Here is a 57,465-nt window from a genome sequence, read left to right as displayed (position 1 = left end):
CGCGTAAGCAAAACGCCAACTTCCTGGTGTCGATTCACGCCGATGCCGCGCCCAACCGCAGCGCTACGGGTGCCTCCGTGTGGGTGCTGTCGAACCGGCGCGCCAACAGCGAAATGGCGAACTGGCTTGAAGAACATGAAAAACAGTCGGAGCTGTTGGGCGGCGCGGGGGATGTGCTGGCAAACAGCCAGGCCGATCCGTACCTAAGTCAGGCGGTGCTGGATTTGCAGTTCGGCCATTCCCAACGCGTAGGGTATGATGTGGCAACCAACATGTTAGGCCAGCTCGAACGGATTGGGTCACTGCATAAACGGCGGCCTGAACATGCCAGCCTGGGCGTTCTGCGCTCGCCAGATATTCCCTCGGTGCTGGTGGAAACCGGGTTTATCAGTAATCACAGTGAAGAACGTCTGTTGGCGAGCGATGCGTATCAGCAACAACTGGCCGATGCGATTTACAAAGGGCTGCGTAACTACTTCCAGGCGCATCCGATGCAGTCGGCTCCGCAGGGAAGTGCGGCGCAAACCGCGAGCGCCGCTACGCCGGGTGAGTCGTTGATCAACTAAGGAATTTGCATGCCGATTCAGGTGTTACCGCCACAACTGGCGAACCAGATTGCCGCAGGTGAGGTGGTTGAGCGACCTGCATCGGTGGTCAAAGAGCTGGTGGAAAACAGCCTTGATGCCGGGGCAACGCGCATCGATATTGATATCGAGCGCGGCGGCGCGAAGCTGATCCGTATCCGTGACAATGGTTGCGGGATCAGGAAAGACGAACTGGCGCTGGCGCTGGCGCGGCACGCCACCAGTAAAATTGCCTCTCTTGACGATCTGGAAGCGATCATTAGCCTGGGTTTTCGCGGCGAAGCGCTGGCGAGTATCAGCTCGGTATCTCGCCTGACTCTCACGTCACGCACCGCAGAGCAACAGGAAGCCTGGCAAGCCTACGCCGAAGGGCGCGACATGGAGGTAACAGTCAAACCGGCCGCGCATCCGGTAGGCACCACGCTGGAAGTCCTCGATCTGTTCTACAACACCCCGGCCCGGCGCAAGTTTATGCGCACCGAGAAAACCGAATTCAATCATATTGACGAGATCATCCGGCGCATTGCGCTGGCGCGTTTTGATGTGACGATCAATTTGTCGCACAACGGCAAAATGGTACGTCAGTACCGCGCGGTGGCGAAAGAGGGGCCGCAAGAGCGTCGTCTGGGCGCCATTTGTGGTACGCCGTTTCTTGAGCATGCGCTGGCGATTGAGTGGCAGCATGGCGATCTGACCTTACGCGGCTGGGTCGCCGATCCCAATCACACCACGACGGCGCTGGCGGAAATACAGTACTGCTACGTCAACGGACGCATGATGCGCGACAGGTTGATCAACCACGCCATTCGTCAGGCCTGTGAAGATAAGCTGGGCGCCGATCAACAGCCCGCATTTGTGCTGTACCTTGAGATTGACCCGCATCAGGTGGATGTCAACGTGCACCCGGCCAAGCATGAAGTGCGTTTTCATCAGTCGCGCCTGGTCCATGACTTTATCTACCAGGGCGTGCTGAGCGTGCTGCAACAGCAGCTTGAATCGCCATTGCCGCTGGAAGCAGAAGGCGAACCCGCGCCCCGGCACGTTCCGGAAAACCGTGTGGCCGCAGGGCGTAACCATTTTGCTGAGCCGGCGCAGGCCCGCGAACCTACGGCACCGCGCTACACTTCCACACCGACAGCGGGCAGCAGCGCGCCGCGCCCAACGGCGGCAAGCTGGCCGCATGCCCAACCGGGCTACCAAAAACAGCAGGGCGAAGTGTATCGCCAGCTCCTGCAAACGCCGACACCTGCGACAAAATCATCGCCTGCGCCGGAGCCAGCTGTGTCAGCACTGTCGGGACACTGTCAGAGCTTTGGCCGTGTGCTCACGATTGTGGGCAACGACTGCGCGTTGCTGGAGCGCGAAGGGAATATTCACCTGCTGGCGCTGCCCGTGGCAGAACGCTGGCTGCGTCAGGCGCAGCTTTCGCCGGGAGAGGGGCAGGTTTGCGCTCAGCCGTTGCTGATCCCGCTGCGGCTAAAAGTCTCTGCAGAGGAAAAGGCTGCGCTGGAAAATGCGCAGGGCGCACTGGTGGAATTGGGGATTGAATTTCAGGCAGATGCCCAGCATGTGACCATTCGGGCGGTGCCTTTACCCTTACGCCAACAAAATTTACAAATCTTGATTCCTGAACTGATAGGCTACCTGACGCAACAGTCAGCGCGTGAACCTGGTAATCTGGCGCAGTGGATTGCGCGTAATTTGATGAGTGAGCATACGCAGTGGACAATGGCTCAGGCCATTACCCTGCTGGCTGATGTGGAGCGGCTTTGCCCGCAGCTCGTGAAGGCGCCGCCGGGTGGTCTGTTACAACCTGTTGATTTACATACGGCGATGAATGCCCTGAAACATGAGTGATATCAGTAAGGCGAGCCTGCCAAAGGCAATTTTTTTGATGGGGCCTACGGCCTCGGGTAAAACGGCGCTAGCGATTGAATTGCGTAAAGTTTTGCCAGTAGAGTTGATAAGCGTCGATTCCGCCCTTATTTACAAAGGGATGGATATCGGGACGGCGAAGCCGGACGCTGAAGAGTTAAAGGCGGCTCCGCACCGATTGCTGGATATTCGCGATCCGTCGCAGGCGTATTCTGCTGCGGATTTCCGCCGCGATGCGTTGGCGGAGATGAGCGAGATCACTGCGGCGGGGCGTATTCCGCTGTTAGTGGGCGGTACGATGTTGTATTTCAAGGCATTGCTGGAAGGTCTTTCGCCGTTACCGTCGGCAGACCCGCAGGTCAGGGCCAGAATTGAGCAACAGGCGGCAGAGCAAGGGTGGGATGCGTTGCACCAACAGCTTCAGACAATCGATCCGGTTGCGGCTGCGCGTATTCATCCAAATGATCCGCAAAGACTTTCCCGGGCACTGGAAGTTTTTTTCATTTCGGGTAAAACTTTAACGGAACTGACGCAAACGTCAGGTGATGCTTTACCGTACCAGGTGCATCAGTTTGCCATCGCCCCAGCGAGCCGTGAGCTGTTGCATCAACGCATCGAGCAGCGTTTTCATCAGATGTTGGCTTCAGGATTTGAAGCAGAAGTTCGGGCGCTTTTTGCCCGTGGAGATTTGCATACGGACTTGCCTTCCATTCGTTGTGTGGGATACCGCCAGATGTGGTCATACCTTGAAGGCGAAATATCATACGATGAAATGGTTTATAGAGGTGTTTGCGCCACGAGGCAGTTGGCAAAGCGCCAGGTAACCTGGTTACGCGGTTGGGAAGAAGTGCACTGGCTTGACAGTGAGAAACCTGAGCAGGCGCGGAACGAAGTATTACAGGTTGTTGGTGCTATCGCGAACTGAATGTGTACAATTAAGGCGTATCGTGCGCAATTTTCAGAATCGAAAGATTCAAAGTACAAATAAGCATATAAGGAAAAGAGAGAATGGCTAAGGGGCAATCTTTACAAGATCCGTTCCTGAACGCACTGCGTCGGGAACGTGTTCCAGTTTCTATTTATTTGGTGAATGGTATTAAGCTGCAAGGTCAAATCGAGTCTTTTGATCAGTTTGTGATCCTGTTGAAAAACACGGTCAGTCAGATGGTTTATAAGCACGCGATTTCTACTGTTGTCCCGTCTCGCCCGGTTTCTCATCATAGTAACAATGCCGGTGGCGGTACCAGCAGTAACTATCATCACGGTAGCGGCGCGCAGGGTTCTGCGACGCAACAGGACAGCGAAGAGACCGAATAAGGTTTTTGGCTGTTTTACACACGGGGAGCCAGAATTTCTGCGTTCCCCGCTGATCTATATCGAGGGGTTGACGCTTGTTTGACCGTTATGACGCCGGTGAGCAGGCGGTACTGGTACACATCTATTTTTCGCAAGACAAAGATATGGAAGACCTCCAGGAGTTTGAATCTCTGGTCTCTTCCGCCGGTGTCGAAGCAATGCAGGTGATTACCGGTAGCCGTAAAGCACCGCACCCGAAGTACTTTGTTGGTGAAGGTAAAGCCGTTGAAATTGCGGAAGCCGTAAAAGCGACAGGCGCTGCCGTCGTATTATTCGATCATGCATTGAGTCCGGCCCAGGAACGTAACCTGGAGCGCCTGTGTGAGTGTCGTGTTATCGACCGCACTGGCCTTATCTTAGATATTTTTGCGCAGCGTGCACGTACCCATGAGGGGAAATTGCAGGTTGAACTGGCGCAGTTGCGCCATCTGGCTACGCGTCTTGTCCGTGGCTGGACCCACCTTGAAAGACAGAAAGGCGGGATTGGTTTGCGCGGTCCGGGTGAAACCCAACTCGAAACCGACCGCCGTTTATTGCGAAACCGTATATTGCAGATCCAGTCGCGCCTGGAAAAAGTTGAAAAGCAACGTGAGCAGGGGCGACAGTCGCGCATTAAGGCGGATGTCCCGACCGTCTCGCTGGTGGGATATACTAACGCCGGAAAATCCACCCTTTTCAATCAGATAACCGAAGCCAGGGTCTATGCGGCAGATCAACTGTTTGCGACCCTGGATCCGACGCTGCGTCGCATTGACGTGGCGGATGTCGGGGAGACCGTGCTGGCGGATACCGTTGGGTTTATCCGTCATCTTCCGCACGATCTGGTTGCGGCGTTTAAAGCGACCCTCCAGGAAACGCGTCAGGCGACACTGTTGCTGCATGTGGTTGATGCAGCGGATGTGCGCGTGCAGGAAAACATCGACGCAGTGGATACGGTTCTCGAAGAGATCGATGCTCACGAGATCCCGTCCCTGATGGTGATGAACAAGATCGATATGCTGGATGACTTTGAACCGCGTATCGACCGGGATGAAGAGAACAAACCGATTCGTGTCTGGCTTTCCGCGCAGACAGGGGTTGGGATACCACAGCTTTTTCAGGCTTTGACGGAGCGACTTTCCGGCGAGGTGGCGCAGCATACGTTGCGTTTGCCGCCGCAGGAAGGGCGTCTGAGAAGCCGTTTTTATCAGCTTCAGGCAATAGAAAAAGAGTGGATGGAGGATGACGGTAGCGTAAGTCTGCAAGTTCGCCTGCCGATCGTTGACTGGCGTCGCCTCTGTAAACAAGAACCGGCTTTGGAAGACTATGTTGTCTGATCTGACGGATATGGCCTGAAGATTTTTTCGCCTCTGTACCTTGTGGAGGTTGAGTGGCAGGAAGGCGGCAAGTCCTGAAATTCTCTGGAGCATAGTCAACTATGTGACGGGAGCTGAGGGATGTAGCCAACGCATCTGCCGCGCAAAAAACACAGGTATAGCATCGCATAACAAATATGGAGCACAAACATGGCGTGGAATCAGCCCGGTAATAACGGACAAGACCGCGACCCGTGGGGAAGCAGCAAACCAGGCGGCAACTCTGAGGGAAATGGAAACAAAGGTGGTCGCGAGCAGGGGCCACCTGATCTCGATGACATCTTTCGCAAGCTGAGTAAAAAACTCGGTGGACTGGGAGGCGGTAAAGGTACCGGCTCTGGCGGCGGAAGCTCATCGCAAGGCCCGCGCCCGCATCTGGGCGGACGTGTCGTCTCCATCGCGGCGGCAGCTATCGTCATTATCTGGGCGGCGAGCGGTTTCTACACCATCAAAGAAGCAGAGCGCGGCGTGGTGACACGCTTTGGTAAGTTCAGCCATCTGGTTGAACCGGGCCTGAACTGGAAGCCGACGTTTATCGACGAGGTGACGCCGGTGAACGTGGAAGCCGTCCGCGAACTGGCCGCTTCCGGTGTGATGCTGACGTCAGATGAGAACGTGGTGCGCGTTGAGATGAACGTGCAGTACCGCATCACCGATCCGCAAAAATATCTGTTTAGCGTAACCAGCGCGGATGACAGTCTGCGTCAGGCGACCGACAGCGCCCTGCGCGGCGTGATCGGTAAATACACCATGGACCGTATCCTGACCGAAGGGCGTACCGTTATTCGTAGCGATACCCAGCGTGAACTGGAAGAGACCATTCGTCCGTATAACATGGGTATTACCCTGCTGGACGTCAACTTCCAGGCTGCACGTCCGCCGGAAGAGGTGAAAGCGGCGTTTGACGATGCCATTGCTGCCCGTGAGAACGAACAGCAGTACATCCGTGAAGCGGAAGCGTATACCAACGAAGTTCAGCCGCGTGCGAACGGTCAGGCACAGCGTATCCTCGAAGAGGCGCGTGCTTACAGAACGCAAACCATCCTGGAAGCGCAGGGTGAAGTGGCGCGCTTTGCGAAAATCCTTCCGGAATATAAAGCGGCGCCAGAGATTACCCGCGAGCGTCTGTATATCGAGACGATGGAAAAAGTGTTGAGCCATACCCGTAAAGTGTTGGTTAACGACAAAGGTGGCAATCTGATGGTTCTGCCATTGGATCAGATGCTGAAAGGCGCGAGCGCGCCGGCGGCAAAGAGCGATAGCGGTTCGAACCTGCTGCGTCTGCCCTCCACGTCATCTTCCAGCAGCAGCGGAGCAAGCAACACCTCGTCCACCAGTCAGGGCGATATTATGGACCAACGCCGCGCTAACGCGCAGCGTAACGACTACCAGCGTCAGGGGGAATAACGATGCGTAAGTCAGTTATTGCGATTATCATCATCGTGCTGGTAGTGCTGTACACCTCAATTTTCGTGGTGAAAGAAGGCGAGCGCGGAATTAAGTTCCAGTTCAGCAGCGTCGTGCGTGATGCCGACAAAAAACCATTGATTTATGAGCCGGGTCTGCACTTTAAGGTACCGTTTATTCAGTCGGTGAAAATGCTCGACGCGCGTATCCAGACGATGGATAACCAGGCTGATCGCTTTGTCACCAAAGAGAAGAAAGACCTGATTGTCGACTCTTACATCAAATGGCGCATCAGCGATTTCAGCCGTTACTTCCTGGCGACAGGCGGCGGCGATATTTCTCAGGCTGAAGTTCTGTTGAAACGTAAGTTCTCTGACCGTTTGCGTTCTGAGATTGGTCGTCTGGATGTGAAAGACATCGTGACCGACTCCCGTGGTCGTCTGACCCTGGAAGTGCGTGACGCCCTGAACTCTGGCTCTGCCGGAACCGAAGACGAAGTGGCGACCCCGGCAGCGGATAACGCGATTGCCGAAGCCGCTGAACGTGTTCAGGCTGAAACCAACGGCAATGTGCCGGTGATCAACCCGAACAGTATGGCCGCATTGGGTATCGAAGTGGTCGACGTGCGGATCAAGCAGATCAACCTGCCGACCGAAGTGTCTGAAGCGATCTATAACCGTATGCGCGCTGAGCGTGAAGCGGTAGCGCGTCGTCACCGTTCACAAGGTCAGGAAGAAGCGGAAAAACTGCGCGCGACAGCCGACTATGAAGTGACCAAAACGCTGGCGGAAGCTGAGCGTCAGGGGCGTATCATGCGCGGTGAAGGGGATGCAGAAGCGGCGAAGCTGTTTGCCGATGCGTTCAGCCAGGATCCTGACTTCTACGCCTTTATTCGTAGCCTGCGTGCTTACGAGAAGAGCTTCGAAGGCAATCAGGATGTCATGGTCATGAGCCCGGACAGCGATTTCTTCCGCTACATGAAGACACCGAATACCGCAACGCGATAATATCGTCGCAACGGTTTTAGGTTAGACGCATAAAACCACCGCATCCCTGAGGATGCCGGTGGTTTTCTTTTTATAAAGGACGTCCGATGAACTCAACAATCTGGCTCGCGCTTGCGCTGGTTTTAGTGCTTGAAGGTTTAGGTCCGATGCTTTACCCGCGAGCATGGAAGAAGATGATTTCTGCCATGACGCAGTTGCCTGAAAATACTTTACGTCGTTTTGGTGGTGGACTTGTGGTTGCGGGCATTGTGGTCTACTACATGTTGAGGAAAACGATTGGCTGATCAAAAAACGTGCGAATTTAGCTAATTTTTGCATGCAAAAAGTGCTGTATATCTGAAAAAGCGATGGTAGAATCCATTTTTAAGCAAACGGTGATTTTGAAAAATGGGTAACAACGTCGTCGTACTGGGCACCCAATGGGGTGACGAAGGTAAAGGAAAGATCGTCGATCTTCTGACTGAACGGGCTAAATATGTTGTACGCTACCAGGGCGGTCACAACGCAGGCCATACTCTCGTAATCAACGGTGAAAAAACCGTCCTCCATCTTATTCCATCAGGTATTCTCCGCGAGAACGTCATCAGCATCATCGGTAACGGTGTTGTGCTGTCTCCGGCTGCGCTGATGAAAGAGATGAAAGGACTGGAAGATCGTGGTGTTCCTGTTCGCGAGCGTCTGCTGTTGTCTGAAGCATGCCCGCTGATTCTGGACTACCACGTTGCGCTGGATAACGCGCGTGAGAAAGCACGTGGCGCGAAAGCGATCGGGACTACCGGTCGTGGTATCGGGCCGGCTTACGAAGACAAAGTCGCCCGTCGCGGTCTGCGCGTTGGCGATCTGTTCGACAAAGCCACCTTCGCTGAAAAACTGAAAGAAGTGATGGAATATCACAACTTCCAGCTGGTTAACTTCTACAAAGTTGACGCGGTTGACTACCAGAAAGTGCTGGATGATGTGATGGCGATTGCCGACATCCTGACCTCTATGGTTGTTGATGTGTCCGATCTGCTGGACCAGGCGCGCAAGCGTGGCGATTTCGTCATGTTCGAAGGCGCGCAGGGTACGCTGCTGGACATTGACCACGGTACCTATCCGTACGTAACGTCCTCTAACACCACTGCGGGTGGCGTGGCAACAGGTTCTGGCCTGGGTCCGCGTTATGTGGATTACGTGCTGGGTATCATCAAAGCTTACTCCACGCGTGTGGGTGCGGGTCCGTTCCCGACTGAGCTGTTTGATGACATCGGTGAGTTCCTGTGCAAACAGGGTAACGAATACGGTGCTACCACGGGGCGTCGTCGTCGTACTGGCTGGCTGGACTCCGTTGCTGTGCGTCGTGCAGTACAGATCAACTCCCTGTCGGGCTTCTGCCTGACCAAACTGGACGTACTGGACGGTTTGAAAGAGGTGAAAATCTGTGTCGCTTATCGTATGCCGGATGGCCGTGAAGTGACCACAACACCGCTGGCGGCTGACGATTGGGAAGGTATCGAGCCGATTTACGAAACCATGCCGGGCTGGTCTGAGTCCACCTTCGGCGTGAAAGAGCGTAGCGGTTTGCCACAGGCAGCGCTGAACTACATTAAGCGTATCGAAGAACTGACCGGTGTGCCGATTGATATTATTTCGACTGGCCCGGATCGTACTGAGACCATGATTCTGCGTGACCCGTTCGACGCATAATTTGGGTTCGTGGCGCAGTGCCTGATGGTGCTGCGCTTATCAGGCCTACAAAGTGTAGTTAGCCGGACAAGATGCCAGGCGTCGTCATCCGGCTTAATCGTGCGTTAAATCCTCGCTTTTTTCCTTCCGAACTGAAATAAATTAGCGGCCTGGCTAGTGGCTGGTTTATCATCAATATAAATAAGATGTATCCCGATTCCCCCTTTTCCCTGAGGTTGATGTGCAGTTAACGAGTTTCACCGATTACGGACTACGAGCGCTAATCTATATGGCATCACTCCCGGAAGGTCGCATGACCAGTATTTCGGAAGTGACAGACGTCTATGGCGTTTCCCGTAATCATATGGTCAAAATAATCAATCAACTTAGTCGGGCGGGCTTTGTAACTGCTATTCGGGGAAAAAATGGCGGGATCCGTTTAGGCAAAGCCGCGAATACCATTCGAATTGGCGATGTCGTGCGCGAACTCGAACCGCTGTCGCTGGTGAATTGTAGCAGTGAGTTTTGCCATATCACCCCTGCCTGTCGACTCAAACAGGCGCTTTCTAAGGCCGTGCAAAGTTTTCTAACGGAGCTGGATAACTACACGCTGGCCGATTTGGTTGAAGAGAATCAACCGCTTTATAAATTATTGCTGGTGGAATAGTGAAGTCCAAAGCATTTCGCGTCGTATCGCGGCGGCAACTGAGTGACAAATTCGTCAGGAACGAATTTGAACAGCCGCAGGCTGGCCTTCGGTGAGAGACAGGGATGTCTCTCATAAATCCCCAGGAGCTTACAAAAGTAAGCGACTGGGGAGAGCAAAGGCAGCCAACAAAGAGACGGCGTGAAAGACGACGGAATTCCACCGGAGCTGACAATGGAGGAACCTCAATGTCACAAGATCCTTTCCAGGAACGCGAAGCTGAAAAGTACGAAAATCCTATCCCAAGCCGGGAATTTATCCTCGAACATTTAACTAAACGCGAAAAACCGGCCAGCCGCGATGAGCTGGCTGTGGAACTGAACATAAAAGGCGAAGAGCAGCAGGAAGCCCTGCGTCGCCGCCTGCGCGCGATGGAGCGTGACGGACAACTGGTCTTCACTCGTCGGCAGTGTTATGCGCTGCCGGAACGCCTCGATCTGCTGAAAGGTACCGTTATTGGCCACCGTGATGGCTATGGCTTTCTGCGCGTCGAAGGGCGTAAAGACGATTTGTATCTCTCCAGCGAGCAGATGAAAACCTGCATTCATGGCGATCAGGTATTGGCGCAACCGCTGGGCGCGGATCGTAAAGGCCGCCGTGAAGCGCGTATTGTGCGCGTTCTGGTGCCAAAAACCAGCCAGATTGTCGGTCGTTACTTTACTGAAGCGGGCGTGGGTTTTGTGGTTCCTGACGACAGCCGTCTGAGCTTCGATATTCTGATCCCGCCTGAAGATATCATGGGCGCGCGCATGGGCTTTGTGGTGGTGGTTGAACTCACCCAGCGCCCGACCCGCCGCACCAAAGCGGTAGGGAAAATCGTCGAAGTGCTGGGCGATAACATGGGAACCGGTATGGCCGTCGATATGGCGCTGCGAACCCATGAAATCCCGTATATCTGGCCAGCCGCCGTTGAGAAACAAGTTGCCGGTCTGAAAGAAGAGGTGCCTGAAGAGGCAAAAGTCGGGCGTGTGGATTTACGCGATTTGCCGCTGGTCACCATCGACGGCGAAGATGCCCGCGACTTTGACGATGCGGTCTATTGCGAGAAGAAACGCGGTGGCGGCTGGCGTTTATGGGTGGCGATTGCTGACGTGAGCTATTACGTGCGTCCGCCGACGCCGCTGGATCAGGAAGCGCGTAATCGCGGGACGTCCGTGTACTTCCCGTCGCAGGTGGTACCGATGCTACCGGAGGTGCTCTCCAACGGCCTGTGCTCACTGAACCCGCAGGTTGACCGCCTGTGCATGGTCTGCGAAATGACCATCTCTACCAAAGGCCGTCTGACGGGATATAAATTCTACGAAGCGGTGATGAGCTCACATGCGCGTCTGACCTACACCAAGGTCTGGCACATGTTGCAGGGCGATCAGGAGTTGCGCGAGCAGTATGCGCCGCTGGTTAAGCATATCGAAGAGTTACACAACCTCTACAAAGTGTTGGATAAAGCCCGTGAAGAGCGCGGCGGCATCTCGTTTGAGAGTGAAGAAGCGAAGTTCATTTTCAACGCGGAACGCCGTATTGAGCGAATTGAGCAGACCCAGCGTAACGATGCGCACAAGCTGATCGAAGAGTGCATGATTCTGGCGAACATCTCGGCGGCGCGTTTCGTTGAGAAAGCTCAGGAGCCTGCGCTGTTCCGTATACACGACAAACCGACGACTGAGGCGATCACTTCCTTCCGTTCTGTTCTGGCGGAGCTGGGGCTGGAACTACCTGGCGGTAATAAGCCGGAGCCGCGCGATTACGCGGAACTGCTGGAATCGGTTGCCGATCGCCCTGACGCCGAAATGCTGCAAACGATGCTGCTGCGTTCGATGAAGCAGGCGATTTACGATCCGGAAAACCGCGGTCACTTTGGTCTGGCGCTGCAGTCGTATGCGCACTTTACCTCGCCGATCCGTCGTTACCCGGATCTCTCCCTGCACCGCGCCATTAAGTATCTGTTGGCGAAAGAGCAGGGCCATAAAGGTAACACCACCGAAACGGGTGGCTACCATTATTCGATGGAAGAGATGCTGCAACTGGGTCAGCACTGTTCGATGGCTGAGCGCCGTGCGGATGAAGCAACCCGTGACGTCGCTGACTGGCTGAAGTGCGACTTCATGCTGGATCAGGTCGGCAACGTCTTTAAAGGTGTGATTGCCAGCGTCACCGGCTTTGGCTTCTTTGTGCGTCTGGACGAACTGTTCATCGATGGCCTGGTCCACGTCTCCTCGCTGGATAACGACTACTATCGTTTTGACCAGGTGGGACAGCGCCTGACCGGCGAATCCAGCGGCCAGACTTATCGTCTTGGCGATCGCGTGGAAGTGAAAGTCGAAGCTGTAAATATGGATGAGCGCAAGATTGATTTCAGCCTGATTTCCAGCGAGCGTGCGCCGCGTAACGAAGGTAAAACGGCGCGTGAAAGAGCGAAGAAAGGCGATGCGGGTAAAAAAACCGGCCGCCGTCGTCAGGTTGGTAAGAAAGCCAATTTCGAGCCTGACAGCGCTTTCCGTGGCGAGAAGAAACAAAAACCAAAGGCGGCGAAGAAAGAGGCCAGAAAAGCGAAAAAGCCTTCTGAGAAAACGCAAAAAATAGCGGCGGCGACAAAAGCAAAGCGTGCCGCTAAAAAGAAAACGGCACAGTAAGCCGGACAGTGTAAGCCGGGGAAGCATTGCGTCACCCGGCATGATTAACTATTAACGAGTGATTTCATGAGTGAAATGATTTACGGCATCCATGCGGTGCAGGCCCTGCTGGAGCGTGCTCCTGAACGTTTTCAGGATGTCTTTATTCTCAAAGGCCGTGAAGATAAACGCCTGCTGCCGCTGATCCATGCTCTGGAAGCACAGGGCGTGGTCATCCAACTGGCAAACCGTCAGTTTCTGGATGAGAAAAGCGAAGGAGCCGTCCATCAGGGCATTATCGCTCGCGTGAAGCCGGGTCGTCAGTATCAGGAAAACGATCTACCGGATCTGATTGCTTCGCTGGATCAACCGTTCCTGCTGATCCTTGATGGCGTGACCGATCCGCATAACCTCGGTGCCTGTCTGCGTAGCGCCGATGCCGCTGGCGTTAATGCGGTGATCGTGCCGAAAGATCGTTCTGCGCAGTTGAATGCCACGGCGAAGAAAGTCGCCTGCGGTGCAGCGGAAAGCGTCCCGTTGATTCGGGTGACTAACCTGGCGCGTACCATGCGTATGTTGCAGGAAGAGAATATCTGGATTGTCGGCACGGCGGGTGAAGCTGACCATACTCTCTATCAGAGCAAAATGACCGGCCGTATGGCGCTGGTGATGGGGGCGGAAGGTGAGGGGATGCGTCGCCTGACGCGTGAACATTGCGATGAGCTGATCAGCATTCCAATGGCCGGAAGCGTCTCTTCGCTCAACGTTTCTGTCGCGACAGGCATCTGTCTGTTCGAGGCTGTGCGGCAGCGCAGCTAATAGACGATTTCTGAAGCCATCCAGCAGGATGGCTTTTTTGTGCCCTCCTTTCCAGGCATTCTCCCCTCAGACTGACCATACTTATTGAGATGCCATTGAAGGAGGGAAACACAATGCACTGGCAAACTCACACCGTTTTTAATCAGCCGTTACCCCTGAATAACAGCAATCTGTTTCTGTCTGATGGCGCGCTCTGCGAGGCCGTAGCGCGTGAGGGGGCAGGCTGGGACAGCGAACTTCTCGCCAGTATCGGTCAACAACTTGGCACTGCGGAATCGCTGGAACTGGGACGGCTGGCGAATGCCTGGCCGCCAGAATTACTACGTTACGATCCCCAGGGGCAGCGTCTGGACGACGTTCGCTTCCATCCCGCGTGGCATCTGTTGATGCAGGGACTGTGTGCCAACCGTATTCACAATCTGCCCTGGGTAGAGGCGGCGCGAGACGGATCGTTTGTCGCCCGGGCAGCCCGCTTTGTCCTGCATGCGCAGGTGGAGGCCGGCACGTTATGCCCCATCACCATGACTTTTGCCGCGACACCGCTATTGCAGCAAATGTTGCCCGCCGTATTTGCCGACTGGCAAACGCCGCTACACAGCGATCGCTATGATTCGCATCTTGCGCCGGGGGGCCAAAAACGTGGCCTGCTGATCGGCATGGGGATGACGGAAAAACAGGGCGGTTCTGATGTGTTGAGCAACACCACCCGCGCCGAGCGTCTGGCGGATGGGTCGTACCGGCTGGTGGGACATAAATGGTTTTTCTCTGTGCCGCAAAGTGATGCCCATCTGGTGCTGGCACAGGCAAAAGGTGGCCTCTCCTGTTTCTTCGTCCCGCGCTTTTTACCTGACGGCCAGCGCAATGCGATCCGCCTTGAACGGCTGAAAGACAAGCTGGGGAATCGTTCCAATGCCAGCGCGGAAGTCGAGTTTCAGGATGCCATCGGCTGGCTTCTTGGTGATGAGGGAGAAGGCATTCGTCATATCCTGAAGATGGGCGGTCTGACGCGTTTTGACTGTGCGCTCGGCAGTCACGGACTGATGCGCCGCGCCTTCTCGGTGGCGATTTACCACGCGCACCAGCGTCAGGTGTCCGGCAAGCCGCTGATTGAGCAACCGATGATGCGTCAGGTGCTTAGTCGTATGGCGCTCCAGCTGGAAGGACAAACCGCATTATTGTTTCGTCTGGCCCATGCCTGGGATCGGCGTAGCGATGCCAAAGAGCGACTCTGGGCGCGTCTGTTCACGCCAGCGGCAAAATTTGCCGTTTGTAAAGGCGGCATTCCGTTCGTGGCGGAGGCAATGGAAGTGCTTGGCGGCGTAGGGTATTGCGAAGAGAGCGAACTGCCGCGACTGTACCGGGAAATGCCGGTCAATAGTATCTGGGAGGGATCCGGTAACGTCATGTGTCTCGACGTCTTGCGGGTTATCAACAAGCAAACCGGGGTCGATGAGATGCTGAGTGAGGCATTCTCTGAGGTCAGGGGGCAGGACAGGCATTTTGATCGCGCGGTACGCCAGCTTTTGCCGCGACTGCGCAAACCTTCCGAAGAACTGGGTCGTGAGATCACCCAGCAGATTTTCCTGTTGGGATGCGGAATAGAAATGTTACGGCACGCATCACCGCCTGTTGCCCATGCCTGGTGTCAGATGATGCTGGATACGCGCGGCGGAATGCGGTTATCAGAACGGGTACAGGACGCGTTGCTGCTGCGGGCGACGGGGGGATTGCGCTGATACGTTGCCGGATGCGTTTACGCCATCCGGCAATCTGTTATGCGTAGAGTATGGCTTGTACGCGCCAGTTATCAGGCTGCTGCTCTTCATACATCTGAATAATGCGATACCACGATGCGCCTTGTTCATCGGCTTTTAACGCGACAATACGCTCCACATCCTGTGGGTTTCCGGAAATATTACTGACAGAGATCAGGCCAATTTCATTGAGGCCAGTCACGCAATCCGCACTCGCGAATTCAGCAGACTGCGCCGTCGTACTCACCAGTCCGGCAGTTAACAGCAGTGAGGATAAGGCAAGAGATTGTTTCATCGTCAGCTCCATTTTACGTTTCCCCGCAATGTGCAGGGCATTCCATCGCCGAAATAAACGTCCAGCCTCCTGCTGTCGGTTTATTGTGCACAGGTAAACGTATAGAGGCGTAAAGCTACGTGAAATTGGCTTAAATTCCATCAATGATTATTTACGATATAAGACGGCCTGTGAGTACCACTGACCCGTCACGATAGTTTCATCAACCATGACAATAACGTAATAATCGGCTTTCGCTGCGGCGGCTTTCGCTCTGACTTCATCAACTGCATCATCCGGAGAGCCTCTGACCAGAGAGGTCACGGTTCCCATTCGCTGCAACCCTTGTGTCTGGTCGCGACGAATTTCCTGCGGATGATCGGCGACGGGCGGTGCTGGCTGTGGCGTTCCCTGAAGAATGCTACATCCACTTAACAGCATCACCAACATCAAAGAGGTAAACCGACGCATCACTCTATCTCGTTTCCTGATAGCCATAGTGTAGTGCCTTATTAATTTCCCTTTGGGGGAATGTTCCCAAAATGTTACCTTCCGCGCGATTTTCGAATGAAAATGTCGTGAAAGCGTAATCCAGTTCTCAACATTATGAATCGTTGTTGAATACGTCACCTTGTTTAATAATGTGACCTATAGCATACCCGCGCCAAAAGAGGTGCAAATGATTGAAATTGAAACATGTCAACTGGCGGAACATCATCTGCTTCACGCCTTTCCTTCGGGGCAACGCAGTACACTTTTGCCGTGTATTGTTTTCTACCACGGGTTTACCTCTTCCAGCCTGGTCTACAGCTATTTTGCCGTGGCGCTGGCGCAGGCCGGATTTCGGGTCATTATGCCAGACGCCGCCGGGCATGGGGCGCGTTTCAATGGTGACGAACAGGCGAGAATGGGCCACTTCTGGCAGATTTTGCAGCAGAGCATGCAGGAGTTTACGGCGTTACGTGCGGCACTGCGTGCAGAAAACTGGCTGCTGGAGGAACGTCTTGCGGTTGGCGGCGCATCGATGGGGGCAATGACTGCGCTGGGGATCATGACTCAGCATCCGGAGGTCAAATGTGTCGCCAGCCTGATGGGCTCGGGTTATTTCACCCGTCTGGCGCGAACGCTGTTTCCCCCTTGTGCCCTGGACACGCCAGCCCGTCAGGAGGAATTCACGCATATCATTGCGCCGTTGGCGAAGTGGGATGTGTCGCAGCAGCTCGCCCGACTGGCCGACAGACCGCTGCTGTTATGGCATGGCCAGGACGATGATGTGGTGCCAGCGGCGGAAAGTTTCCGTTTACAGCAGGCAATGATTCAGGCCGGCCTGGACCACAATCTGACCTGTCAGTGGCAAGCAGGCGTACGCCATCGCATTACGCCCGAAGCCCTGGCCGCAACGGTGTCGTTTTTCCGTCAGCATCTCTGACGCAGGCGCTAGCTAGCCATACGTCATCATGCAAAAAAAAGCCCCCTGAACAGGGGGCAAGTCAAGCTATGGCTTTCTTTTCGTTGGACTTTCCTGGTGCTAGCGATAAATATCCGCGCTGGCGTGGATGTTGCCGTTACTACCGGGTTCCCGCATCAGGATCACGTGGTAGTACGTTGCGCCCTGCGCATCGGTCTCTTCATTCAGGGCCCTTTCTGCATCACTTTCAGTGGCGAAGTTATGATTGATGTAAATGACGCCTAAGCTCTGCACATCATCCATGTTTCGGGCTTGCTGGTGGTCTATTTCAATGGCGGCGAATGTATTTGCACTGAGCAACAGTCCCGCCAGAAGGGTGACAAAACGGATTCGCATACCTACCTCCTCGACAGCTGACTCTGATTAGCGATTTCTCCTGTTAGTCGATAACGTCTGATTTAATTTTAATCGCTACTTTGTCGGTCGATAGCGACCATTTCTGATGCAGTTGTTCAAAAAATTACCGCGATCCGTTCTTTCTGAATGTAAACAATCGGCTAGCCCGTTTTGCTGTGGCGAAAAATACCTGTTTTTCTGACAAGAACACTTACCGAATCGTCAATATCACTGTCGGCCATCGCCGCTTATAGTGAGCCGAAACATAAAGCTAACTTTATGATAATAAGGCAAAAAGATATGGATACTTCATTCATGAATTTCAGCTACTTCGCCATTATGTTTATGGTGGCGCTGATAGCGGGTTTTATTAATGTAGTTTCAGGCGGCGGTGGGTTTTTATCGATTGGAGCGCTATTGCTCTCAGGATTGCCGCCAGCCAATGCGCTGGCGACCAATAAGATTCAGGCGCTGGGCAGTTCATTGACGTCGGGGATCTACTTTCTGCGTCGTGGACATATCAACGTCCAGCAGCATAAGTATGTCTTTTTATCCGCGTTTGTGGGATCGGCGCTGGGGACGACGCTTATCCAGTTCATTGAACCGGAACTGCTGAAAAAACTGTTACCGGTACTCATCATCGCGGTAGCGCTCTACTTTATTTTTGCCCCCAATCTCACTGAACCAAAAAAGAAGCAGCAAGTGTCACTGTTTCTCTTTTCCCTGATAGGGGGAGGGTGCGTTGGTTTCTATGATGGATTCCTCGGCGCCGGGGCCGGTTCCTTTTATACCCTGTGCTACATCCTGCTGTGGGGATACAGCATCGATAAAGCGCAAATTCACTCTAATTTCATTAATCTTGCGTCCAACATCGCCTCTATTCTGTTCTTCATTTTCGGTGGCAAAATGATCTGGTCGCTGGGACTGGTGATGTTCGCCGGGCAGGCGCTTGGCGCACGCCTGGGGGCGACGGTAGTCCTCACGCGCGGCAAGAAAGTGATCAGGCCGATGATCGTGATTGTTTCTATCTGCATCAGCGGCAAAATGCTATTGGATATGTATTAAGGGCGTCCTGACAAATATTCCTGGAATCACCTTGAGTTTGCGGCCTGACACCAGTATTATGACGCGTCAATTTTTCAGCCGACCTTTAACACGTTCCTTGCCTCCATGGGCCGCGGCTGACCCAGACAGGAGGCTGAATAATCCGTAAGGAGCAATTCGATGCGTCATTACGAAATCGTTTTTATGGTCCATCCTGACCAGAGCGAACAGGTTCCGGGTATGATCGAGCGTTACTCTGCTGCCATCACTGGTGCAGAAGGCAAGATCCACCGTCTGGAAGACTGGGGCCGCCGTCAGCTGGCTTACCCGATCAACAAACTGCACAAAGCTCACTACGTTCTGCTGAACGTTGAAGCACCGCAGGAAGTGATCGATGAGCTGGAAACAACTTTCCGCTTCAACGACGCCGTTATCCGCAGCATGGTAATGCGTACTAAGCACGCTGTTACCGAAGCATCTCCGATGGTTAAAGCGAAAGACGAGCGCCGTGAGCGTCGCGATGATTTCGCAAACGAAACCGCAGATGATGCTGAAACTGGGGATTCTGAAGAGTAATTTCTGATGACCAACCGTCTGGTGTTGTCCGGCACCGTGTGCAGGACCCCCCTTCGAAAGGTCAGTCCATCAGGAATTCCGCACTGCCAGTTCGTGCTTGAGCATCGTTCTGTGCAGGAGGAAGCCGGATTTCACCGGCAGGCGTGGTGCCAAATGCCCGTGATTGTTAGCGGACACGAAAACCAGGCCATTACTCACAGTATAACGGTCGGTAGCGCAGTGACCGTTCAGGGGTTCATCTCTTGCCACAAGGCAAAGAACGGCCTGAGCAAAATGGTTCTGCATGCCGAGCAGATTGAATTGATAGATTCTGGAGACTAGCCATATGGCACGTTATTTCCGTCGTCGCAAGTTCTGCCGTTTCACCGCGGAAGGCGTTCAAGAGATCGACTATAAAGATATCGCTACGCTGAAAAACTACATCACCGAAAGCGGTAAGATTGTCCCAAGCCGTATCACCGGTACCCGTGCAAAATACCAGCGTCAGCTGGCTCGCGCTATCAAACGCGCTCGCTACCTGTCTCTGCTGCCGTACACTGATCGTCATCAGTAATCGGTCACGGTCCATTAATACGACTTTGAGAGGATAAGGTAATGCAAGTTATTCTGCTTGATAAAGTAGCAAACCTGGGTAGCCTGGGTGATCAGGTTAACGTTAAAGCGGGCTATGCTCGTAACTTCCTGGTACCACAGGGTAAAGCTGTTCCTGCTACCAAGAAAAACGTTGAATACTTCGAAGCACGTCGCGCTGAACTGGAAGCTAAACTGGCTGACGTTCTGGCTGCTGCAAATGCACGCGCAGAGAAAATCAACGCACTGGAAACCGTTACCATCACGTCTAAAGCAGGCGACGAAGGTAAACTGTTCGGTTCCATCGGTACCCGCGACATCGCTGATGCTGTAACTGCAGCTGGCGTTGAAGTGGCTAAGAGCGAAGTTCGTCTGCCGAACGGCGTTCTGCGTACCACTGGTGAGCACGAAGTGGACTTCCAGGTTCACAGCGAAGTATTCGCTAAGCTGACCATTAACGTTGTTGCAGAATAAGTTTTTATTCTGATAACGTCGTAAGAAACGCCGACCTTGTGTCGGCGTTTTGCTTTTCTGCTCCCCTCATTTTTCGCTCTGGCTATTCTTTGTCCTTTTCGGGATAATCATTAAAAATAAAACATAATTTCAATCTGGTGATGAATGGATACTCCGCAACCTTTGTTTGCGCGTAAAAATGTTGTCTGGCTGAGCGCGGCGTTTTGTTGTCTGCTCTGGGGCAGCGCCTATCCGGCCATAAAGAGCGGTTATGAGATCTTCCAGATCGCCGCTGACGATATTCCGTCCAAAATTGTTTTCGCTGGTTACCGCTTCCTGTTCGCAGGTCTGCTGTTACTCTTGCTGGCGATAGCGCAGCGTAAGCCGATTGGCCGCCTGAGTTCCCGGCAGTTCGGGCAATTGACGCTGCTGGGGGTGACGCAGACCTCGCTGCAATACATCTTCTTTTACATCGGTCTGGCGTTCACTACCGGCGTGAAGGGATCGATCATGAATGCCACGGGCACCTTCTTCAGCGTGCTGTTGGCGCACTTCATCTATCAGAACGACAAACTGAGTTACAACAAAACGCTGGGATGCATTCTCGGTTTTACCGGCGTGATGGTGGTGAACTTCAACAGCGGGCTGCTGGATTTTAATTTTACCCTGGCGGGCGATGGCTCAATTGTGCTGGCGGCATTTATTCTCTCCGCCGCGACACTTTACGGTAAGCGACTCTCTCAGACGGTCGATCCAACCGTGATGACGGGGTATCAGTTAGGGATTGGCGGGCTGGTGTTGGTGATCGGTGGTTATGTCTTTGGCGGCACACTGGCGGTTCACGGTCTCGCATCGGTGGCGATTCTCGGTTACCTGACGTTGCTCTCTTCAGTGGCGTTCGCGCTGTGGAGTATTTTGCTTAAGTATAACCGTGTGGGGATGATTGCACCGTTTAACTTCCTGATCCCGGTCTCCGGCGCGGTGCTGTCCGCGATTTTTCTCGGTGAGAATATCCTGGAGTGGAAATACGCGATTGCGCTGGTTCTGGTGTGCTCGGGGATCTGGTGGGTTAATAAGGTGAAGCGGTAACGCCGCCAATGCCGTGGTAGGCCGGATAAGGGCAAGCCGCCATCCGGCACGGCGCTGATGTGCCTGATGGCGCTACGCTTATCAGACCTGGCAGACCCCGGCACGATGAATTAACGTACGCGGATAAAGCTGCCGTCAGGTTGACGAGTAAACAGTACCTGCTGATTGTTGCCGGTGTCGATAGTCAGTCCGGTCACCACGCCATTCGCGTTCTGGCGAATTTGCACCATCTGCCCACTCTGGAGAGTGCTTAGCGGTTTCCCCGCACCTTCAACCTGCGCCATCGCATAAACATCTGTAGGTGGCAGTCCGTGGTCGCGGAACAGTTGTGCCATGGTTTTACCGGGCTCTACGCGATAGGAGCGCCATTGCTGCTCAATGCCGCTATCCTGCTGGAAAGGCTGGGGTTGCGGTTGCTGTGACTGAGGTTGCTCTTCCGGTTGCCCTTCCTGAATGGGTTCCGGCGCAACGGGAGCGACCTGGCCTGGATCGTTTTGCGGGGCCACAAGCTGGGCCTGAAGCTGCGCTTCCGTCGGGGGTTGAGACTGCGACTGGAGATCCAGTTGCGCGTTACGGGTTACCGCTGGCGTATCGTTCGTGTCGCTTGAGGGGAGAAGGAAACCGACGACCAGCACAATCGCTGCAATGATAATGCCGCGGCGATGCATAGACGGAAGCGGATCCATAATGCGAAAATTGTCCGGTGCATGCCAGATTTTCGCCAGGGTTGGTTTTAATTCAAAGCGCCCGGGCATGGCTTTCCTCCTGCTCCGCGTCTCGTTCCTCAATCATAGAGTATAGACAGCTAACGCTATGATGTTCGTGATATTCCCCGTTTTTGGCACATATACAGGGGGATATCCCTATTGTTTCTTTTTCGTCGTGATTTGTCATCCACCCCGAGACAACATTTTACCGGGAGAAGCCTGGCTGTTATGCTGCCCGCTACTTTTTTATATCCGATGAAAGGAAATACGATGGCAACCCCGACTTTTGACACTATCGAAGCGCAAGCAAGCTACGGCATTGGTTTGCAGGTAGGACAGCAACTGAGCGAATCCGGACTGGAAGGGCTGTTGCCTGAAGCGCTGGTTGCCGGTATTGCTGACGCGCTGGAAGGCAAGCAGCCAGCCGTGCCGGTTGATGTGGTACACCGCGCGCTGCGCGAGATCCATGAACGTGCGGATGCCGTACGTCGCGAACGCTTCCAGGCGATGGCCGCAGATGGCGTGAAATATCTGGAAGAAAACCGTGAGAAAGACGGTGTGAACAGCACGGAATCTGGTCTGCAATTCCGCGTCCTGACTCAGGGCGAAGGCGCTATCCCGGCTCGTACTGACCGCGTTCGTGTGCACTACACCGGTAAACTGATCGACGGTACCGTCTTTGACAGCTCTGTTGCGCGCGGCGAACCGGCTGAATTCCCGGTAAACGGCGTGATTCCTGGCTGGATTGAAGCGCTGACCCTGATGCCGGTGGGCTCTAAATGGGAACTGACCATTCCTCAGGAACTGGCTTACGGCGAACGTGGCGCCGGTGCGTCGATCCCGCCATTCAGCACCCTGGTGTTTGACGTCGAACTGCTGGAAATTCTGTAACTAGTCACTTCTGTTCCCCCTCCACGCCGGAGGGGGACGAAAAATGCGCAATAACGCTGCTCGATTGCCGGGTATCGGAGTTTTATCTTGCAAATGCATCAGTTGCGTGTATTTTTGTGAGCTAATTCGCGTTACCAGAGTGATATGACACTCACTTTAAACATATAATTAACATAATATCTAAATCTTAGTATTCATCCCGCCGATTCTTACCTAATATCGATAAGTCCTGAAAACAGGATCGTCGTATCATAGATGCACAACAGACGCATTAAAGGCCGCAGAGCCCGCACAACACAGACAGGTACAGGAAGAATAAAATATGGTAGATCAGGTAAAAGTCGCCGCCGACGAACAGGCTCCGACTGAACAGTCGCTACGGCGCAATCTTACAAACCGACATATTCAGCTTATCGCCATCGGCGGTGCCATTGGTACGGGCCTGTTTATGGGGTCGGGTAAAACGATCAGTCTCGCCGGGCCGTCGATCATTTTTGTTTATATGATCATTGGTTTTATGCTTTTTTTCGTGATGCGCGCAATGGGAGAATTGCTGCTCTCGAATCTGGAATACAAATCTTTTAGCGACTTTGCTTCGGATCTGCTGGGGCCGTGGGCAGGTTATTTCACCGGCTGGACCTACTGGTTCTGTTGGGTGGTGACCGGGATGGCGGATGTCGTCGCTATTACGGCCTATGCGCAGTTCTGGTTCCCCGGTCTTTCCGACTGGGTCGCCTCGCTGGCGGTGGTGATCCTGCTGCTGAGCCTTAACCTTGCCACCGTGAAAATGTTCGGTGAGATGGAGTTCTGGTTCGCGATGATCAAAATCGTCGCTATCGTGTCGCTGATTATCGTCGGCCTGGTGATGATTGCCATGCACTTCCAGTCGCCAACCGGTGTGGAAGCGTCGTTTGCTCACCTGTGGAATGATGGCGGCTGGTTCCCGAAAGGCATTAGCGGCTTCTTTGCCGGTTTCCAGATTGCCGTGTTCGCCTTTGTCGGGATCGAACTGGTCGGGACGACGGCGGCGGAAACGAAAGATCCGGAGAAATCGCTGCCGCGCGCCATCAACTCGATTCCGATTCGTATCATCATGTTTTACGTCTTTGCGCTGATCGTCATCATGTCCGTAACGCCGTGGAGTTCAGTGGTGCCGGATAAGAGTCCGTTCGTTGAGTTGTTCGTGCTGGTGGGTCTGCCTGCCGCTGCGAGCGTGATTAACTTCGTGGTCCTGACGTCCGCTGCTTCCTCTGCAAACAGTGGCGTGTTCTCTACCAGCCGTATGCTGTTTGGTCTGGCGCAGGAAGGCGTGGCGCCGAAAGCATTCGCTAAGCTGTCTAAACGCGCGGTTCCGGCGAAAGGGCTGACCTTCTCCTGTATCTGCCTGCTGGGCGGAGTCGTGATGCTGTATGTCAACCCAAGCGTGATTGGCGCGTTCACCATGATCACGACAGTGTCGGCGATCTTGTTTATGTTCGTCTGGACTATCATCCTGTGCTCATACCTGGTGTATCGCAAACAGCGTCCATATCTGCATGAGAAGTCGATCTACAAAATGCCGCTTGGCAAGCTGATGTGCTGGGTGTGCATGGCGTTCTTCGTCTTCGTGCTGGTACTGCTGACGCTAGAAGATGATACCCGTCAGGCGCTGCTCGTCACGCCGCTGTGGTTCATTGCGCTGGGTCTGGGCTGGTGGCTGATTGGTAAGAAGCGGATGGCAGGCGTTCGTTAAAAAAAGAGCCGCGACGCGGCTCTGCAATTACATGAATCAGGGCGCTCTCGGGCGCCTTTTTTATTCGCCTGCGAGGGCGCGCGGGAACAACACATTATTTTCCAGACTGATGTGTTCCATCAGATCATCAATCATCTCATTGATGCCGTTGTACATCGCTTTCCAGGTGGTGCACGCTTCTGGCGGGATCGTCACGTTCTGGGTGGTATGTTTAATCACTTCCAGCAGTTCCCCCGCTTCATCATGCTCACTTTCCATGACGCTGATCGGCCCCATCGCCTGGCTACCCATGCCCTGTTTGATCATCGGGAACAGGATCTGCTCCTCTTTCATCATGTGGCTTGAAAGCTCCTGATGCAGCATGGTCAGATACTTCGCCAGACCTTTTGGTACGTTGGGCTTATCAGCATGAACGCGTTCAACTTTGGTGGCTTGTAGGATCAGTTCCGGCAGTTGCTCGCGGTGTCTGTCGTGATAACGCACGATGATGTGGTCGATAATTTCGGCCAGCGGCGCGGTACGCCAGTCTTTATCGATCGGTTGTTCTGCCAGTTGTGCCAGTTGCGCTTCGATAGCATCAACGTCCAGCTCTTTACGGGCGGCAGCACGCGCCAGCGTCTGCTTACCGCCGCAGCAGTAATCCATATCGTACTTACGAAACAGGGCCGACGCGCGAGGGATAGAGAGCGCCAGTTCACCTAAAGGTTGATCGCGATAAGCCATAGCCATTACCTCATTCTCAATAATGTAAGATGCATTTTAAATGCACCTTTAATCGAGCGCTATAACCCTTTCGAGGGGGGGGGACGGATTAACGGCCTGGCTCTGAAAGCGGAATGACGCGTGGTTTTTCCGGTTTTGCTCTGACTGCCACCACCACGCCGATAACCAGCAAAGCGATACCGCTGAGCGTCAGCACAGGGGGAAGGGTCTGGCGCAAGATGAAGGTGTAGAGCAAACCCGCCAGCGTTTCGAACACGATCAATGGGCCGAGGATCACCGTCGGTAATCGCTGGCTGGCAATGTTCCAGCACAGCGCGCCTACCCATGAGCACAGCACCGCAATCGCCACCATTAGGCCTACAAACACCGCAGGGCGCGGGCCGAACGGCAGGGCGAAGTCGGGCATTTTCCCATGCAGCCAGAAGCAGGCGACGAGGTAGCCCAGCAGCGAAACGGGCAGGGTTACCAGCGCCTGCGCCGTCGCCCACATCATCGGGTGTTTTTCCGGGTTCTCCCGCAGCCAGCGGGCATTACGCAGCGCATACCAGGCCCAGCACACCACTGATACCAGCGCCAACGCGATGCCAGAACCGTAGCGCCAGCCGCTAAAATCAGGCAAGCCCTGGTTGAGTTCCGCAATGTTCACGCACAGCAATCCGATGCCTATCAGCAGCAGTGCTGGGGCCAGCCGTAGCCAGGAGAGCCTGCCATCGCGCTGGCTGTACAGCAGGTTGGCAAATACCGGAATGACGACCGGCAGCGTGCCGATGATCATCGTTGAGACCGGTGCGCCGGTGCGCTGAATGGCGCTGGCAAGGCAGACGTAATAAATCAGGTTGCCCATCATGGTCAGCGCCAGCGCGGTCAGCCAGTCTTTCGCCGAAAGCTGCCGCAGGCGCACACGTCCGAGCCATGCCAGCGGCAGGGCAATCAAGCCTAATGCCAGATAACGCCCCATCGACTGCAGCACCGCCGGATATTCCGGCACGATCAACGGTCCGACAAAAATCAGTCCCCACATCAACCCTGCCAGCAGGGCGTACAACACACCGCTAATCATGCTTTACATCCACATCGTTAAACATGACGAAAAGTGTAGGCAGGGAACCGGGGCGCGTATTGTATGAGCTTGCGCATTAGCGCGAATAAACCTGCTTTTGATAGCGCACGGGAGTGATGCCGTAGCGATGGGTAAAGGCGCGGGTGAGATGGGATTGATCGGTCAGGCCGGTCGCGGCGGCAACGTCCGCAGCGGGCATACCGAGAGTCAGAAAACCTTTTGCCCGCCACAGACGGATCGCCATCAGCATCTGGTGTGGCGTCACGTGGAAATGGCCTTTGAACTGACGTTGAAAGTGCCAGGGGCTAAGCGAGGCAACGCGTGCCAGTTCATCGAGGGTGACCGGGCGCATGTAGTTGTCATGCAAATAGTCGCGCACGCGCTCAAAGCGATGCGCGCCTTCCCGTGGCAACGGGGCATGACGTGCCAGCGGCTGGAAGGTGTCGATCAGATCCAGCAACAATCCTTTTTGCGCTAAAGGATCGTCGGTGTGCCACAGTCCGTGGATCAGCGAACAAATCTGACGGGAGCGGCGCGGATCGTGACGTGTGACGTCGTGAAACCACCAGTGACGAATGCCGGTCACCTCTTCCAGCAGATCGGGCTCCAGATAGATCATCCGGTAACGCCAACCATCGGCGGTTTCGGCCTCGCCGGTATGCAGCTCATCCGGATTCATCGTCACGACCGAGTGGGCTGGGGCAACGTACTGCGTGCCACGATAGCGAAAGCGCTCGGCACCAGCTTCTATCGCGCCAATGCCGAACGCTTCGTGGGTGTGTGGCTCAAAGGCGTAGCGTGAAATATGCGCGTGATACAACTCAACGCCAGGCACCTGCGCCAGATGGCGAAAGCGGGCGCTGTCTTTTTCATCGCTAAACTGCTCGGGTACACCTTGCACGTTGTCTCTCCCCACGCATCGTCCTGTCATTATCAGAGAGGATGCGCGGGGATGCCACCATAATTAACCGATTTTTAACACTTACAGAATACCGTTGACGCTTTCGGCCAGCGACGTGGTCGGGCGACCGATCAGCTTGCTCAGCGTGTGGCTGTCATCGAACAGACCGCCTTTGGATGCCCCGATGTCTGAATCGGCCAGCATCTCCGCCAGTCCTGCTGGCAAACCGACCCCTTTCAGCGCGGCGGCGAAATCGGCTTCGCTCATGTTCTGATAAACGACAGGTTTGCCACTCTGTTTACTCAGTTCTGCGGCCAGCTGGCTTAGTGTCCAGGATTCATCACCCGCCAGTTCATACACTTTCCCGGCATGGCCTTCGGTGCTGATGACCTGTGCGGCGGCAGCGGCGTAATCCGCACGCGTTGCACTGGCAATTCTGCCCTCGCCCGCCGCGCCGATAAATACGCCATGCTCCAGCGCAGCAGGGGCGCTGGCGAGATAGTTTTCGGTATACCAGCCGTTACGCAACAGCGCGTAGGCAATACCGGAGTCAGCCAGCATCTTCTCGGTATCGACGTGTTCAACGTGCAAAGCGAGGGGAGAGCGGTCGGCATGCAACAGGCTGGTGTAGGCGATAAATTTCACTTTCGCCGCCTTTGCCGCATTAATCACGTTACGGTGCTGAACGGCACGTTGGCCGACTTCGCTGGAGGAGATCAACAGCAGCTTGTCCACACCCTGTAACGCCTGGGTAAATGCCGCTTCGTCACTGTAATCCGCCTGACGTACGGTAATTCCCTGTTGGCTTAACGCGGTGGCCTTCGCCGGGTTGCGAACGATGGCCACAATCTGGCTGGCAGGAACGGTTTTTAGCAGGTTCTCAATAACGTGTTGGCCCAGTTGGCCCGTCGCGCCGGTAATAGCAATCATGAGTGACTCCTTCTTAATGTGTCGCTTGTGTTTTATAAAGCTAGCACCTAAACTTACTTTTAGTAAGTACGCACAAAAAGGTAAGTATAAGATGAGTGCATCGACCCTTTCTCAACAACTGCGCGACGGCAATTTGTTTGCCGAGCAGTGTCCGTCGCGTGAGGTGTTAAAGCATGTGACCAGTCGCTGGGGCGTCTTGATCCTGGTGGCGCTACGTGACGGCACACATCGCTTCAGCGATTTGCGGCGTAAAATGGGCGGCGTGAGCGAGAAGATGCTGGCGCAGTCGTTGCAGGCGCTGGAGCAGGATGGGTTTATCAACCGGGTTTCGTATCCGGTCGTGCCGCCGCACGTGGAATACAGTTTGACTCCGCTGGGCGAGCAGGTCAGTGATAAAGTCGCCGCGCTGGCGGACTGGATTGAGCTGAATTTGCCGCAGGTGTTAGCACAGCGGGAAGAACGGGCGGCGTAAAACGTTGCCGGATGGCGAGATGTCATCCGGCATTAACGTTACTTGCTTAAATCCATCTGATAAATTGCGAAACCGATCTCATCGGTCGCCACTTTTTGCATCGGGTACTGGCCTTTCTCTTTGATAAACGCAGCGGCTTTATCCCCCGGCGAGGTTTCGAAGCGGATATCCAGTTTTTTCTCACTGTGAATCGGCGCCAGACGCCAGTTGTTATCGGCCGCCGGATGAATTTCCCCGGCGCGTTGAGATTCCGCGCCAATCCATGCCGCCAGCACCGAGCGATTCTCATCCGGTGACGCAAAGGCAATATGGTTGTCGCCGGTTCCGGCAAACTTACCGCCATAGGCGCGATAGTTATTGGTAGCGACCAGGAAAGTGGCATTCGGGTCAATCGGCTTGCCGTTGAAGGTCAGATTTTTAATCCTTTCTGCGGACGGATTTACCGTCTGGCATTCACCGTCATAGCGTGCGGGCTGTGAGACATCAATCTGGTATTCCACGCCGTCGATCACATCGAAGTTATAGGTACGAAATCCATCCCAGTTGATGAGCGATTGCGGTTTGCTACTGGTGATATCAATCTGATTAAACTGTCCGGCTGAGCATTCCAGCCACTCTTTCACCTCTTTACCACTGGCTTTAACGACCACCAGGGTATTCGGGTACAGGTAAAGGTCAGCGGCATTGCGGAAGGTCAACGGGCCTTTTTCGACTTCGACAAAACTGGCCGGATCGTTCTTGCGTCCGCCAACTTTAAACGGAGCGGCGGCGGAAAGCACCGGCAGTTTCGCCAGATCCGGATCGCCCTGAATGAAATGTTCGACATAGGCTTTCTGTGCGTTATTGACCACCTGAACGGTCGGATCGTCCTGCACCAGCGCCAGATAGCTGTACATGTTATCTGCGGATTTGCCGATCGGCTGGCTGACAAATTCGCGCGTCGCGTCGTGGTCGGCTTTCAGAATCTCCGCCAGTTTGCTGTCTTCGGCAGCGAGTGATTTCTTCGCAGCGGTGTCGTAAATGGGGCGCGCTTCGGCTTTGGCCTGCGTTACCTGCCATTTGCCGCTGTCGTTATTGAGCACCAGATCCACCACGCCCAGATGATCGCCCCACATGCCTGGCATCACCGCCGGCACGCCGTTCAGCGTCCCTTTTGCGATATCCGCGCCTTTGATGTTGGCAAAGTCTTTACCGGGGAAGACCGCGTGGGCATGACCAAACATAATGGCATCCACGCCGGGCACTTCACTGAGATAATAAACCGAGTTCTCGGCCATGCTCTGGTACGGGTCAGCAGAGAGTCCTGAATGCGCGATCACCACCACCACATCGGCCCCTTTTTCACGCATTTCTGGGACATAGCGACGTGCGGTTTCGGTAATGTCGTTAACCGTCACTTTGCCGCTCAGGTTCGCTTTATCCCAGGTCATGATCTGCGGAGGGACAAACCCGATATAGCCGATTTTCAGCGTCTGCTTATGGCCTTCCTGATCGACGACATCCGTCTCTTTAATAAGATAAGGGGTAAACAACGGCTTTTTGGTCTTAACGTCGATGATATTGGCGTTAACGTAAGGGAATGACGCGCCTGCCAGCGCTTTTTGCAGATATTCCAGCCCGTAGTTGAACTCATGGTTACCGAGGTTACCAACCGCGTAATCCAGTGTATTCAGCGCTTTGTAGACCGGATGGATCTCGCCTTTTTTCAGTCCCTTTGCCGCCATATAATCGCCCAGCGGACTGCCCTGAATCAGATCGCCATTGTCGACCAGCACGCTGTTTTTGGCTTCATCGCGCGCGGCGTTAATCAGGCTTGCGGTGCGTACCAGTCCGAATTTTTCGGTTGCGGTATCTTTGTAATAATCGAAATCCATCATGTTGCTATGCAAATCAGTGGTTTCCATTATCCGTAGATCAACGGTCGCGGCATTCACGCTGGCCGCGATCAGCGTGGCCAGAAGCGTTGCACTAAACTTAATCATCAGAGGGCATCCTTTTAAGATCTGAAACACAGTAAAAAATGTATTTATATCTTCTTGCTTACAGAACTGTGAAGCATGCATCAGTTTAGCAAGCAAAACCGCAGACACTATCACAGTTGGCGGATTCGCTTTTGATCGGGTATAAGTAAAACAATGAGTTAAGACCACTGCCACAAATGAGGTGGAGAATGCTAGAACACGTATGCCAGCTTGCACGGAACGCGGGCGATGCCATTATGCAGGTTTATGATGGAGTCAAACCGATGGAGATTACCAGCAAGCCGGACGACTCCCCGGTGACAGCGGCCGATATCGCGGCGCACGCGGTGATTCTTGAAGGGTTGACGCAATTGACGCCAGATATTCCAGTGCTCTCCGAAGAGGACCCGCCAGCCTGGGACGTGCGTCGGCACTGGCAGCGCTACTGGTTAGTCGATCCGCTGGATGGCACCAAAGAGTTCATCAAACGCAACGGCGAGTTTACCGTAAATATTGCGCTTATCGAGAAGGGCAAACCGGTACTGGGCGTGGTCTACGCGCCGGTGATGAAAGTGATGTACAGCGCGGCGGACGGCAAAGCCTGGAAAGAAGAGTGCAATGTGCGCAAGCAAATTCAGGTCCGTGACGCGCGTCCGCCGCTGGTGGTGATTAGCCGCTCCCACGCAGACAACGAACTGAAAGAATATTTACAACAGCTGGGCGAGCACCAGACGACGTCGATTGGTTCGTCGCTGAAGTTCTGCCTGGTCGCGGAGGGACAGGCGCAACTGTACCCGCGCTTTGGACCGACCAACGTCTGGGACACCGCTGCGGGCCATGCTGTCGCGGCGGCAGCCGGGGCGCACGTTCACGACTGGCAGGGTAAACCGCTGGACTACACCCCGCGTGAGTCGTTCCTCAACCCCGGCTTTCGGGTCTCTATTTATTGAGTAACTTATGCAGCAGGGTAATCACCTGCTGCACCTCTTCTTGGGTGAGCGCCCCGTCTTTTGCCCACTGTACGCGACCGTCTTTATCAAGCACCGCGATAGCAGAGCTCTCTTCATCCAGTTGCCAGGCTTTACGGGCCACGCCGTTGCTGTCGACAATAAACTGCGACCACGGGTAGAGCTTCTTATTGCTCTCGAGGCTGCTGCGCACAAACATACCGGAGCCAGGAATCGCGTCGTCAGTGTTGACGATCGTCGTGGTCTGGTAAACGTCATGGGGCAGTTTTGCTGCTTTGATCGCTTCAATCAGCGTCGCATTTTTTTCTTTCGCAGAGGTGCGTCCGGCGATGTGCTGAAGGATTCGCACCTTCCCGGGCAACTGTGCGCTGTTCCAGCTTTTATAGCTGAACTTATCATTTTCAAGAATCAATTCGCCGCGATCCGCAATCCCTACCGGCGGGACGCGCTGGCCCGTTTCGAAGCTATGCGCGGAGGCCATCATTGGCGCTAACAGGCACGCCAGCGCGAGAATCTTACGTAAGGTCATGGTGTTTCCTTCTTATTGTTTGCAGGTGATCCGACCACTTGGGTCTGATTTTTAATCATATGTGCGAATGATGCTTTTTCCCGCAAGAGTGATGCCAGTTTGCGGACGGGCGCACAAATCCTGCGAAAAACGAAGGCTTATACTGAGGACCGCACCCTGATTCAGAGATGATTCTGATTAACTGTAATGAAAAGGTAAATAAACTTATACGCGCTGGAAACATCGTACAGATAGTCTATAGTCAAATGGCATTAAATTTTGCGCCTTAGAACGGTTGGACCGATTGTGGGACCACAAGGGCGTGACTTAAGCAGGAGATAACAATGAAAATTTTCCAACGGTACAACCCACTGCAAGTGGCGAAGTACGTGAAGATCCTGTTCCGTGGACGGTTATATATCAAGGACGTTGGCGCTTTTGAGTTTGATAAGGGCAAGATTCTTATCCCAAAAGTGAAGGATAAACAGCATCTGTCTGTGATGTCCGAAGTTAACCGTCAGGTTCTGCGTCTGCAAACTGAGATGGCTTAACCAAAGTGCTATGCAGTAGTTTAAAAAACGGCTCCCATTGGGAGCCGTTGATGTTTCTGGAGCAGGCAGAATAAGCGAATACTACGCTTTAACGTCTCCCTGAACGTCCGGCAGTTTCGGCACCAGTACGCTTGGTTTACTGTCCAGGCGGGTCACCAGCAACTGATCGATACGGTAGTTATCGATATCCACCACTTCGAATTTGTAGCCCGAGAACTTCACGGAATCGGTCCGTTTCGGGATTTTACGCAGCATGAACATCATAAAGCCGCCAATCGTTTCGTAGTTACCTGATTGCGGGAACTCGTCGATATCCAGCACGCGCATCACGTCATCGATCGGCGTACCGCCGTCAATCAGCCAGGAGTTCTCGTCGCGCGCCACAATCTGCTCTTCCAGACCCTGGCCGACCAGATCGCCCATTAGCGTGGTCATCACATCATTCAACGTGATGATCCCCACGACCAGCGCGTATTCGTTCATGATCACCGCAAAGTCTTCACCGGCGGTTTTGAAGCTTTCCAGCGCTTCAGAAAGAGTTAGCGTATCCGGAACAATCAGGGTGTTGCGGATCTGCACGCCGCTGTTCAGCGCCATACTCTGATTCGCCAGAACACGATTCAGTAAATCTTTCGAGTCAACGTAACCAATGATGTGGTCAATATCTTCGTTACAGACAAGGAACTTGGAGTGCGGATGTTCCGCCACTTTGTTTTTCAGGCTCTGCTCGTCTTCATGCAGATCGAACCAGATCACGTTTTCACGCGACGTCATCGATGACGGCACGGTGCGCGATTCCAGCTCGAACACGTTCTCAATCAACTCATGTTCCTGTTTACGCAATACGCCTGCGAGCGCCCCAGCTTCCACCACCGCATAAATATCATCAGACGTGATGTCATCCTTGCGCACCATCGGCAATTTGAAGATGCGAAAGATCACGTTCGCCAACCCGTTGAAGAACCACACCAGCGGCGTGAAAACGAACAGACAGAAGCGCATCGGGTTGATGATACGCAAAGCCACAGCTTCTGGTGCAATCATACCGATGCGTTTCGGGGTTAAGTCCGCGAAGAGGATAAACATACCGGTGACCAGCGAGAAGGAGAGAATAAAGCTCAACTGCTCAGAGAGTTCCGGCGACATATAGCGAGAGAATAACGAGTTAAAAGCGGGGGAAAATGCGGCGTCACCGACGATACCGCCAAGAATGGCGACCGCGTTCAGACCGATTTGCACCACCGTGAAGAACATCCCCGGGTTTTCCTGCATTTTCAACACGCGTTGCGCATTGAGATTGCCTTCATCGGCCAGCAGTTTGAGCTTAATTTTACGTGAGGCAGCAAGTGAGATCTCGGATATCGAGAAGAACGCACTCACAGCGATCAGGCAAAGAATAATGAAAATACTGTTTAACATATCTTATCCGGCGTCACGCCAGATCCTCGGAAGGGAAGTTGATAAATCCATGTGGTAAAACTTAATGAAAACCGGCCCGTGGAGGTGAGCCGGTAAGTTCAGGGGCTAGTATAGCGTAAGGGCGGGGCAGGCCGCTAGCGGTGGGTAAACGTCGATCTCTTTCTGTTGGCAAGTGAGAAAACCATCAGCGATAAATCATATCAAATGTCGCCGTTGCGTTGACGTCTCCGGCCTCGATGGCATCGCTCAGACGAATCAGCCACGCCTGAAAAGGCAAGGTAATCGTCGTTGAATCTGCATTGCTCAGTAAATAAACCTCTTTTCCGAAGGTGACGGGCTGGTAGTTATACATCACTTGTACGCCAACACCGCGAGCGGAGGAACTCTGATTAGGATTATCCAACGCCAACGTCTTTTTTTGACCGTCGGTGGTGGTGCCGTCAAATTTTATGTTCACATTCGTGCCCTGTTCGCAATTAAGAACAATATCAAAGCTTACGGGAGAGGTGGTGTTGCCGGAACGAGGAAGTGATGTGATAGCAATCCCCTGTGATCCTGTTAATGGGACGGTAATATCTTTGGTTTCAATATCACAGCCAACAGATTGCACGAACACCGAGGTTGGATTAAAGGACATTAAATACTGACGGGCAGAGCCAAACACACGTTCAACGCTGTAATTAGTTAAATTCAGGACACCGGTAGTAATTCGTGACCCGGTAGCAATTAATTGAACTTTAAAGTAATTTTGTTGCTTGTAAGCGTAACTCGCCTTAGCTTGCTCAGTCCCATGCGGCCAGGCCATGGGGATTAAATTGGACATATCCTGACCGGCCAGGATTTTTATACCAATGCCAGGATTGTTTGTTTCATAAACATAGGAAGTAGAAATGTCACTTACCGGTGTCTTTGCTGATTGATAGCCTGATTCAACCACTTGATCAGTATAACAATAGATATCCGCCATAGTGGAGGCAGTGATAACGGGGCTTTCCCAAAGAATAGTATCTGCCGGGTTAGTATAATTTAACCTTAATGCAGGTATATTGATTTGCTGTAAAACGGTACTTGTACCGTTCCTCAGGGTACAATCTGCCCATGCTGAGCAGGATAAAGATATTGCACAGACACTAAAGAAAATACGCAGTATCCAGGTCAGTATAAAACGTGAAATCATAATTAATCCGTAAAGTAGTAACGCTAAATCATATCGAATGTCGCCGTTGCGTTGACATCTACGGTCTTAATAGCGCGGTTAAGCCTATTAAACAGGTCTGACAGGACAAGGTCACTTGTGTTGTTATGTGAGTTAATAAATCATATTGTCCAATGAAATAAACAGGTTGGATATTGGATGGAATTTGAATACCGCCCCCTTGAGCAGAGGAGGGTATATCAACATTATCTAACTGAAGCATAGTGTTTTTTCCATTTATCGTCGTACTATTAAATTTTATGCTGGTACGGATCATTTTCAGACAGGTAACATTAATATCGGACGCGTACCGGTGTTGTGGTATCTCCATGAGGAGAAAGAGACGTTATCACGGCAGCACGGACTCATTCTTTATTTCGCATCTTGTCACCTGGCAATATTAATGGCATTCCAGCGAGAGGCGCATTACGGTCGCTTCGCTGTCAGCGCTTTCGGATAATGAGGGGACGTGCGTCTCACAAGTATGATCACTGCCATTTCCCCATAGGGCCACCAGTTTCATCCCTTTGGAGACACCGGTGATATAAACCTGACCGTGATCGTCGACGAGGCTGGTTGGGTTCTCTTCCTCTTGCGGGGTTGAGACCAGAGCGCCAAAGGGAACAGTACTATTACCGTGCAGCAATGTAAAAAGCACACGTGCTCCACTGCGCACTTTATAATCCGCGAGAGCCACTGCACCACGAGTCGGTACGACAGTTTTTACCGGATCGCTAATATCACTATTTCTACTGCCACTGGTATTCAGCGATATAGTGTTTTGCCGATAGGGATTACTGTAAGGAACTACGGCATAACCACGTTTATCCGTATAAATACCTGATGCGCCGCTGACGTTAATATTTGCGGCACCGGGTGCGCGAACTAATGTCATGGTTTCCGGTAAGGTTTGCGCTAAGGTTACACCAAAAGGATGAGCGATTATGCCGCCCTGTGCACTGTAATTCACGCGCTGACTATTATTATCATAACTGTAACCACCGCTCAGTGTACCGGATGAGCCGCGATAAGCGGCATTCATGCTGCCGCTTGTTGCGTTGTTCTGCTCTGAGTATGACTGTTGTATATTGTAAGTTAAGTTATTGTCTTTCAGCGCAATGCCATTAATACCAAGCTGGTGTCCCGCATTGCCTTGCTGTGAAGAGTTAAGTGCATAAGTCGCCCAGGTTTGCGGCAACCATTTATCCAATGGAATACCAATGGTTAATAAATATTGCGTATCCGTTTGGCTGGTGGGCATCTGCGTTTGTGACGCGTTAAATGAGTACGAAACATTATTGAGCATCACGTTATAGCCTAACGTGAAATTACGCTCAGACTTATTCAGTTTCCAGTAATCCTGCTGATAAGCCGACAGATATAAGCTACCCCATTCTCCCAATGCTTGACTGATGTTGATTTGTGCACGGCTCCGGCGGTTATAGAGATCTCTGTAGGAGTACATATCATCGGCTATATCCGCTGAGTCTCGATGGTTAAGTGTTTCCGCAAAAGTGTAAAAATTTGCAGAAGAATAGCGATAACTGGCGATAGTCAGGTTAGTGTTAGTCGCATCTATGTTTTTCGCATACTGAAGACGGTATGACATACCGGTTTCATTTTGATCATCATTAAGCTGGCTTTTGGCCTGAGTGGCATCAAAAGAAATTGAGCCCACAGCGTGCAAATCCATACCAATACCCAGAGCAGCAGACTGATATATATCGGCACCAATCAGCCCACCATAGACAGTCATTCCCCATGGCATACCATAAATAAGCTGAGCCTGGCCGAAATCAGGCGCGTCGGAAACATCATTGCTCTGATATTTGCCGTAGGCCACGCTATAACTATAACTGCCACTACGCAGCATGACCGGTAAGGAGGAAGACGATTGGGTAAAAGTATGTTCGCTGCCGTCAACTTCGGTCACGATAACGTCGAAGTCACTCCCGGATGAAACCTGATTAATATCCCGAATTTCAAACGTGCCAGGAGCGACGTAGGTTTCGTAAATTTTATAGCCATTTTGTTTGATGGTGACTTTAGCATCACTGTGCGCGATACCACGAATCAGCGGCGCAAATCCTTGCTCGCTATAAGGATGCATAGTGGAATCAGAATAGACTCTGACGCCGCGAAACTGAATGCTATCAAAAATGTCCGAAGGTGTGCTGCTGTCCCCGGCTAAAAATTGGCTGCGCAACGTTTTAATATCATGCGTCAACGTTGTTGAAAGCTCGTCCCACTTTTCGCCGGAATAGTTCGATACATTGCGCAGCCGCCATCCGCCAAGATTAGCACCCGAGTTTAAACTTAAAAAATTACTGTTTGTATTTCCGTCGCTACTGTTTCGGGCGTACAACTGTGATCCACTATAATAGTAGCCTAACAGGAGGGCAGGTAAGCCATCATCCCATAATTCGGGTGAGACCGCGTCTTTCGCTTCCTGATTTAAGGCTATCTGTGGTACGCGGATATCCAGACGCTGCGTTTTCTCGCTATAGGTATAACTGGCACCGTCTATATATTGCCCAATATTCCCAATGGTGTCTTCGTCCTTCACTTTTTGAAAGCCTGAGAGCACATCAACGTTGACACCGTAACGACGTAAATCTGCTTTGGTGAGAGCAGGAACAAGTCGGTTTCTATCTGTAGAGAGTTTGTAGTTGATTTCTTTTTTCTCTACATAATTAGAATTAAAATAAATAGTTGATAAAAAACTGCCTTCCAGCATTTCGTTATCGGCAATATACTTTTGCAGGATATTGCTGTCGGCGAGTGGCGTATCATGGCTTAAGGCGTTCAGATTAAACTGGTCTTCCGCAACGGCATAAGTGCTCAAGAGCATTACCGCTAAGGCTAATGCAGAATAAGCAAACCTTTCCGAACGATTTTGACTGCTTATATCGCCTCTGGCCATTCTATTCAACCTTATTTTAATACAGATTCTTTACTCGGTGTGGCGCTGCCGTAATCGCTAATAGCGTTCCATTTGATCACTGAATTCGCTTTTAATGCTGCTGGCAGTGAAATATGCCCATACGGTGCCACCATCATTGTCATGGCTGTTAAGGTATCTTTTGGGGCAGTGACAGGTTTGCCATCAACAGTAATAGAGTTAAATGTCACATAAAAAGGGGTTGGGTTGGTTATATTCAGTGCATTACCCTGCCTTGAAAAATTAATTTTTTCGTAGGCGCTAAAAGCCTCGTTATCCTTAAGAGATGTCGGGCGATAAAAAAGCTTAATGCGCGTTCTGGATGCAATCTGCAATTTACTCTGATCGCGCATGTTTTCAGGCGTGCTGGCGATAAATTTAATATTAGCCCAGAATACGGACTCCCTGTCTTTAGGAAGTTCAGCTCCTTTTTTGGCATAAATAAAATGGAAAATAGTTTCCTGGCCTGCTCCAAGCTTCATAAGAGGGGGGGTAGCAATAAAAGGCGCATCACCTTGATCGTCTATATTACTTACCCATGCCTGAACCAGATGATTCGTTGATGTGCTTTTACTTTGAACAGTCAACTGAACCTCATCACTATTGGATGGGTACACAATACGGGTTGCGCCAACCTGCACACCTGAAATCGCTGGCGCGCACGTTAATATAGATGTTAACAAAAAGGAATTACGTATTAATTTTTTCATCATTCACAAATCATAAGGCAAGCCAGAAAGGCATATCATTCAATATGCCTTCTCTACGCTTTTATCATTAAGGATAGGAAATGGTATAGGTTGTATCTGCCGTGAAATCGCCACCTTTGATATCCGCTGGCGTGACAGTTGCAACAACTTTAGCCTTATAATTAAACGCCAGGTCACTGGCTTCACCGGCTGGCGTAGTTTGTGCAAAGGCCGCATCCGGCTTGTTGTCAAAAACAACTTTTGTACTAGCTGCACTGCCAGTTCCATACATGACAATACCGACACCCGTGGCATCCGAACCTGTCATTGCTTTCAGCTGATCGCTGGTCGTGGCAGTCGCACCAGAGAACGTCAGGTTGATGGTGGTATCGGCTGGACAGGATTTCAGATTAATCACTACGTCCTGGGTTTGCGGATTTTCAGAGCCGATAGCGGCAAAGGTAGTTGCGACCATAGGCGTGAAAGTCACGTTTACCGTCTTTGAATCTGTTGATACTTCACAGGGCGGATTAATAATTTTCCCCTGGAAATGTACAGTTCCCTGATCATCCGTCAACGCAGCATGCGCATTACCGATGGCAACTGATGATAATACCATTGCTGATATTAATTTTAATTTTCTATTCATAGCCTGGCTCCATAGAATAATATATAAGTGATATCGTGATCGTATGTTATTTCCATATGGTGTATCTATGGGTGGCAATATGGAAAAATCCCATGCTCACTTGAAGTTTTGTAATTAAGTGTTTCTGTTTGAAAATTAAATTATGACATTCTATGTAAACCATTCAAGGAGATTATAATCTAATTTTGGATGAAATTATTATTGCTATATGGTTGGTTTACTTGATTATTACAATTTTGCAGCGAGGTGTTAAAATTTTATATTTGTTATCTACGATGTTGGATGGGCCCATCATACAGACGTTCAAGGGGTAATCGGGCCTGGTGCACGAGGCATGATGGCAACGAATGATTAATTGCAATAGCTAATAAACATATAGTTATTTTTTAGTTATTGCTTTGTAGGGGAAGTGAACAATCTGTTGGTTCAAATGGTATGTAGAGTATTGAAAATAGTTATTAACTATTAGTTTTGTCTATTTGTTTATCTGAAACGCGGCTGGCGATGGCTCATGGAGAGAATGCCATTAATTATCGCTTACGGGACTGATGAAAAAGAAAGGGTCCCTCAGGACCCTGATAATCTCTATTTTGTTCCAGGCGGTAAACAGACGCCAATCCCGCCGATACCGCAGTAGCCGTACGGGTTTTTGTGCAGATACTGCTGATGGTCTTCCTCAGCGTAATAGAACGGCGTCGCGTTGCTGATTTCGGTGGTGATAGGACGGTCGTCGCCCGCTGCGCGCATGGCGGCCTGGAAACGCTCCAGGCTTGCGCGCGCGGCGCTGTCCTGTTCCGGCGTCAGCGGATAGATAGCCGAACGATACTGAGTGCCGTGGTCATTGCCCTGCTGCATGCCCTGTGCCGGATCGTGGTTTTCCCAGAACACCTGCAGCAATTGCTCATAACTGATGACCGCCGGGTCGTACACCACGCGCACCGCTTCGGCGTGGCCCGTTTCACCGGAGCAGACTTCCCGGTAGGTGGGGTTGGGCGTATAGCCACCGCTGTATCCTGCCGCGGTGCTGTAAACGCCAGGCAGTTGCCAGAACAACCGCTCTACGCCCCAGAAACAGCCCATGGCGAAAATGGCGATTTCCATCCCTTCGGGGACATTTGTCATCGAGTGTTCGTTGACGGCATGCAGCGTCGCCACGGGCATCGGGGTATTGCGCCCAGGGAGGGCATCTGACGGTGAAATCAGATGCTTTTTATCAAATAAACTCATGGTGCCGTTCTCCCGAAAATCAGTAATTGGGGTTAAGGTTGTAACAAGACGCGTATTTGCACACAATAACCGTTACGAATACGTCTACAGTAAACATAAGAAATATTTGGGGTGTCGTCTGTTTTTCAACCCCAATTGTTGGGTTTTTGTTAAGCCGTGGAGCGGCGTTATGATTTTTTTCCAGGGGTGGAAATAAGGGATTTCAGGAGAAAAAGTGCCACATATCCGTCAGTTATGTTGGGTGAGCCTGCTGTGTTTGAGTAGTTCTGCTTTTGCCGCGAACGTCCGTCTACAGGTCGAAGGGCTATCAGGAGAACTGGAGAAAAACGTCCGGGCACAACTCTCAACTATCCAGAGTGATGAAGTCACGCCGGATCGGCGTTTTCGCGCGCGCGTGGATGACGCTATCCGCGAAGGGCTGAAGGCGCTCGGTTATTATGAACCGACCATCGATTTCGATCTGCGTCCGCCTCCGGCGAAAGGGCGTCAGGTACTGGTAGCCAAAGTGACACCCGGTGAACCGGTGCGCATTGGCGGAACAGAAGTCATTTTACGCGGCGGCGCGCGTACCGACAGAGATTACCTGGATCTGCTGAAAACGCGTCCGGCAATCGGTACGGTGCTCGATCATGGGGATTATGACAGCTTTAAAAAATCCCTCACCAGCGTGGCGCTACGTAAAGGGTATTTCGACAGCGAATTTAATAAGAGCCAGTTGGGTATTGCGCTTGATCGCCATCAGGCGTTCTGGGATATCGATTACGACAGTGGTGAACGTTATCGCTTTGGTCACGTCTCCTTTGAAGGTTCGCAGATCCGCGAGGAGTATCTGCAAAATCTGGTGCCCTTTAAAGAAGGGGATGCATACGAGTCAAAAGATCTCGGCGAGCTGAACCGTCGACTCTCGGCGACTGGCTGGTTTAATTCCGTGGTTGTGGCGCCCGAATTCGACAAAGCGCGAAAAACCAAAGTACTGCCGCTGAAGGGTGTGGTTTCACCGCGAACGGAAAACACCATTGAGACCGGGGTGGGGTATTCCACCGACGTGGGGCCGCGCGTGAAGACCACGTGGAAAAAACCGTGGATGAACTCCTACGGTCACAGCCTGACGACCAGCGCCAGTATCTCATCGCCTGAACAGCAACTGGATTTCAGCTACAAAATGCCGCTGCTGAAGAACCCGCTGGAGCAGTACTATCTGGTACAGGGCGGCTTTAAGCGTACCGATCTCAACGATACCGAACAGGACTCCACCACGCTTGCGGTTTCCCGCTACTGGGACCTTTCCAGCGGCTGGCAGCGCGCCATTAACCTGCGCTGGAGTCTCGACCACTTTACGCAGGGGCAGGTGACGAACACTACCATGCTGCTCTATCCCGGCGTGATGATCAGCCGAACCCGTTCGCGCGGCGGACTGATGCCCACCTGGGGCGATTCCCAGCGTTACTCTATTGATTATTCCAACACCGCCTGGGGCTCTGATGTCGACTTCTCGGTCTTTCAGGCGCAAAACGTCTGGATCCGTACCCTGTACGATCGTCATCGTTTCGTCACGCGTGGCAACCTGGGTTGGATCGAAACCGGTGATTTCGACAAGGTGCCACCGGACCTGCGTTTCTTCGCCGGGGGGGACCGCAGTATTCGCGGCTATAAATACAAATCCATTTCTCCGAAGTACAGCAACGGCGATCTGAAAGGGGCCTCGAAGCTGGTGACCGGATCGCTGGAATACCAGTACAACGTGACCGGTAAATGGTGGGGGGCGATGTTTGTCGATAGCGGTGAAGCGGTCAGTGATATCCGCAAAAGCGATTTCAAAACCGGCGCCGGGGTGGGGGTACGCTGGCAGTCTCCGGTTGGGCCAATTAAGCTCGATTTTGCCGTGCCGGTCGGCGACAAAGAGGAGCACGGTTTACAGTTTTACATCGGTCTGGGGCCTGAATTATGAGTTTATGGAAGAAGATAAGCCTCGGCATCCTAATTTTTATCCTGCTGTTGCTGGGAACGGTGGCGTTTCTGGTTGGAACAACAACCGGCCTGCATCTGATCTTCAATGCGGCAAATCGCTGGGTACCGGGGCTGGAAATTGGTCAGGTCACCGGCGGCTGGCGTGATTTGTCGCTGAAAAATATCCGCTTTGACCAGCCTGGTGTGGCGGTTAACGCCGGGGAAGTGCATCTGGCGGTCGGGTTGAATTGCCTGTGGAACAGCAGCCTGTGCGTGAACGATCTGTCGCTCAAAGACATTAATGTGGCGATCGACAGTAAAAAAATGCCGCCTTCTGAGCAGGTAGAGGAAGAAGAGGACAGCGGGCCGCTGAATCTCTCCACGCCGTATCCGATCACGCTTTCTCGCGTGGCGCTAAATAACGTCAATATTAAAATCGATGACACCATCGTGTCGGTGATGGATTTTACCTCCGGCTTGCACTGGCAAGAGAAGGATCTGACCCTGAAACCCACGTCGTTACAGGGATTGCTGATCGCGCTGCCGAAAGTGGCGGAGGTGGCTCAGGAAGAGGTGGTCGAGCCGAAGATCCAGAACCCGCAGCCGGATGAAAAACCGCTTGGTGAAACGCTGAAAGATCTGTTTTCGCAGCCGGTTCTGCCGGAGATGACGGACGTGCATCTGCCGCTCAATCTCAATATTGAAGCGTTTAAAGGCGAACAACTGCGTATCACCGGCGATACTGACCTGACGGTGTATAACCTGCTGCTGAAAGTAAGCAGCATCGACGGCAACATGAAGCTCGATGCGCTCGATATCGACTCCAGTCAGGGTACGGTGAATGCCAGCGGTACGGCCCAGTTGACCAATAACTGGCCGGTAGACATCACCCTGAACAGCACGCTGAACGTCGATCCGCTGAAGGGCGAGAAGGTGAAGCTGAAGGTGGGTGGGGCGCTGCGTGAACAACTGGAAGTGGGTGTTAACCTTTCCGGGCCGGTGGACATGGATCTGCGTGCCCAGACGCGTCTGGCGGAAGCCGGCCTGCCGCTGAATCTGGAGGTGGTCAGTAAGCAGATTTACTGGCCCTTTACCGGCGACAAACAGTTCCAGGCCGACGATATCAAGCTCAAGCTCACCGGCAAGATGACGGACTACACGCTGTCGATGCGTACGGCGGTGAAAGGGCAGGATATCCCGCCGGCGACCATTACCCTTGATGCGAAAGGCAACGAACAGCAAATTAATCTCGATAAACTCAGCGTGGCGGCGCTGGAAGGGAAAACCGAGCTGAAAGCACTGGTGGACTGGCAACAGGCGATCAGCTGGCGAGGCGAGTTGACGCTGGACGGCATCAACACCGCGAAAGAGCTCCCCGACTGGCCGTCGAAGCTCAATGGCCTGATCAAAACCCGGGGCAGCCTGTATGGCGGCACCTGGCAGATGGACGTGCCGGAGCTGAAACTGACCGGGAACGTTAAGCAGAACAAGGTTAACGTCAACGGATCGCTGAAAGGCAACAGCTATTTGCAGTGGACCATTCCGGGCCTGCATCTGGAACTGGGACCAAACAGCGCCGATGTGAAAGGCGAGCTGGGCGTAAAAGATCTCAATCTGGATGCGATCATCGACGCGCCGGGACTGGACAACGCGCTGCCGGGACTCGGTGGTACGGCAAAAGGGTTGGTCAAGGTGCGCGGTACCGTCGACGCTCCGCAACTGCTGGCGGATATCACCGCCCGCGGGCTGCGCTGGCAGGAACTGTCCGTGGCGCAGGTGCGTGTGGAAGGCGATATCAAATCGACGGATCAGATTGCCGGTAACCTCAGTGTACGGGTTGAACGTATTTCGCAGCCCGACGTGAACATCAACCTTGTGACCCTGAACGCCAAAGGCAGCGAGAAGCAGCACGAGTTGCAATTACGTGTTCAGGGCGAGCCGGTCTCCGGCCAGCTCGATCTGGCGGGGAGTTTTGATCGTAAAGAAGAGCGCTGGAAAGGCTCGCTGAGCAATACCCGCTTCCAGACGCCGGTCGGGCCATTGACCCTGACTCGCGCCATCGCGCTGGACTATCGTAACAAAGAGCAGAAAATCAGTATCGGGCCGCACTGCTGGGCCAACCCGAATGCTGAACTGTGCGTGCCGCAAACCATCGATGCGGGTGCCAAAGGGCGGGCGGTAGTGAATCTTAACCGCTTTGATCTGGCGATGCTGAAACCGTTTATGCCGGAGGCGACGCAGGCCAGTGGTGTATTTACTGGCAAAGCGGACGTTTCGTGGGACACCACCAAAGAAGGGCTGCCGCAGGGTAATGTCACGCTCTCCGGGCGTAACGTGAAGGTGACGCAGACGGTGAACGATGCGCCGCTGCCGCTGGCGTTCGATACCCTGAACGTGACAGCCGATCTGCGCAACAATCGTGCAGAACTGGGCTGGCGGATCCGCCTGACCAATAATGGTCAGCTTGACGGACAGGTGCAGGTGACCGATCCGCAAGGGCGTCGTAACCTGGGCGGCAACGTCAACATTCGCAACGTGAATCTGGCGATGGTCAACCCGATCTTCGCGCGCGGCGAAAAGGCGGCGGGGATGCTGAGCGCCAATCTGCGTCTGGGCGGCGATGTACAGAGCCCGCAAATGTTTGGGCAACTGCAACTAAGCGGGCTGGATATCGACGGCAACTTTATGCCGTTTGATATGCAGCCGAGCCAACTGGCGATGAATTTCAACGGTACCCGCTCGACGCTTGCCGGGGTGATACGAACCCAGCAGGGGCAGATCAACTTAAGCGGCGACGCGGACTGGAGTCAGATCGACAACTGGCGTGCGCGTGTGGCGGCGAAAGGCAGCAGGGTACGTATCACCGTACCGCCGATGGTGCGACTGGATGTTTCTCCGGATGTCGTGTTTGAAGCGACGCCGAGTCTGTTCACTCTCGATGGCCGGGTGGACGTGCCGTGGGCGCGTATTGTGGTTCATGACTTGCCAGAGAGCGCGGTGGGCGTCTCCAGCGATGAAGTGATGCTCAATAACGACCTGCAGCCTGAGAAGCCGCAGAGCGCCGGGATCCCGATCAACAGCAATCTGATTGTGCATGTGGGTAACAACGTGCGGATGAATGCGTTTGGTCTGAAAGCCCGTCTGACAGGCGATCTGAACGTGGTGCAGGATAAGCAAGGGCTGGGGCTGAACGGACAGATCAACATTCCGGAAGGCCGTTTCCACGCCTACGGTCAGGATCTGATTGTGCGGAAAGGCGAACTGTTGTTCTCTGGACCGCCGGACCAACCGTTGCTGAATATCGAGGCTATTCGTAACCCGGAAGCCACCGAAGATGACGTGATCGCGGGTGTTCGCGTCACCGGAACGGCAGATGAACCGAAGGCTGAGATCTTCTCTGATCCGGCAATGTCGCAGCAGGAAGCGCTCTCTTATCTGTTGCGCGGCCAGGGTCTGAGCAGCGATCAGAGCGACAGCGCGGCGATGACCTCAATGCTCATTGGCCTGGGGGTTGCACAAAGTGGTCAGGTTGTGGGTAAAATCGGGGAGACATTTGGCGTAAGCAATCTGGCACTGGATACTCAGGGGGTGGGCGACTCCTCCCAGGTGGTCGTCAGCGGATACGTACTGCCAGGTCTGCAGGTGAAATATGGTGTGGGTATATTTGACTCACTGGCGACACTCACGTTACGTTATCGCCTGATGCCTAAGCTATATCTGGAAGCCGTGTCTGGCGTAGATCAGGCACTGGATTTGCTCTATCAGTTTGAGTTTTAGCAATGCGAATATTTGTCTACGGCAGTTTACGAACCAAACAAGGCAACAGCCACTGGATGACCAACGCCCAGTTGCTGGGCGATTACAGTATCGATAACTACCAGTTGTATAGCCTGGGCCACTATCCAGGCGCAGTTCCGGGGAACGGAACGGTACACGGTGAGGTTTATCGTATTGATAACGCCACTCTGGCCGAACTGGATGCGCTGCGCACCCGCGGCGGTGAATACGCGCGCCAGTTGATCCAGACGCCGTATGGCAGTGCATGGATGTACGTGTACCAGCGCCCGGTGGAGGGATTAACACTGATCGAAAGCGGTAACTGGTTAGACAGAGACCAGTACTGAGTAGCGCGCAGGGTAGGCCTGATAAGCGTAGCGTCATCAGGCATTTCCTTGTTTGCCAGCACTTTTACCACGCCACCTTCGGGTGGCGTAGTTTTTTGTGTCGGTGACTCGCGTTTACGGACACAAAAAAGCCCCGACATGCGGGGCTTCGCTCGACAGGACGAATTACTTCTTCGCCGCACGCTCGAAGGAGGCAACGATTTCAGCTTTCGCCGCTTCAGCGTTGTCCCAACCGTCGACTTTCACCCATTTGCCTTTTTCGAGATCTTTATAGTGCTCGAAGAAGTGCGTGATCTGCGCTTTCAGCAGTTCCGGCAGGTCGTTCACATCGTTGATGTGATCGTACTCTTTGCTCAGCTTGGTGTGCGGTACAGCAACCAGTTTCGCATCTTCACCGGATTCGTCGGTCATTTTCAGTACGCCAACCGGACGGCAACGGATAACGGAGCCTGGCTGCAGCGGATACGGGGTCGGGACCAGTACGTCAACCGGGTCACCGTCCAGGGACAGGGTGTGGTTGATGTAACCGTAGTTGCACGGATAGAACATCGCGGTGGACATGAAGCGGTCAACGAACAGTGCGCCGCTCTCTTTGTCGACTTCGTATTTGATCGGATCGGCGTTAGCCGGGATCTCGATAACAACGTAGATATCTTCCGGCAGGTCTTTGCCCGCAGGGACGTTGAGTAAGCTCATGTCTGTTTCCTTTAACTGTGTCGTAAACAAGTGGCGAGTATTATAGCTATCTCGCGCCGAATGTCTCCGCCTGATTTCGTTTTCACTCGTCTCCCGCTGGTCTTTTCAGACCACTCGCATGACAGAAAAATCCATATCTTCAGCCGCTTTTTTCATAGGTAAATGAAAGCGATTACAAACTTGTGATTAACGTTCTATTTACTTTTTTGAAGTGTGATGTAACGCAATCCGTTACATGCTCGATTGTCTATAGTTTTTTCGCGACTGTTTCTTAACCAACAATAACCTACCCTACGAGGACACAGTTATGTGGAAGCGCTTACTTATCGTCACAGCAGTTTCGGCAGCCATGTCGTCTATGGCCATGGCCGCCCCATTAACCGTAGGATTTTCGCAGGTCGGCTCTGAGTCCGGCTGGCGCGCCGCAGAGACCAACGTGGCGAAAAGCGAGGCCGAGAAGCGCGGCATCACGCTGAAAATCGCTGACGGTCAGCAAAAGCAGGAAAACCAGATTAAAGCCGTGCGTTCCTTTGTCGCTCAGGGCGTCGATGCCATCTTTATTGCGCCGGTAGTGGCAACAGGGTGGGAGCCGGTGCTGAAGGAAGCGAAAGATGCTGAGATCCCGGTCTTCTTGCTCGATCGTTCCATCGATGTCAAAGACAAATCTCTCTATATGACCACCGTCACCGCTAACAACGTGCTGGAAGGTCAACTGATCGGCGACTGGCTGATCAAAGAGGTGAACGGCAAGCCGTGTAATGTGGTTGAGCTGCAGGGTACCGTCGGGGCCAGCGTGGCGATTGACCGTAAGAAAGGGTTTGCTGAAGCCATCGCCAAAGCACCAAACATCAAAATTATCCGCTCTCAGTCCGGCGACTTTACCCGTAGTAAAGGTAAAGAGGTGATGGAGAGCTTTATCAAAGCCGAGAACAACGGCAAGAACATCTGCATGGTTTATGCCCATAACGATGACATGGTGATCGGGGCTATTCAGGCGATCAAAGAAGCGGGGCTGAAACCGGGCAAAGATATTCTGACCGGTTCTATTGACGGCGTACCGGACATCTACAAAGCGATGATCGACGGTGAAGCGAATGCCAGCGTTGAACTGACGCCGAACATGGCAGGCCCGGCCTTCGACGCGCTCGAGAAGTTCAAGAAAGATGGCACGATGCCTGAGAAGGTCACGATCACCAAGTCGACGCTGTATCTGCCGGATACCGCGAAAGAAGAGTTAGAGAAGAAGAAAAACATGGGCTACTAAGTTCAGACCCGTTCTGGGGGCATACCTAACACCGTAGGCCTGATAAGCGAAGCGCCATCAGGCAAAGGTTCTGCCGGATGGCAACGTAACCGCCTTATCCGGCCTACGGGCCTCCAGAGTCACACTCTTGTCGCGGAGGGCTATTATGATCGCGGAACAACACCAGGAGATCCTCCGTACAGAGGGATTAAGTAAATTCTTTCCTGGCGTCAAAGCGCTGGATAACGTCGATTTCAGTCTGCGTCGCGGCGAAATTATGGCGCTGCTCGGCGAGAACGGGGCCGGAAAATCCACGCTCATCAAAGCACTGACCGGCGTCTATCATGCCGATCGCGGTAGTATCTGGCTGGAAGGCAGTGCCATCTCCCCCAGAAATACCGCACATGCCCAACAGCTGGGCATTGGCACGGTGTATCAGGAAGTGAACCTGCTGCCGAATATGTCGGTGGCGGATAACCTGTTTATTGGTCGTGAACCGCGTCGATTTGGCCTGCTACGGCGCAAAGAGATGGAAAAGCGCGCTACGGCGCTAATGGCGTCTTACGGTTTTTCCCTCGACGTGCGCGAACCGCTGAACCGCTATTCGGTGGCGATGCAACAGATCGTCGCGATCTGCCGGGCGATCGATCTTTCTGCCAAAGTTCTGATCCTTGATGAACCTACCGCCAGTCTCGATACGCAAGAGGTTGAGATGCTGTTCGGCTTAATGCGGCATCTGCGCGATCGCGGCGTGAGTCTGATCTTCGTCACCCATTTTCTTGATCAGGTTTATCAGGTCAGCGATCGGATCACCGTCCTGCGTAACGGCAGTTTTGTCGGCTGTCGGGAAACCCGCGAGCTGCCGCAGATTGAACTGGTCAAAATGATGCTGGGACGCGAGCTGGACACTCATGCGTTACAGCGTGCGGGGCGTACCTTGTTGAGTGATAAACCGGTGGCCGCGTTCAAAGGTTTCGGTAAGAAAGGGACGATCTCCCCGTTCGATCTCGAAGTACGACCTGGTGAGATCGTCGGTCTGGCGGGACTGCTTGGATCCGGGCGCACCGAAACGGCCGAGGTGATTTTCGGTATCAAACCGGCGGACAGCGGCAGCGCGCTGATCAGAGGAAAACCGCAGACGCTGCGATCCCCTCATCAGGCATCATGCCTGGGGATCGGTTTTTGTCCGGAGGATCGCAAAACGGACGGTATTATTGCCGCCGCCTCGGTGCGCGAAAACATCATCCTGGCATTGCAGGCCCAGCGCGGCTGGTTGCGGCCGATTGCGCGCAAAGAACAAAACGACATTGCCGAGCGGTTTATCCGTCAGCTTGGCATTCGCACCCCCAGCGCAGAACAGCCGATCGAGTTTCTCTCCGGCGGCAACCAGCAAAAAGTGCTGCTATCGCGCTGGCTGCTGACTAAACCACAGTTTCTGATCCTCGATGAACCGACGCGAGGGATCGACGTAGGCGCGCATGCCGAGATCATCCGCCTGATCGAAACGCTGTGCGCCGATGGTCTGGCGCTGCTGGTGATCTCCTCGGAGCTGGAGGAACTGGTAGGCTATGCGGATCGGGTGATCATCATGCGTGACCGCAAACAGGTGGCGGAGATCCCGCTGGCTGAACTGTCCGTTCCGGCGATCATGAACGCCATCGCGGCGTAAGGAGACTCTTGTGATGCCCCAATCTCTTCCGCAAACCACGCCGCCAAAGCGACGCTTTCGCTGGCCGACCGGTATGCCGCAGCTGATTGCGCTGCTGCTGGTGCTGTTGGTGGACAGCCTCGTCGCCCCCCACTTTTACCAGATTATCTTGCAGGACGGTCGTCTGTTCGGCAGCCCGATCGATATCCTGAATCGCGCCGCTCCCGTCGCGCTGTTGGCGATAGGGATGACGCTGGTTATTGCCACCGGCGGCATTGACCTTTCCGTTGGCGCGGTGATGGCGATTGCCGGCGCCACGACCGCGGCGATGACCGTCGCCGGTCACAGCCTGCCAGTGGTCCTGCTTGCCGCATTGGGGACCGGCGTGCTGGCTGGCCTGTGGAACGGCGTCCTGGTGGCGATCCTCAAAATTCAGCCGTTTGTCGCCACGCTAATCCTGATGGTGGCGGGTCGCGGCGTGGCGCAACTGATCACCTCTGGACAGATTGTCACCTTCAACTCGCCCACGCTCTCCTGGTTCGGCAGCGGCTCGCTGCTGCTGTTTCCCACGCCGGTGATTATCGCGCTGATCACGCTGCTGCTGTTCTGGCTGTTGACCCGGCGAACGGCGCTCGGGATGTTTATTGAAGCGGTGGGGATTAACATCCGGGCAGCGAAAAATGCCGGCGTCAACACACGAGTCATCGTTATGCTCACCTATGTGTTGAGCGGGCTGTGCGCAGCAATTGCCGGGATTATCGTCACGGCGGATATTCGCGGTGCCGATGCCAACAACGCCGGCTTGTGGCTGGAGCTGGACGCCATTCTGGCGGTGGTGATCGGCGGCGGTTCCCTGATGGGCGGGCGCTTTAATCTGCTGCTATCAGTGGTGGGCGCGCTGATCATTCAGGGGATGAACACCGGGATCCTGCTGTCCGGGTTTCCGCCGGAGATGAACCAGGTGGTCAAAGCCATCGTGGTGCTGTGCGTACTGATTGTGCAGTCACAGCGCTTTATCAGTTTGCTAAAAGGAGTGCGTGGTCGTGATAAAACGTAATTTACCGTTAATGATCACCCTCGGGGTTTTCGTGCTGGGCTATCTCTATTGTCTGACGCAGTTTCCCGGCTTTGCCTCCACGCGCGTGATCTGCAACATTCTGACCGATAATGCCTTCCTGGGGATCATCGCCGTGGGGATGACCTTTGTGATCCTCTCCGGCGGGATCGATCTCTCCGTGGGATCGGTGATCGCCTTCACCGGCGTATTCCTGGCGAAGGCTATCGGCTACTGGGGGATCTCGCCGTTACTGGCGTTTCCGCTGGTGTTGGCGATGGGCTGCGCGTTTGGCGCGTTCATGGGGTTGCTGATTGATGCGCTGAAGATCCCGGCGTTTATCATCACGCTTGCCGGTATGTTTTTCCTGCGCGGGGTCAGTTACCTGGTATCGGAAGAGTCGATCCCGATTAATCATCCCATCTATGACACGCTTTCCAGCCTGGCGTGGAAAATCCCCGGCGGTGGGCGTCTGAGCGCGATGGGCCTGCTGATGCTGGCGGTGGTGGTCATTGGGATTTTCCTCGCGCATCGCACCCGGTTTGGCAATCAGGTGTATGCCATTGGCGGGAATGCGACATCGGCGAACCTGATGGGGATTTCCACCCGTAGCACCACGATCCGCATTTATATGCTGTCAACCGGGCTGGCGACGCTGGCCGGGATTGTCTTTTCTGTTTACACCCAGGCTGGCTACGCGCTGGCGGGAGTGGGTGTAGAGCTGGATGCGATCGCTTCGGTGGTGATCGGTGGTACGTTGCTGAGCGGTGGGGTCGGTACGGTTCTTGGAACGCTGTTTGGCGTGGCGATTCAGGGGCTGATCCAGACCTACATTAACTTCGACGGCACGCTCAGTTCATGGTGGACGAAAATTGCCATTGGCGTTTTGTTATTTATTTTCATTGCGTTGCAGCGCGGTCTGACGGTGCTTTGGGAAAATCGACAGAGCTCGCCGGTAACACGAGTCGGCCCGGCAGCGACGCCGAAGTGAGACACAGATTTTACTTAAACACCTAAACTTTTTCCGGTTGTTGTCGATAGTTTCTGTATATCTTACAACCGGAAAATAACGATGCCAAAATCCCTCTCCCTACGAAATACCCTGTTGGTTTTATTGTCGCTTATTACCCTGTTATTGCTGCTAACAGGCGGCATGGGGATTTACGCCTCCACGCGAATCATTACCTCATGGATTTATTACGGAGTGATGACCGCGACGACGCTGACGGCCATCGCCCTGTTGGCAGTGGTCTGGCTGTTATTGCGTAATAAGCTGCTGAAACCGCTCGATAATGTGGTTGAACAACTGGAACGCCTGGCAACGGGAGATTTGTCGGCGGCAGAAAGCCGTTATGCCAGCGCCGAGTTTAATCGCCTGCAGGCCGCGCTTGAAGGGATGCGCATGGCGCTGAGTGAATCTGTCAGACGCGTTCGCGATGCCAGTTCGCAGATAGACACCGGCAGTCGTGAACTGACGGCGGGCAATATTCATCTGGCGACACGCACCGAATCGACGGCGACCTCGCTGGAACAAACTGCCGCCAGCATGGAGGAGCTTACCGCAACGGTGAAACAGAATGCGGAAAACGCCGATCAGGCGCATCAACTGGCGAAATCGGTTTCTGATACCGCCGATCGCGGCAGTGAAATGGTCTGTTATGTCATTGAAAAAATGCGCGACATTTCCGGGAGTGCTAATCGTATCGCCGATATTCTTGGCGTGATCGACGGGATTGCGTTCCAGACCAATATTTTGGCGCTGAACGCCTCGGTTGAAGCGGCGCGCGCGGGAGAGCAGGGGCGCGGTTTTGCCGTGGTGGCGGGCGAAGTGCGCAATCTGGCCAGCCGTAGCGCGGAGGCCGCAAAAGAGATTCGTACGCTGATTGGCGACTCGCAGTCACAGGTGGGAGAGGGCAGCGATCTGGCGATGCAGGCAGGCGAAACGATGGATGAGATTGCCAGCGAAGTCATGCGGATGACCAAACTGATGCGGGAAATCGCCAGTGCGTCGCAGGAGCAGAGTCGCGGTATCGAACAGGTGAATATCGCGGTGAGTCAGATGGATGAAACGGCGCAGCAGAATGCGGCGCTGGTACAACAGTCTTCTGCGGCAACCCGATCGCTGGAAGAGCAGTCGCACGCGTTGATTGAAGCGATGGCGTCGTTTAAATTGCAGACCGCCTGACAAAAAAACGCCTCTCCGGGGAGAGGCGCTTAGTGTGTAGGCTGGATAAAGCGTCAGCCCATCCGGCAAGAGTTTTACGCGTCCGGGAATTCCCGGATAAAGCGTTCTACATCTTCAACCATATGGTTGTTGCCGACGAAGAACGAACGACGCTGGTGCAGGCTTTCCGGCGTGATATCCAGAATACGCTCTTTCCCGTCGCTCGCCTTGCCGCCCGCTTGCTCCGCAAGAAACGCCATTGGGTTGCACTCGTACAGCAGACGCAGTTTACCGTCCGGGTGGCTGGCGGTGCTTGGGTAAAGGTAGATCCCGCCTTTCAGCAGGTTACGATGGAAGTCAGCAACCAGTGAGCCGATGTAGCGCGAGGTATACGGGCGCTGCGTGGATTTATCCTCTTCCTGGCAGAACTTGATGTACTTCTTCACGCCGTTCGGGAATTTGATGTAGTTGCCTTCGTTAATGGAGTAGGTGTTGCCTTTCTCCGGGAAGCGCATCCGCTCCTGACACAGGCAGAACACACCCAGTGACGGATCGTAGGTAAAGGCGTGGACGCCGCAGCCGGTGGTGTAAACCAGCATGGTGGAAGAGCCGTAAACCACGTAACCCGCAGCAACCTGCTTGTTGCCTGGTTGCAGGAAATCTTCTTCCGTGACCGGCGTGCCGACAGGCGTCACGCGGCGGTAGATAGAGAAAATGGTCCCGACAGAGACGTTAACATCGATGTTGGACGATCCATCCAGCGGATCCATCAGCACCACGTATTTCGCGTGTTCACAGCCTTCGAAAACGACGATTTCATCTTCTTCTTCAGAGGCAATACCCGCGACAATATCACGCGCCTTGAGTGCAGCTTTCAGTTTTTCGTTCGCGAACAGGTCGAGTTTCTGCTGAACCTCACCCTGTACGTTCTCAGCACCGCTGGCACCCAGGATATCGACCAGACCGGCCTTGTTGATATCGCGGTGGATGATCTTGGCGCCCAGCTTTATTGCCGACAACAACGCAGTGAGCTCACCTGTAGCATGAGAGAACTCGTGCTGCTTCTCGACAATAAATTCACCTAACGTTTTCATAACACTTTCCCTGCAATTAATATGGAGTAAAGCGACCGTAACAATCTTAACAAATATTTCAGTGGCTGCGCTCAGGTGAATCGCGCCAGCAAACTACGGATTATCCTGAAATGCGTTTCTCACTTGGCTGACATATGCGTAAAATGCCCCCTGGGTTAAATTAGGATAGTGACGTATGCGCATTCATATTTTGGGAATTTGTGGCACGTTCATGGGCGGTCTGGCGATGCTGGCGCGCTCGCTCGGTCATGAAGTAACGGGTTCGGACGCCAATGTGTATCCGCCGATGAGTACCTTGCTTGAGAATCAGGGCATTGATTTGATTCAGGGTTATGACCCCAGTCAACTCGACCCGCAGCCGGATTTGGTGATCATCGGCAATGCCATGACCCGTGGGAATCCGTGCGTTGAGGCGGTGCTGGAGAAAAACATTCCGTTCATGTCCGGCCCGCAGTGGCTGCATGATTTTGTGTTGCGCGATCGTTGGGTGCTGGCCGTTGCGGGAACGCACGGTAAAACCACGACCGCCGGCATGGCGACCTGGATTCTGGACGCTTGCGGTTACAAACCCGGTTTTGTGATTGGCGGCGTGCCGGGGAACTTTGACGTTTCTGCGCGTCTGGGCGAAAGCAACTTTTTCGTGATTGAAGCGGATGAGTACGACTGCGCCTTCTTTGATAAACGCTCCAAATTCGTACATTACTGCCCGCGTACGCTGATCCTCAATAACCTTGAGTTTGATCATGCGGATATCTTTGACGATCTGAAAGCGATCCAGAAGCAGTTCCACCATCTGGTCCGCATTGTGCCGGGGCAGGGGCGGATCATCTATCCTGAGCACGACATTAACCTGAAGCAGACGATGGCGATGGGCTGCTGGAGCGAACAGGAGCTGGTGGGCGAGCAGGGCCACTGGCAGGCGAAAAAGCTGAACGTCGATGCTTCTGAATGGGAAGTGTGGCTGGACGGTGAGAAGGTCGGCGACGTGAAGTGGTCGCTGGTCGGTGAGCACAACATGCACAACGGTCTGATGGCAATCGCCGCAGCCCGTCATGTTGGCGTCCAACCGGCGGATGCGGCTCAGGCGCTGGGATCATTTATTAATGCCCGTCGCCGCCTGGAACTGCGCGGTGAAGCAAACGGCGTCACGGTGTACGACGATTTTGCCCATCACCCAACGGCGATTCTGGCAACGCTTGCGGCGCTGCGCGGAAAAGTAGGCGGCACGGCGCGTATCATCGCCGTGCTGGAACCGCGTTCCAACACCATGAAGATGGGGCTGTGCAAAGACGACCTGGCACCGTCATTGGGTCGCGCAGATGAAGTGTATCTGCTGCAACCACCGCATATTCCGTGGCAAGTCGCGGAAGTGGCGGACGCCTGCATTCAGCCTGCTCACTGGAGCGGGGATGTGGATACGCTGGCAGAGATGATCGTGAAAACGGCGCAGCCGGGCGATCACATTCTGGTGATGAGTAACGGCGGATTTGGTGGAATTCACCAGAAACTGCTGGATGGTCTGGCGAAGAAAGCCGAAGCGGAAGCTGAAGAGTAATAAAAATGCCCGGTGGCGCTGATGGACTGCACCCCAAAAGTTGGACACTCAACTGAGTAAGGTGCAGTTTTTTATGGCAAAGCCAAAATATTCCCCTGAAACAAAACTGGCTGTGGTTAATCATTATTTGTCCGGAAAAGACGGAGAAGAGCGTACAGCCGACCGTTTTGGTGTTGAAAGAACTTCCGTCCGTCGCTGGGTCAGGGCGTGGCAACTCCACGGTATGGAAGGGCTGTCAGGGAAAAATAAACATCATTCAGCTGAATTTAAACTCGTCGTCGTCCGGGCGGTTATCCGTGACCACCTGACGATGCGTGAAGCAGCTGCCCGGTTTAATCTCTCTGCAGAAACGCTTGTCCGACACTGGGTCTGCGTGTACAACGATGCCGGAGCGGAAGGACTGCTAAACATTCAACGCGGACGGCCTGGAAAAATGACAAAACAAAAAATCCCCCCATCCCCTACAGATAAAGAACTGGAAAAACTCTCCCCCGAAGAACTCCGGGCTGAACTCCGTTACCTGCGGGCAGAGAATGCCTATCTAAAAAAGTTGAAGGCCTTGGTTCAGAGCGAAAAAAACGGCAGCAAGCCCTGATAATCAGTGAACTGAGGCATAAGCACGCTCTGCGAGACCTCCTGCGCGCGGCAGGCATGTCCCGCAGTACATGGTATTACAATATGAATGCCCTGAAGCAGGTGGACAGGCATGCCGGGCTGAAAGATAAAATCCGTGAGATATACGCCTGGCACAAAGGCCGTTATGGCTACCGCAGGATCACGCTTTCGCTGAGAAAGCAGGGTCTGCTGGTGAACCATAAAACCGTGCAGCGGCTGATGACAGAGCTGTCGCTCCGGTCTCTGATAAGGGCGAAGAAATACCGCTCATGGAAGGGGGAAACAGGCAAGGCAGCCCCCAATATCCTGAGCAGGAACTTCAGTGCATCAAAAGCCAATGAAAAATGGGTTACGGATGTTACAGAGTTCTCGCTGCAGGGTAAAAAGCTGTACCTGTCGCCGGTACTCGATCTTTTTAACCGGGAAATAATCTCCTACAGCCTGTCGGAAAGGCCGGTGATGGAGATGGTTAATACCATGCTGCGGGATGCGTTCTTAAAGCTCGGACCAGACGACGCCCCCTTGCTGCACACAGATCAGGGCTGGCAATATCGGATGGCAGGCTATCAGGCAAAGTTAAAGGCGCAGGGCATGACGCAAAGTATGTCCCGAAAAGGAAACTGTCTGGATAATGCCGTGATGGAAAACTTCTTCGGGACGCTGAAATCGGAGTGTTTTTACCTGAGTCAGTTCAGCAATATCAGCGAACTGAGGAAGGCGATAGAGGATTATATCCGTTACTACAACAACGAGCGGATAAGCCTGAAACTAAAAGGCCTGAGTCCGGTAGAGTACCGGGCCCAGGCTCTGAAGGCCGCTTAATATAAACTGTCCAGATTTATGGGGTCAGTCCA

The 57,465-nt window shown here is 53.5% G+C and carries 53 protein-coding genes (1 of these 53 only partly in view); 35 read left to right on the top strand and 18 right to left on the bottom strand.

Annotated elements, in window-relative coordinates:
* The 13 genes from amiB to AOY24_RS20520 form a co-directional block, all read left to right on the top strand.
* Window positions 1-566, top strand: the end of a protein-coding gene (gene amiB / locus AOY24_RS20580) for an N-acetylmuramoyl-L-alanine amidase AmiB (RefSeq protein ID WP_054177260.1). The gene continues 766 nt to the left of window position 1, outside the view; the window shows 566 of its 1,332 coding nt (coding positions 767-1,332); the start codon falls outside the window, past its left edge; the stop codon is at window positions 564-566.
* 9 nt (window positions 567-575) lie between these two features.
* The gene (mutL, locus tag AOY24_RS20575; protein WP_054177259.1) at window positions 576-2,441 is read left to right on the top strand and encodes a DNA mismatch repair endonuclease MutL; all 1,866 of its coding nucleotides are present in this window, start codon (window positions 576-578) and stop codon (window positions 2,439-2,441) included.
* On the top strand, window positions 2,434-3,384 hold the full coding sequence (gene miaA / locus AOY24_RS20570) for a tRNA (adenosine(37)-N6)-dimethylallyltransferase MiaA (protein WP_054177258.1): 951 nt from the start codon (window positions 2,434-2,436) through the stop codon (window positions 3,382-3,384). The genes mutL and miaA overlap by 8 nt, the downstream gene beginning before the upstream one ends.
* 83 nt (window positions 3,385-3,467) lie before the next feature.
* Window positions 3,468-3,776: an RNA chaperone Hfq gene (hfq, locus tag AOY24_RS20565; RefSeq protein WP_042999184.1), complete on the top strand. Its 309-nt coding sequence runs from the start codon at window positions 3,468-3,470 to the stop codon at window positions 3,774-3,776.
* Window positions 3,777-3,850: 74 nt separating this feature from the next.
* Entirely contained in the window at window positions 3,851-5,131 is a 1,281-nt protein-coding gene (hflX, locus tag AOY24_RS20560) for a ribosome rescue GTPase HflX (protein WP_042321426.1), read from the top strand.
* A 189-nt stretch (window positions 5,132-5,320) separates the two neighbouring features.
* Window positions 5,321-6,577, top strand: a complete 1,257-nt coding sequence (hflK, locus tag AOY24_RS20555; RefSeq protein ID WP_042999185.1) for an FtsH protease activity modulator HflK — start codon at window positions 5,321-5,323, stop codon at window positions 6,575-6,577.
* 2 nt (window positions 6,578-6,579) lie between these two features.
* A complete protein-coding gene (hflC, locus tag AOY24_RS20550) occupies window positions 6,580-7,584 on the top strand; it encodes a protease modulator HflC (RefSeq protein ID WP_042321433.1) in 1,005 nt (334 codons plus the stop codon).
* Between the two features lie 86 nt (window positions 7,585-7,670).
* Window positions 7,671-7,868 carry a DUF2065 domain-containing protein gene (locus AOY24_RS20545; protein ID WP_042321436.1) on the top strand — a complete coding sequence of 66 codons (198 nt, stop codon included), beginning with the start codon at window positions 7,671-7,673 and terminating at the stop codon, window positions 7,866-7,868.
* Window positions 7,869-7,971: 103 nt separating this feature from the next.
* Window positions 7,972-9,270, top strand: a complete 1,299-nt coding sequence (gene purA / locus AOY24_RS20540; RefSeq protein ID WP_042321439.1) for an adenylosuccinate synthase — start codon at window positions 7,972-7,974, stop codon at window positions 9,268-9,270.
* Between the two features lie 220 nt (window positions 9,271-9,490).
* Window positions 9,491-9,916: a nitric oxide-sensing transcriptional repressor NsrR gene (gene nsrR, locus AOY24_RS20535; protein WP_042321442.1), complete on the top strand. Its 426-nt coding sequence runs from the start codon at window positions 9,491-9,493 to the stop codon at window positions 9,914-9,916.
* A 227-nt stretch (window positions 9,917-10,143) separates the two neighbouring features.
* Window positions 10,144-12,585, top strand: a complete 2,442-nt coding sequence (gene rnr, locus AOY24_RS20530) for a ribonuclease R (protein ID WP_044257223.1) — start codon at window positions 10,144-10,146, stop codon at window positions 12,583-12,585.
* Window positions 12,586-12,651: 66 nt separating this feature from the next.
* A complete protein-coding gene (gene rlmB / locus AOY24_RS20525) occupies window positions 12,652-13,383 on the top strand; it encodes a 23S rRNA (guanosine(2251)-2'-O)-methyltransferase RlmB (protein WP_042321448.1) in 732 nt (243 codons plus the stop codon).
* Window positions 13,384-13,496: 113 nt separating this feature from the next.
* Window positions 13,497-15,119, top strand: a complete 1,623-nt coding sequence (locus tag AOY24_RS20520) for an isovaleryl-CoA dehydrogenase (protein WP_054177257.1) — start codon at window positions 13,497-13,499, stop codon at window positions 15,117-15,119.
* 37 nt (window positions 15,120-15,156) lie between these two features.
* Here the strand turns inward: AOY24_RS20520 and yjfN are convergent, their stop codons facing one another.
* Both yjfN and bsmA read right to left on the bottom strand, forming a co-directional pair.
* Entirely contained in the window at window positions 15,157-15,432 is a 276-nt protein-coding gene (yjfN, locus tag AOY24_RS20515) for a DUF1471 family protease activator YjfN (protein WP_072140690.1), read from the bottom strand.
* Between the two features lie 147 nt (window positions 15,433-15,579).
* The gene (bsmA, locus tag AOY24_RS20510; RefSeq protein WP_042999188.1) at window positions 15,580-15,909 is read right to left on the bottom strand and encodes a biofilm peroxide resistance protein BsmA; all 330 of its coding nucleotides are present in this window, start codon (window positions 15,907-15,909) and stop codon (window positions 15,580-15,582) included.
* 181 nt (window positions 15,910-16,090) lie between these two features.
* On the opposite strand from bsmA, the gene yjfP reads away from it, so the two are divergent.
* Window positions 16,091-16,840: an esterase gene (yjfP, locus tag AOY24_RS20505; protein ID WP_042999189.1), complete on the top strand. Its 750-nt coding sequence runs from the start codon at window positions 16,091-16,093 to the stop codon at window positions 16,838-16,840.
* Between the two features lie 99 nt (window positions 16,841-16,939).
* On the opposite strand, the gene yjfY is transcribed toward yjfP, so the two are convergent.
* Complete coding sequence (gene yjfY / locus AOY24_RS20500) at window positions 16,940-17,215, bottom strand: DUF1471 family protein YjfY (RefSeq protein ID WP_044257220.1); 276 nt, start codon at window positions 17,213-17,215, stop codon at window positions 16,940-16,942.
* Window positions 17,216-17,515: 300 nt separating this feature from the next.
* On the opposite strand from yjfY, the gene AOY24_RS20495 reads away from it, so the two are divergent.
* From AOY24_RS20495 to AOY24_RS20470, 6 genes are all read left to right on the top strand, one after another.
* On the top strand, window positions 17,516-18,280 hold the full coding sequence (locus AOY24_RS20495; RefSeq protein ID WP_044327173.1) for a TSUP family transporter: 765 nt from the start codon (window positions 17,516-17,518) through the stop codon (window positions 18,278-18,280).
* A gap of 159 nt (window positions 18,281-18,439) precedes the next feature.
* A complete protein-coding gene (gene rpsF, locus AOY24_RS20490; RefSeq protein ID WP_054177256.1) occupies window positions 18,440-18,835 on the top strand; it encodes a 30S ribosomal protein S6 in 396 nt (131 codons plus the stop codon).
* Between the two features lie 6 nt (window positions 18,836-18,841).
* Window positions 18,842-19,156 carry a primosomal replication protein N gene (gene priB, locus AOY24_RS20485; protein WP_042321531.1) on the top strand — a complete coding sequence of 105 codons (315 nt, stop codon included), beginning with the start codon at window positions 18,842-18,844 and terminating at the stop codon, window positions 19,154-19,156.
* A gap of 4 nt (window positions 19,157-19,160) precedes the next feature.
* Window positions 19,161-19,388 (top strand): 30S ribosomal protein S18, encoded by a 228-nt coding sequence (gene rpsR / locus AOY24_RS20480; protein WP_000135199.1) that lies wholly within the window; start codon window positions 19,161-19,163, stop codon window positions 19,386-19,388.
* Between the two features lie 41 nt (window positions 19,389-19,429).
* Window positions 19,430-19,879: a 50S ribosomal protein L9 gene (gene rplI / locus AOY24_RS20475; RefSeq protein ID WP_042999192.1), complete on the top strand. Its 450-nt coding sequence runs from the start codon at window positions 19,430-19,432 to the stop codon at window positions 19,877-19,879.
* Between the two features lie 144 nt (window positions 19,880-20,023).
* On the top strand, window positions 20,024-20,947 hold the full coding sequence (locus tag AOY24_RS20470) for a DMT family transporter (protein WP_054177255.1): 924 nt from the start codon (window positions 20,024-20,026) through the stop codon (window positions 20,945-20,947).
* Between the two features lie 110 nt (window positions 20,948-21,057).
* Here the strand turns inward: AOY24_RS20470 and AOY24_RS20465 are convergent, their stop codons facing one another.
* Window positions 21,058-21,702 carry an OapA family protein gene (locus AOY24_RS20465; RefSeq protein ID WP_044257216.1) on the bottom strand — a complete coding sequence of 215 codons (645 nt, stop codon included), beginning with the start codon at window positions 21,700-21,702 and terminating at the stop codon, window positions 21,058-21,060.
* Window positions 21,703-21,924: 222 nt separating this feature from the next.
* Here AOY24_RS20465 and fklB point away from each other — a divergent pair, with 222 nt between their 5' ends.
* Both fklB and cycA read left to right on the top strand, forming a co-directional pair.
* Window positions 21,925-22,545, top strand: a complete 621-nt coding sequence (gene fklB, locus AOY24_RS20460; protein ID WP_042999195.1) for an FKBP-type peptidyl-prolyl cis-trans isomerase — start codon at window positions 21,925-21,927, stop codon at window positions 22,543-22,545.
* A gap of 322 nt (window positions 22,546-22,867) precedes the next feature.
* Entirely contained in the window at window positions 22,868-24,277 is a 1,410-nt protein-coding gene (cycA, locus tag AOY24_RS20455; RefSeq protein ID WP_054177254.1) for a D-serine/D-alanine/glycine transporter, read from the top strand.
* 60 nt (window positions 24,278-24,337) lie between these two features.
* On the opposite strand, the gene ytfE is transcribed toward cycA, so the two are convergent.
* From ytfE to AOY24_RS20435, 4 genes are all read right to left on the bottom strand, one after another.
* A complete protein-coding gene (gene ytfE / locus AOY24_RS20450) occupies window positions 24,338-25,000 on the bottom strand; it encodes an iron-sulfur cluster repair protein YtfE (protein ID WP_044257213.1) in 663 nt (220 codons plus the stop codon).
* Between the two features lie 88 nt (window positions 25,001-25,088).
* Window positions 25,089-26,060: a DMT family transporter gene (locus AOY24_RS20445; protein ID WP_042999198.1), complete on the bottom strand. Its 972-nt coding sequence runs from the start codon at window positions 26,058-26,060 to the stop codon at window positions 25,089-25,091.
* Window positions 26,061-26,136: 76 nt separating this feature from the next.
* Window positions 26,137-26,961, bottom strand: coding sequence for an AraC family transcriptional regulator (locus tag AOY24_RS20440; RefSeq protein ID WP_054177253.1), 825 nt, complete (start codon window positions 26,959-26,961; stop codon window positions 26,137-26,139).
* 81 nt (window positions 26,962-27,042) lie between these two features.
* A complete protein-coding gene (locus tag AOY24_RS20435) occupies window positions 27,043-27,891 on the bottom strand; it encodes an SDR family oxidoreductase (RefSeq protein ID WP_054177252.1) in 849 nt (282 codons plus the stop codon).
* A gap of 91 nt (window positions 27,892-27,982) precedes the next feature.
* Here AOY24_RS20435 and AOY24_RS20430 point away from each other — a divergent pair, with 91 nt between their 5' ends.
* The gene (locus tag AOY24_RS20430) at window positions 27,983-28,363 is read left to right on the top strand and encodes a helix-turn-helix domain-containing protein (protein WP_042321550.1); all 381 of its coding nucleotides are present in this window, start codon (window positions 27,983-27,985) and stop codon (window positions 28,361-28,363) included.
* Between the two features lie 38 nt (window positions 28,364-28,401).
* Here the strand turns inward: AOY24_RS20430 and cpdB are convergent, their stop codons facing one another.
* Entirely contained in the window at window positions 28,402-30,345 is a 1,944-nt protein-coding gene (gene cpdB / locus AOY24_RS20425) for a 2',3'-cyclic-nucleotide 2'-phosphodiesterase (protein WP_054177251.1), read from the bottom strand.
* A gap of 188 nt (window positions 30,346-30,533) precedes the next feature.
* Here cpdB and cysQ point away from each other — a divergent pair, with 188 nt between their 5' ends.
* Entirely contained in the window at window positions 30,534-31,274 is a 741-nt protein-coding gene (gene cysQ / locus AOY24_RS20420) for a 3'(2'),5'-bisphosphate nucleotidase CysQ (RefSeq protein ID WP_042999202.1), read from the top strand.
* Here the strand turns inward: cysQ and AOY24_RS20415 are convergent.
* The gene (locus AOY24_RS20415; protein WP_042999203.1) at window positions 31,264-31,821 is read right to left on the bottom strand and encodes a YtfJ family protein; all 558 of its coding nucleotides are present in this window, start codon (window positions 31,819-31,821) and stop codon (window positions 31,264-31,266) included. The two genes, cysQ and AOY24_RS20415, sit on opposite strands and share 11 nt — an antisense overlap.
* Window positions 31,822-32,144: 323 nt before the next feature.
* Between AOY24_RS20415 and AOY24_RS20410 the strand changes: the two genes are divergently transcribed.
* Window positions 32,145-32,351, top strand: a complete 207-nt coding sequence (locus AOY24_RS20410; protein ID WP_004857160.1) for a DUF1107 domain-containing protein — start codon at window positions 32,145-32,147, stop codon at window positions 32,349-32,351.
* A gap of 81 nt (window positions 32,352-32,432) precedes the next feature.
* Here AOY24_RS20410 and AOY24_RS20405 read toward each other — a convergent pair whose 3' ends face one another.
* The 6 genes from AOY24_RS20405 to msrA form a co-directional block, all read right to left on the bottom strand.
* Window positions 32,433-33,770, bottom strand: coding sequence for a hemolysin family protein (locus AOY24_RS20405; RefSeq protein ID WP_042999204.1), 1,338 nt, complete (start codon window positions 33,768-33,770; stop codon window positions 32,433-32,435).
* 184 nt (window positions 33,771-33,954) lie between these two features.
* On the bottom strand, window positions 33,955-34,947 hold the full coding sequence (locus tag AOY24_RS24665; protein ID WP_082366205.1) for a fimbrial protein: 993 nt from the start codon (window positions 34,945-34,947) through the stop codon (window positions 33,955-33,957).
* A 418-nt stretch (window positions 34,948-35,365) separates the two neighbouring features.
* Complete coding sequence (locus tag AOY24_RS20395; RefSeq protein ID WP_044257205.1) at window positions 35,366-37,888, bottom strand: fimbria/pilus outer membrane usher protein; 2,523 nt, start codon at window positions 37,886-37,888, stop codon at window positions 35,366-35,368.
* 11 nt (window positions 37,889-37,899) lie between these two features.
* Window positions 37,900-38,619, bottom strand: a complete 720-nt coding sequence (locus AOY24_RS20390; RefSeq protein ID WP_054177249.1) for a molecular chaperone — start codon at window positions 38,617-38,619, stop codon at window positions 37,900-37,902.
* A gap of 64 nt (window positions 38,620-38,683) precedes the next feature.
* Window positions 38,684-39,244, bottom strand: coding sequence for a fimbrial protein (locus tag AOY24_RS20385; RefSeq protein ID WP_042999205.1), 561 nt, complete (start codon window positions 39,242-39,244; stop codon window positions 38,684-38,686).
* Between the two features lie 585 nt (window positions 39,245-39,829).
* Window positions 39,830-40,471 carry a peptide-methionine (S)-S-oxide reductase MsrA gene (gene msrA / locus AOY24_RS20380; RefSeq protein ID WP_054177248.1) on the bottom strand — a complete coding sequence of 214 codons (642 nt, stop codon included), beginning with the start codon at window positions 40,469-40,471 and terminating at the stop codon, window positions 39,830-39,832.
* 214 nt (window positions 40,472-40,685) lie between these two features.
* Between msrA and tamA the strand changes: the two genes are divergently transcribed.
* The 3 genes from tamA to AOY24_RS20365 are packed head-to-tail and all read left to right on the top strand — an operon-like array spanning window position 40,686 to window position 46,542.
* A complete protein-coding gene (gene tamA, locus AOY24_RS20375; RefSeq protein ID WP_054177247.1) occupies window positions 40,686-42,419 on the top strand; it encodes an autotransporter assembly complex protein TamA in 1,734 nt (577 codons plus the stop codon).
* Window positions 42,416-46,195, top strand: a complete 3,780-nt coding sequence (tamB, locus tag AOY24_RS20370; protein WP_054177246.1) for an autotransporter assembly complex protein TamB — start codon at window positions 42,416-42,418, stop codon at window positions 46,193-46,195. The genes tamA and tamB overlap by 4 nt, the downstream gene beginning before the upstream one ends.
* Window positions 46,196-46,197: 2 nt before the next feature.
* Window positions 46,198-46,542, top strand: a complete 345-nt coding sequence (locus AOY24_RS20365; RefSeq protein ID WP_042999209.1) for a gamma-glutamylcyclotransferase — start codon at window positions 46,198-46,200, stop codon at window positions 46,540-46,542.
* Window positions 46,543-46,707: 165 nt separating this feature from the next.
* Here AOY24_RS20365 and ppa read toward each other — a convergent pair whose 3' ends face one another.
* Window positions 46,708-47,238: an inorganic diphosphatase gene (gene ppa / locus AOY24_RS20360; protein WP_042999210.1), complete on the bottom strand. Its 531-nt coding sequence runs from the start codon at window positions 47,236-47,238 to the stop codon at window positions 46,708-46,710.
* Window positions 47,239-47,545: 307 nt separating this feature from the next.
* Here ppa and ytfQ point away from each other — a divergent pair, with 307 nt between their 5' ends.
* From ytfQ to AOY24_RS20335, 5 genes are all read left to right on the top strand, one after another.
* Window positions 47,546-48,502, top strand: coding sequence for a galactofuranose ABC transporter substrate-binding protein YtfQ (ytfQ, locus tag AOY24_RS20355; protein WP_042999211.1), 957 nt, complete (start codon window positions 47,546-47,548; stop codon window positions 48,500-48,502).
* Window positions 48,503-48,647: 145 nt separating this feature from the next.
* A complete protein-coding gene (gene ytfR / locus AOY24_RS20350) occupies window positions 48,648-50,150 on the top strand; it encodes a galactofuranose ABC transporter, ATP-binding protein YtfR (protein WP_042999212.1) in 1,503 nt (500 codons plus the stop codon).
* Between the two features lie 13 nt (window positions 50,151-50,163).
* On the top strand, window positions 50,164-51,186 hold the full coding sequence (gene ytfT / locus AOY24_RS20345; protein WP_042999213.1) for a galactofuranose ABC transporter, ATP-binding protein YtfT: 1,023 nt from the start codon (window positions 50,164-50,166) through the stop codon (window positions 51,184-51,186).
* Window positions 51,173-52,174 (top strand): galactofuranose ABC transporter, permease protein YjfF, encoded by a 1,002-nt coding sequence (gene yjfF / locus AOY24_RS20340; protein WP_042999214.1) that lies wholly within the window; start codon window positions 51,173-51,175, stop codon window positions 52,172-52,174. Before ytfT ends, yjfF begins: the two co-directional genes overlap by 14 nt.
* Before the next feature lie 81 nt (window positions 52,175-52,255).
* Window positions 52,256-53,368 (top strand): methyl-accepting chemotaxis protein, encoded by a 1,113-nt coding sequence (locus AOY24_RS20335; RefSeq protein WP_072185422.1) that lies wholly within the window; start codon window positions 52,256-52,258, stop codon window positions 53,366-53,368.
* Between the two features lie 74 nt (window positions 53,369-53,442).
* Here AOY24_RS20335 and fbp read toward each other — a convergent pair whose 3' ends face one another.
* Complete coding sequence (gene fbp, locus AOY24_RS20330; RefSeq protein ID WP_042999215.1) at window positions 53,443-54,441, bottom strand: class 1 fructose-bisphosphatase; 999 nt, start codon at window positions 54,439-54,441, stop codon at window positions 53,443-53,445.
* A gap of 175 nt (window positions 54,442-54,616) precedes the next feature.
* Here fbp and mpl point away from each other — a divergent pair, with 175 nt between their 5' ends.
* Window positions 54,617-55,996 (top strand): UDP-N-acetylmuramate:L-alanyl-gamma-D-glutamyl-meso-diaminopimelate ligase, encoded by a 1,380-nt coding sequence (gene mpl, locus AOY24_RS20325; RefSeq protein WP_042999216.1) that lies wholly within the window; start codon window positions 54,617-54,619, stop codon window positions 55,994-55,996.
* Between the two features lie 73 nt (window positions 55,997-56,069).
* A protein-coding gene (locus AOY24_RS25080) for an IS3 family transposase (RefSeq protein ID WP_099433379.1) occupies window positions 56,070-57,433 on the top strand; the annotation gives its coding sequence in 2 pieces (ribosomal slippage) (window positions 56,070-56,538 and window positions 56,538-57,433; 1,365 coding nt in all).
* Window positions 57,434-57,465: the final 32 nt, after the last annotated feature.

It is taken from the genome of Citrobacter sp. CtB7.12 (assembly GCF_001297795.1).
GTDB lineage: Bacteria > Pseudomonadota > Gammaproteobacteria > Enterobacterales > Enterobacteriaceae > Citrobacter_A > Citrobacter_A amalonaticus.
This window is presented reverse-complemented; position numbering and strand designations above follow the sequence as displayed.

What these genes read in the sequence shown, in the direction of transcription:
- mutL (WP_054177259.1), top strand. Translation starts at nt 576, where the DNA reads ATGCCGATTCAGGTGTTACCGCCACAACTGGCGAACCAGATTGCCGCA.
- miaA (WP_054177258.1), top strand. Translation starts at nt 2,434, where the DNA reads ATGAGTGATATCAGTAAGGCGAGCCTGCCAAAGGCAATTTTTTTGATG.
- hfq (WP_042999184.1), top strand. Translation starts at nt 3,468, where the DNA reads ATGGCTAAGGGGCAATCTTTACAAGATCCGTTCCTGAACGCACTGCGT.
- hflK (WP_042999185.1), top strand. Translation starts at nt 5,321, where the DNA reads ATGGCGTGGAATCAGCCCGGTAATAACGGACAAGACCGCGACCCGTGG.
- hflC (WP_042321433.1), top strand. Translation starts at nt 6,580, where the DNA reads ATGCGTAAGTCAGTTATTGCGATTATCATCATCGTGCTGGTAGTGCTG.
- AOY24_RS20545 (WP_042321436.1), top strand. Translation starts at nt 7,671, where the DNA reads ATGAACTCAACAATCTGGCTCGCGCTTGCGCTGGTTTTAGTGCTTGAA.
- purA (WP_042321439.1), top strand. Translation starts at nt 7,972, where the DNA reads ATGGGTAACAACGTCGTCGTACTGGGCACCCAATGGGGTGACGAAGGT.
- rnr (WP_044257223.1), top strand. Translation starts at nt 10,144, where the DNA reads ATGTCACAAGATCCTTTCCAGGAACGCGAAGCTGAAAAGTACGAAAAT.
- rlmB (WP_042321448.1), top strand. Translation starts at nt 12,652, where the DNA reads ATGAGTGAAATGATTTACGGCATCCATGCGGTGCAGGCCCTGCTGGAG.
- AOY24_RS20520 (WP_054177257.1), top strand. Translation starts at nt 13,497, where the DNA reads ATGCACTGGCAAACTCACACCGTTTTTAATCAGCCGTTACCCCTGAAT.
- yjfN (WP_072140690.1), bottom strand. Translation starts at nt 15,432, where the DNA reads ATGAAACAATCTCTTGCCTTATCCTCACTGCTGTTAACTGCCGGACTG.
- bsmA (WP_042999188.1), bottom strand. Translation starts at nt 15,909, where the DNA reads ATGGCTATCAGGAAACGAGATAGAGTGATGCGTCGGTTTACCTCTTTG.
- yjfP (WP_042999189.1), top strand. Translation starts at nt 16,091, where the DNA reads ATGATTGAAATTGAAACATGTCAACTGGCGGAACATCATCTGCTTCAC.
- yjfY (WP_044257220.1), bottom strand. Translation starts at nt 17,215, where the DNA reads ATGCGAATCCGTTTTGTCACCCTTCTGGCGGGACTGTTGCTCAGTGCA.
- AOY24_RS20495 (WP_044327173.1), top strand. Translation starts at nt 17,516, where the DNA reads ATGGATACTTCATTCATGAATTTCAGCTACTTCGCCATTATGTTTATG.
- rpsF (WP_054177256.1), top strand. Translation starts at nt 18,440, where the DNA reads ATGCGTCATTACGAAATCGTTTTTATGGTCCATCCTGACCAGAGCGAA.
- priB (WP_042321531.1), top strand. Translation starts at nt 18,842, where the DNA reads ATGACCAACCGTCTGGTGTTGTCCGGCACCGTGTGCAGGACCCCCCTT.
- rpsR (WP_000135199.1), top strand. Translation starts at nt 19,161, where the DNA reads ATGGCACGTTATTTCCGTCGTCGCAAGTTCTGCCGTTTCACCGCGGAA.
- rplI (WP_042999192.1), top strand. Translation starts at nt 19,430, where the DNA reads ATGCAAGTTATTCTGCTTGATAAAGTAGCAAACCTGGGTAGCCTGGGT.
- AOY24_RS20470 (WP_054177255.1), top strand. Translation starts at nt 20,024, where the DNA reads ATGGATACTCCGCAACCTTTGTTTGCGCGTAAAAATGTTGTCTGGCTG.
- AOY24_RS20465 (WP_044257216.1), bottom strand. Translation starts at nt 21,702, where the DNA reads ATGCCCGGGCGCTTTGAATTAAAACCAACCCTGGCGAAAATCTGGCAT.
- fklB (WP_042999195.1), top strand. Translation starts at nt 21,925, where the DNA reads ATGGCAACCCCGACTTTTGACACTATCGAAGCGCAAGCAAGCTACGGC.
- cycA (WP_054177254.1), top strand. Translation starts at nt 22,868, where the DNA reads ATGGTAGATCAGGTAAAAGTCGCCGCCGACGAACAGGCTCCGACTGAA.
- ytfE (WP_044257213.1), bottom strand. Translation starts at nt 25,000, where the DNA reads ATGGCTTATCGCGATCAACCTTTAGGTGAACTGGCGCTCTCTATCCCT.
- AOY24_RS20445 (WP_042999198.1), bottom strand. Translation starts at nt 26,060, where the DNA reads ATGATTAGCGGTGTGTTGTACGCCCTGCTGGCAGGGTTGATGTGGGGA.
- AOY24_RS20435 (WP_054177252.1), bottom strand. Translation starts at nt 27,891, where the DNA reads ATGATTGCTATTACCGGCGCGACGGGCCAACTGGGCCAACACGTTATT.
- AOY24_RS20430 (WP_042321550.1), top strand. Translation starts at nt 27,983, where the DNA reads ATGAGTGCATCGACCCTTTCTCAACAACTGCGCGACGGCAATTTGTTT.
- cpdB (WP_054177251.1), bottom strand. Translation starts at nt 30,345, where the DNA reads ATGATTAAGTTTAGTGCAACGCTTCTGGCCACGCTGATCGCGGCCAGC.
- cysQ (WP_042999202.1), top strand. Translation starts at nt 30,534, where the DNA reads ATGCTAGAACACGTATGCCAGCTTGCACGGAACGCGGGCGATGCCATT.
- AOY24_RS20415 (WP_042999203.1), bottom strand. Translation starts at nt 31,821, where the DNA reads ATGACCTTACGTAAGATTCTCGCGCTGGCGTGCCTGTTAGCGCCAATG.
- AOY24_RS20410 (WP_004857160.1), top strand. Translation starts at nt 32,145, where the DNA reads ATGAAAATTTTCCAACGGTACAACCCACTGCAAGTGGCGAAGTACGTG.
- AOY24_RS20405 (WP_042999204.1), bottom strand. Translation starts at nt 33,770, where the DNA reads ATGTTAAACAGTATTTTCATTATTCTTTGCCTGATCGCTGTGAGTGCG.
- AOY24_RS24665 (WP_082366205.1), bottom strand. Translation starts at nt 34,947, where the DNA reads ATGATTTCACGTTTTATACTGACCTGGATACTGCGTATTTTCTTTAGT.
- AOY24_RS20395 (WP_044257205.1), bottom strand. Translation starts at nt 37,888, where the DNA reads ATGGCCAGAGGCGATATAAGCAGTCAAAATCGTTCGGAAAGGTTTGCT.
- AOY24_RS20390 (WP_054177249.1), bottom strand. Translation starts at nt 38,619, where the DNA reads ATGATGAAAAAATTAATACGTAATTCCTTTTTGTTAACATCTATATTA.
- AOY24_RS20385 (WP_042999205.1), bottom strand. Translation starts at nt 39,244, where the DNA reads ATGAATAGAAAATTAAAATTAATATCAGCAATGGTATTATCATCAGTT.
- msrA (WP_054177248.1), bottom strand. Translation starts at nt 40,471, where the DNA reads ATGAGTTTATTTGATAAAAAGCATCTGATTTCACCGTCAGATGCCCTC.
- tamB (WP_054177246.1), top strand. Translation starts at nt 42,416, where the DNA reads ATGAGTTTATGGAAGAAGATAAGCCTCGGCATCCTAATTTTTATCCTG.
- AOY24_RS20365 (WP_042999209.1), top strand. Translation starts at nt 46,198, where the DNA reads ATGCGAATATTTGTCTACGGCAGTTTACGAACCAAACAAGGCAACAGC.
- ppa (WP_042999210.1), bottom strand. Translation starts at nt 47,238, where the DNA reads ATGAGCTTACTCAACGTCCCTGCGGGCAAAGACCTGCCGGAAGATATC.
- ytfQ (WP_042999211.1), top strand. Translation starts at nt 47,546, where the DNA reads ATGTGGAAGCGCTTACTTATCGTCACAGCAGTTTCGGCAGCCATGTCG.
- ytfR (WP_042999212.1), top strand. Translation starts at nt 48,648, where the DNA reads ATGATCGCGGAACAACACCAGGAGATCCTCCGTACAGAGGGATTAAGT.
- ytfT (WP_042999213.1), top strand. Translation starts at nt 50,164, where the DNA reads ATGCCCCAATCTCTTCCGCAAACCACGCCGCCAAAGCGACGCTTTCGC.
- AOY24_RS20335 (WP_072185422.1), top strand. Translation starts at nt 52,256, where the DNA reads ATGCCAAAATCCCTCTCCCTACGAAATACCCTGTTGGTTTTATTGTCG.
- fbp (WP_042999215.1), bottom strand. Translation starts at nt 54,441, where the DNA reads ATGAAAACGTTAGGTGAATTTATTGTCGAGAAGCAGCACGAGTTCTCT.
- mpl (WP_042999216.1), top strand. Translation starts at nt 54,617, where the DNA reads ATGCGCATTCATATTTTGGGAATTTGTGGCACGTTCATGGGCGGTCTG.